Source organism: Streptomyces sp. NRRL F-5755 (assembly GCF_001279365.1).
GTDB lineage: Bacteria > Actinomycetota > Actinomycetes > Streptomycetales > Streptomycetaceae > Streptomyces > Streptomyces rimosus.
The window spans coordinates 1-53218 of the sequence record NZ_LGCW01000294.1; the positions used below are offsets into that span (position 1 = coordinate 1).

The window sequence follows — 53218 nt, forward strand, 5'->3', positions numbered from 1 at the left end:
GGAGGGGGGAACGGGGCATGGAGGGGCGGGCGGGGGAGGGGTGTGCCCGTGCCAGAGCGTTTCGGTGGAATGAAGAGCAGCCCGTTGAGCGGTTACGCGGGGTGGCAATTCCGGGTATCGGCACGGGTGTGAGTACAGGCTCAGGGAGTGGTACGGGTGTGAGTCCGTGCGTGAGAAGTGGTACGGGTGTGAGTCCGTGCGCGGGAAGTGGTGCGGGCACGGGCACGCGGGCGGCTACGGAATGCACGCCGCGGAGTGGGTGGGATGAGCACTACCGCCAGGGGAAGTCGTTTCGTCCGCTCGGTGAGCGGGAGCGGGTGCTGCTCGCCTCTCGCGTACCGGCCCGGGCGGGCGCGGTCGCCCTGGACGTGGGCTGCGGGCGCGGGGAACTCGCCCGTCACCTGGCCGCCGCCGGCTATCGCGTCGATGCCGTCGACTACTCCCCTGCCGCCATCACCGCGGCCCAGGAGGAGACGCCAGCCCCTAGCGACGCCGACGGCGTGGTGACCTACGTACACCTGGACATCGAACGCGACCCGCTCGCCGCATTCCCCCACCCTGCCTACGACCTCATCACTTTCCGCCTGAGCTACGCGTTCGTGCAGGACCGCACCAGAGTGTTGCACCGGTTACGAGGACGGCTGCGCCCCGACGGCGCGCTGTGCGTGATCACGCCTGTCGCGGACGCCGTGCCGCCCGGCAAACGCGGCATCGCCCTCGACGAGGAGGAGATCGCCCTGCTGTCCGCCGGGTGGGACACCGCCGAACGGCACGACGCCGAGGGGCTTGCCCTGCTGGTGCTGCGCGGTCCGCTCCGTACTCCGGTGGCGTACGGAAACCGGGGCAAGCCGGCGCCGCACGCTCTGACCGGCGCGGGTGCGGTGGTGACGGACGAGACCGGCCGGGTGCTGCTGGGCCGGTCCGTACATGGGCTGTGGGAACTGCCCGGCGGGAAGAACGCGGGCGGCGAGTCGTTCGTACGGGCCGCGGTCAGGGAGCTCGAAGAGGAGACCGGGCTGCGGGCCGAGGCGGCTGACGCGCGGCTGGTGGCGATTTTGATGGACGAGATCCATGGCATCCCGCGCGTGACGGCGGCGGTGCGGATCGCCGCGTATTCAGGGGCGCCGGTTGTGCGGGAGCCGGAGTTGATCCGGCGTTGGGAGTGGCACGAGGTCGCCGATTTGCCGGCGCTGGCCGGTGGGCTGTTCGTTCCCAGCGCGCACGTACTGGAGACGGTGTGGCCCGGCTCGCTTCCCGGGCTGCCGCCCGTGCACCAGCACCTGGTCGTGGAGGCCGCGTCGTCATAGGCGGCCACCGGACACCGTCGATGCGTGGAACGCCCGCCGGTGACGGCTGCCGAAGATCACTCGGATGGGTCGGCACGTGGGTGAGAGGGGGCCGCCGGGGCGGCGGGCCCCGTGGCCCGACCGCCCAGCCACCCCGACCGCACCGACCGCCCCCACCGGCAGCATCACCGCTCATCCACCTGGCTCTGCAGCACATCGCAGGTGTACTGGAACTCGTCCATCAGCCGGGTGGCCTCCACCACGAGCACCCCGTACGGGTAGGCCGGATCGGTCAGCGGCAGTCCGTCCTGCTCGGCCCGGTCCGTCACCCGGCGGCAGCACTGCTGTGCCTCGTCGGCGAGTTGGCACAGTTCGCGAACCTGGTCGGCCAGCGTGTCCTCGTCCATCTCCCCCAGGACCTGGGTGATCCGGGAGATGGATTCGAGGAAGTCGGCGTAGCCGCGCAGGAAGCGCCGGTCGCGCTCGCTGCCGTCCTGGCGCCACTGGTCGAGGCTGCGGGTGAGCGAGGCCAGCTGGTACATGATCCGCTCCAGCGCCTTCAGTACCGCACCGTACCCCTCGAAGCTCGCGCGGCCCCGATGGCGGCCCAGACGGCTGCGGGGGTTGAAGTAGAGGCTTTCGCGCGCCGTTCGCAGCCCGTTCTCGGCCTGGGCGATCAACCCGCCGGTCTGCTCGGCCCGGCTGCGCCAGTGACTGATGCGCTCCTCCTCTATCTCCCCCTCCCGCATGGCCGGGTACATGTCGCTGACCAGGTCGCACAGTGCGCGGGCGAGGGTGTGGATGCCGTGCTCGGCGCTGCGGTAGCGCAGCGGTGGGACGAGGACGACGTTGACGATGACGCCGACGCCGCATCCGATGAGGACCAGCAGGATGATCTGCGCGAGGTGGGTGATCTTGCCGAGGCCGGCCGGGGCAGTGACGTAGGTGGAGAAGGCGAAGAACGCCGCCGTCGCCACCTGCGAGCCCTGCGAACCGAGGGCGGGCCACCGGCCGATGGTGAGGGCGACCACCGCCACCAGCGCGAAGGTGAGCAGGTCGGGGCCGGCCAGATACCCCAGGGCCGCCTGCACGGCGACCCCGGTCGCCACGGCCCCCACGTACCGCAGTGACTGGAGCAACGACTGGTACACCGTCACCTGCATGATCAGCACCGCGGAGAACGGTGCGAACGCCGGTGACTCGGCCTCCAGGAGGTTGTACGAGAAGAACCAGGCGATGGTCGCGGCCAGCGTGCTCTTGCCGATGAGCAGCAGCGTGTGGCGTTCGTGGCCCGCCGATCCCCAGGCCCGGCTCCACCATTGCTGCACGCGGGCAATCCGCCCCTGCGCCGCAGGCTCCTCCCGGTGTCCGGGGTTGGTGGGGCGCCCAGGCTCGGCCCGGGTACCAGCCTCTTCCGTACCCGTCTCTCCTGTATGCGCCTCCTCACCCTCGGCGCTCGTCCCCCGCCGCTCCCTCCGGCCGTTCCGCTTGTGGGCCTCGGTCTCCTGCTTCCGCGCCTGACCGGCCATGCACGCTCCGTTCCTCATCCGGTCCGCTTCTGGCGGCGGGCCGTACGTTTCCACTCGGTACGCCGTACGTCGTTCACTCGGTACCCCGTCGGCGCGGCCACGTCCCAGGTCTCGTCGACGACGGCGTCGACGCACACCGGACCTGGCCGCCCCGACAGGTTCCGCTTCCGGCTCAGGCGGCCTTGCGGTACTTCCCCGCCGGGGCGCGCGTCGCCTCCGTGCGGATCCGGGCCAGGGCCCGGTTGAGCAGCCGGGACACGTGCATCTGTGAGACGCCCAGCTCGGCGGCGATGGCGCTCTGCGTCATGTCCTGGAAGAACCGCAGGTAGAGGATGCGGCGGTCGCGCTCGGGGAGCCGGGCGAGGACCGGCTTGACCGACTCGCGGTCCTCGACGAGCGCGAAGGCGTCTTCGAGCGCGCCGATGACGTGCAAGAGGGTGTACTGCTCCTCGCTGCCGCCGTCGCCGTGGTCGAGAGCCGCGTCCAGGGACAGGGACCGATAGGTCTCCAGTGCCCGCAGCCCCAGGGTGACGTCGTGCTCGGACAGCTGGGCGTAGGCGGCGATCTGCTCCGTACTGGGCGTGCGCCCGTCCAGGGTGGTGCTCAGTTCTTTGACCGCGATGCGGACCCTGTTGCGCAGGTCCTGGATACGGCGCGGGACGTGCACGTGCCACGTGTGGTCGCGGAAGTGCCGTTTGAGTTCGCCGGTGATCGTCGGAACCGCGAACTGCTCGAACGCGTCGGCACGGTCCGGGTCGAACCGGTCGACGGCCTTGACCAGGCCCAGGGCGGCGACCTGCTTCAGGTCGTCGAGGTGTTCGCCGCGCTCCCGCAGCCGGTACGCCAGGCGGTGGGCCATCGGCAGCCACGCGGTGATGATGCGCTGGCGTATCTGTTCCTTGACCGGCCCGTCCTCCAGCGTTGCCAGCAGACGGAACTCGTCGCTGGTGTCGACATCGTTGGCACCGCGCTCGCCGGGGCGCGCGGTTGCGGGGGTGGCCATCGCCGGCTCTCCTTTTTCGCTCAAGAAGTGGTGTCCGCAGACAGCCGGGAGGCCGGTCCGGAAAACGACAGACGAGCCCCTCGGCAAGAAAAGGGAAGGGTGCCTACGGTTCCGAAGCACTGCCGCTCGTGTGTCCCGCCGGTCGCCCCTTACACCCGGTGATCCGGCGGTATCTCTGTGGTGTGGGTCACGGGGTGGGAGCGGAGAGAAGGAGGGGAAGTGACGAAGAGGGGGTGAGCGCAGGAGGGGGGCCGGTGGCCGGTGGAGACCGAGGGGGTGGTGGATGGCAGCTGGGAGATGGGACCGTACGTCCGGCCGTACGGTCCCCCGTTACTCGCCGCGCCCTCTCCTACCGCCCCACCATCACCTCCCCCACCACAACCTGCGAAGCGTCCAGTGCCGTTTTCCCGTCCTCGATGTCCCACAGGGAGTTCTGCAGCAGGCGGCCCAGCGTCCAGCCGGCCGCGCGGTCGCGGTCGAGGGCGAGCGCGTCGGTCAGCAGGTCGAAGCGGCGGCGCACGACGCGGTGGGCTTCGCCCGTCGCCGCCACCTCCTCCCACCGGCTGTCCATGGCGGGCCACAGGTCGAAGCCGGGGTCGCCGGCGAGGGGTTCGGGGTCGATGGCCAGCCAGGGTTCGCGGTCCCCGGCCAGCACGTTGTCGTAGTGCAGGTCCCAGTGCAGCATCCGGTCCCCGGGCTCGCCGGCCAGGTCGGCCACCACCGAGGCCCAGGTCCGCAGGCGCTGCCGGTCGGCGGGGTCGGCCAGGGCCGCCACCGCCGCGGGCACCTGCTCCAGCATGTCGGCGGCGATGTCGCCGAGGCCGCGGAGTCCCTTCGGGGCGGGGACGGCGACGAGGCGCCGCAGGAGCCCGGCGAGGATGGTCATCGCGGCGTCGTCGTCCCCGACGGACGCGAGCGTGCGCGACCCGTCCAGGCGCTCCAGCAGCATGGTGCCGCTCGCCCCGTCGTGCTCGATGAGCCGCACGATGCCGTCGCCGTTCCAGGTGCGCAGACCGATCAGCGCGGCGGCGGTCTCCTCCTTGGGCTGCTGGAAGCGCAGTGCGGCGCGCGTGCCGTCCGTACGGAGTACGGGCAGGACGAGGGACGCCTCGCCGGATCCGGCCTCGCCGTCCCGTTGCAGTTCCCAGCGGTCGAGGAATTCCGCGGCCAGCGCGGGCAGGCCGGCGATCCACGCCCTTCCGGCTTCGGTCGTGCCGTACGAGGCGGCGAGCTTGTCCGGGACGTGGAGGGATTTCGGCGTACTCATGAGACCTTCTTTCCGCTCGTGCGGCCTGACGGGGTGTCGGCGAGTCAGCCTCCCAGGGCCTCCGTCATGCGGTCGAGGTCGGCGAGGAGGGCGGTCAGGCGCCGCGGCGGGATCGCCTCGATCATCTGCCGTTCGATGGTGTAGACGGCGTTCCGGGCCGCGTCGAGACGGTCGCGGCCTTCTTCGGTGAGGTGGGCGGGCAGGGCGCGGCCGTGGTCGGTGGTGCTGGGCCGGGCGACCAGGCCGGCTTCCTGGAGGCCGCGCAGTACGACGTTCATGGACTGGCGCGTGACGAACGCGCCGCGGGCGAGTTCGGCGTTGGACAGGCCCGGCTGCTGGTCGAGGAGTTCGAGGCAGGCGTACTGCGGCACGGTCAGGCCGTGCTCGCGCAGGGCCTTGTCCATGGCGCCGCGCAGCGCGGCGGCGGAGCGCTTGAGGCGGTAGCCCACGTGCTCGGTGACGTCCTGGGCGGGGTGGGGAGGCGCTACGGGGTTACGGTCTTCCATGTCAGCATTTTGACATACGGAGCGGCATGGGCGTACGTTGCCACATGTCAAAAGCCTGACATCGGGGTCAGGTGCACCGGCCTTGAGCCGGTCGGCTTCAAGGCCGTGTCGAGGGCAGGGACCGGGCTCCGGCATCGGCCCTCGGTGACCAGTTCCGGCTCCGCGTACCGCCACGTAGGAAGAGAGACACCTCATGACCCAGCCCACCTCCGCCACCCTGGACGGCCCCGACTTCATCGCCCTACAGGTGCGCGATGTCGAAGCGGCGGCCGCCTTCTGCGAGGAGCGGCTCGGGATGCGCAGGGCGCCCGCCTCGCCTCCCGGTGCGGTGGTGTTCGCCACCGAGCCGATCGCGTTCGCCGTCCGCGAGCCGCTGCCGGGCGTCGACCTCGACGCCGTGGCCCGGCCAGGACTCGGGGTGGCGCTGTGGTTCCGTACCGCCGACGCGCAGGCGCTGCACGACCGGCTCGTCGCCGACGGGGTGACGATCATCAGCCCGCCGCAGGACAGCCCGTTCGGCCGGACCTTCACCTTCGCCGGGCCCGAGGGCTACGCGATCACGGCGCACGGCGGCTGACCGTGAGCGCCGTCGCCATCGCCCCGCAGGGGCCCTTCTCCCTCGCGGCGAGTGTGCGGTTTCTGGCGGACTTCACTCCCGCGCGCTACCGCAAGGCACCGGACGATGTGCTTCGCCTGGCCTTCCCCTCGGACGGCGGCCATAGGACGGTCGCCGCGGCGGTACGGCAGGAGGCGGCGGCGACGGACGGCACCGCGGGGAGCGCACGGGCCGAGTTCACCGTGTACCCGGGTGGCGCGGGCTCCGGTCGGGCAGGCCCGCTCCGGTCGCGCAGGCCCCGGTCCGGCAGGCCCCACGTCCGCCGGGCCGGGGCCTGGTCCGGCCGTCCAAGAGCAACTGCTCCTGCCAGATCCACCGGTCGTACGGGAACGACCGGTCTCCGGAGACCAACCGCTCGTCGGAGAACCACCGGTCGCCGAAGAGCAACGGGCCGCCCGAGAACAACCGCCCGCCTCAGCCCAGTTGATCGTCCGGGATCAACTGGCCCGCATTCTCTCGCTCGACGTCGACGGGAGCGGCTTCCCCGGGCTCGCCGTCGGCGATCCCGTGGTCTCCCGGCTCATGGCGGAGTATCCGGGGCTCCGGCCGGTGTGCTTCCACTCGCCGTACGAAGCCGCCGTGTGGGCGGTCATCGGGCAGCGCATGCGCAGGATCCAGGCCGCCGCGAACAAAGCCGCCGCGATCAAGGCGCGCCTCGCCGAACGGTACGGACAGCGCTTCCGGGGCGCCTGCCAGGACCTGCACGTCTTCCCCACTCCCCCGGTCCTGCGCTCGCTCGCCCGGATTCCCGGGCTGCCGGACGAGAAGGTAGCGCGCCTGCGTGCCCTGGCCGAGGCCGCCGAGGCCGGTGAACTGGACGCGGCGCGGCTGCGTGCGATGCCCGGGGACTACGCGCTGGCGACGCTGCGTGCCCTGCCCGCATCGGCCCGTTCTCCGCCGAACTCATCCTCATACGGGGAGCCGGGCATCCGGACGTCTTCCCCCGCCACGAGCGGCGGCTGCACGCGTCCATGGCCGACGCGTACGGTCTCGGCGCGGCCGGTTCCGAGGACGTGGGGCGGCCGGCCGCCATCGCCGATCGCTGGAGGCCGTACCGCAGTTGGGTCGCGCCGCTGCTGCGTGTACGTGCTGAGCAGCGGATGCGGCCACCGGCAGGTACGTAGCGCCCCGCGCGCCCGCTCATGGGTGGGCCGGGGTGTTGTGGCGGCCGGCCGCCGCGGCGGCGTACCGGCGGGCGAGTTGTCCGCACGCCTCCGTGAGTTCCGGCGGGCCGAGCACTTCGATGTCGCAGTCGAAGGTGCCGATCAGAGCCGCCAGCCCCGCCCAGGACCACGCGCCGAGGGCGAGCCGGCAGCGGCCGGGGGCGACCTCCTCCACCACGGCGCCGCCGGGCGCCCAGCGGGCGACGACCGGGGCGGGCGCGTCGAGGATCACCTCGCCGTGACAGGGCCACTGGTCGGGGACGTCGCCACGGTCGAACTGGCCGAAGACGAACGCCGTGACATCGGCACCGGGAAGTTCGCGCGGGGTGAAGTGCGACGCGGTCGGGGCGTACGGGGTGATGCGGTCGACCCGGAAGGTGCGCCACTCGGAGCGCCCCAGGTCCCAGGCGACGAGGTACCAGCGGCCGGACCACATGGCGAGGTGGTGGGGCTCCACCCGGATCGACGGACTCGGATCGCCCGCGTACGCAAAAGCCAGCACCTCGTGGTTGCGGACGGCCGTGCCGAGGGCGAGCAGCACCCCGGCGTCGACCGGGGGCGCCGACAGGTCCCAGGCGTTCTCGATCGACGTGACCCGTACGGCGTCGACCCGCTGCCGTAGGCGCGCCGGCATGACCTGGCGGACGGTGGCCAGCGCGCGGGCGGCCGCTTCCCCGAGGCCGGCCACCGTGGCGGGCGCGGTCTGCAGCGCGACGGCCACGGCGATGGCCTGCTCGTCGTCGAACAGCAGGGGCGGGACCTTCGCTCCGGCGTCCAGGCGGTACGCGCTGCCCGGCCCCTTGGTGACGTGTACGGGATAGCCCAGCGCCCGCAGCCGGTCGATGTCGCGGCGCATGGTGCGCGGGCTCACCTCCAAACGCTCCGCCAGTACCGCGCCCGGCCACGCGCGTCCGGTCTGGAACAGGGAGAGCAGGAGCAGAAGACGCGCGGAGGTTTCAGCCATGGCCTCATTCTGCCGAGAAAGGCGGCCGTTATGTGGCCGCTACTCCTGTGAGGCTGGTCGGCATGAGCACTTCTTCCCACAGGAACGGCGGCACGGCTGCCGCCTCTCCGGCACACCCGACGACAGGTTCGGGTGAGCCTTCTGATCTCTCATGTAGTTCTGCTTCTGCTTCTGCTTCTGTCCCTGGTTCTGTTTCTGGTTCTGTCCCCTCCCCTGTACCTGCTCCTGCTGCGTCGGGGGGATCCCCGGGGCCGGGGCCGGGGCCGGGTTCGGGCATCGTTTCCGGCCGCTCGGCGGTGGTCGCGCTCGTCGTCGTGCTCATCGCCTCGTTCATGGAACTGCTCGACGCCACGATCATCACGGTCGCGGCCCCGGCGATCGCCGAGGGGCTGGGCGCCGGTGAGGCGACGCTGCAATGGACGGTCGCCGGCTATACCCTCGCCCTCGGCGCCGGGCTGATCACCGGCGGCCGGATCGGTGACCAGTTCGGCCGGCGGCGCATCTTCCTGATCGGACTGGCCGCGTTCGCGATCGCCTCGGCGGCCTGCGCCCTCGCACCGAACCCGGCGGTGCTCGTCGCGACCCGCGTGGCCCAGGGACTGGCGGGCGGCCTGATGGTGCCGCAGGTGTTCGGCATCATCCGGTCGTCCTTCGCGCCGGCCGCGCGGGCGAAGGCGTTCGGCGCGTACGGGGCGGTGCTCGGGCTCGCCTCGGTGGCGGGGCCGCTGGCCGGCGGGCTGCTCGTCGAGGCGGACGTGTTCGGGCTGGGCTGGCGGACGATCTTCTGGGTGAACGTGCCCGTCGCGGTCGTCGGACTCACGCTCGGCATGCGGTTCCTGCCGGAGTCCGCCGCGAGCGCCCGCACCCGGCTCGACCTGCCCGGTGCGGCGCTCGCCGCGGCGGGCGCGGTGTGCGTGCTCCTGCCCCTGGTGCAGGGTCACGAGTGGGGCTGGCCCTGGTGGGGCTACGTGATCCTCTTCCTGTCGGTCCCGCTCATGGCGCTCTTCCTCCGGCGCGAACGCCGCCTGGTCGCCCGCGGCGATCAGCCCGTCCTCGATCCGGGGCTGCTGCGGGTACGCGCCTTCAGCAGCGGGCTGGCCGCCTCCACGCTGTTCTTCGGCGCCATCGGCTCGTTCTTCCTGCTGCTCTCCCTCTACCTCCAGGTCGGCAGCGGCCGCTCGGCCCTGGAAACCGGGTTGATCATCCTTCCGTACGCGGTCGGCTCGACCCTCACGTCCGGGATCGGTGTCCAACTCGCCGCCCGCATGGGCCGTTTGCTGCTCGTCACGGGTTCGCTCGTGCTCGCCCTCTCGCAGTTCCTCCTGCTGCTCGTCGTACGGGACGGGGGCGCGCCCTCCTACTGGGCACTGGCGCTGCCGCTGTTCGTGGGCGGTCTCGGGCTGGGGCTGACCTCGCCCTCCCTGGTCAACGTCGTCCTCGCCGGGGTGCCCGCGCGGGACGCCGGTGCCGCGGGCGGAGTGCTCACCACGGTGGGCCAGATCGGAAACGCGGTCGGAGTCGCCGTACTCGGCGTCCTGTTCTTCGCCGAACTCGACACGTCGACCTCGGCGGGCACCGCCCCGCTCACGGCGTACGGGGACGCGTTCGCCTCGGTGCTCCCCTGGCAGATCGCGTTCTACGTCGCGGCGGCGGGGCTCATGATGCTGCTCCCGAAGCACACGGATGCGCTCGGGGGTGGCGGGGCCTCCACGGACGTGGCCGTATCGGAGAAGTGACGCCTGAGAGGTGAAGTGGGGCGGACTGGGCCGTTCGGGGCTCGGGGTGCGAAGTCCCGAGCCCCGGACTCGGTGCTCGGGCCTCGGGTTCGGGGCTTCGGGCCAGGACGGCTGGGCCCGCCAGCGCCTTCAGGGGGTGGGGGCGTCAGACAGGGGCGCGCTCCGATGATGTCTGCGCCCCCTCGGAGCCACCCACGCTCCGGTACAGGCATCGTGCGCCGGTGCCGCGCGTCCACAGCCTCCGCGTAACCGTTCCCAGGGGGTTTTGTGATGTTTTTGTAGGCACACTCTCTCGTTGGGGAAGTCGCGGACTTCGGATGCACGGGGGAGGGCATCATGAGTTGCAGCCGGTGCGGCGCCGAGGTCATCCAAGGGCCCGACGGCAGGTGGTCATGCAATTGCGGAGCGTCCGGATGACGGAAAAGCACAAGATCCAAGCGGAGGAGAGCAGCGGCGTCGGCGTGGGCGAACCACGCCCGCCGTACTTCACCTCCGCCACATGCCCCGAGTGCCAGAGCGCCAACGACGGCCTCAACGGCCGCTTCGCGTGCGGCGCGTGCGGCACCACGTACGCGCTGGAGCCGCCGGTACTCTGACGCGCCGCCAGGCGCGATGATGCCCCAGCGAGCATCCCCTCCGGGCCCGGGCGTCACGGACGCCGGCACAGCGACGGGTCCGGGTGATCGACGAAGCCGAGGTCACGGTAGAGCGGCTCCCCGTCGGCGGACGCGTACAGGTCCACCCGGGCCGCATCCCGCTCCCGGAACCAGTCGAGCAGGCCCCGCATGATGGCGCGACTGTGTCCGCGCCGCCGGTACGCCGGATCGGTGACCACGCCGATGACATGGCCGATCCGCCCGTTGCGCAGGTGCGGACCGGGCAGCCGCTGTTCGAGGGTGCCGATGCCGCAGGCGGCGAGGCCGTGGCCACCGTCCACGACGAGGATGCGTACGGCGTCCGACGCCAGTTGGTCCTTCAGCACCACGACGAGCTCACCCCGCCAGCCGTCGTCACCGGACGCCGGTGCGAAGAAGTCGCCGCCCAGGGTGTCGAACAGCAGCGCCCGCAGGCGCACCAGCTCCGGGATGTCACCTTCCACCGCTTGCCGCACGCATGACATGTAATGACTCTATAGCTCAACTGGCGCTTACGACAGCGGATTTCGCGGCGTTGACTGCCCCAGGAGGCGGGCGGGCTCGGGTAAGACCCTCGGGCAAGGACCTCGCTCACCAGCGCCGCACGGCACCCCCTTATCCCCCATCCCTCACCCCTCCGCCTGCTCCTGCGTGACGCTCCAGGCGTACTGCAGCCAGTCGGAGATCGTGACGGCGCTCAGGCCGGTGGCGACGAGCCGGGTGGCGCGCGGGGCCGCCGCGTAGCCGCAGACCAGTGAGGTGCCGACCCAAGTGGCCAGACAGAAGGGGCAGGCGAGCAGTTCGCCGACGGCCAGCCGCAGGCCGTGGCCACGGGGCTCGTCCATGACCTCGCTGGCGCTGATGGTCTCCTTGCGCCGGGTGAACGGCGCCCGTACGAGAGCGGTGATCTTGTCCTTCGCGAGCAGCCGCGACGTCTTGTACGTCGCGGCGCCCAGGAGCAGCAGGTCCCAGGGCGGGACGCGGGAGGGCAGCGTACGTCCGGACTTCCGGAAGGCCAGCGCGAACAGGGCCGTGGCTCCGGCATAGCCTCCCGCCAGTACGGCGTAGCCCCGCAGGGGGATCCCCTCCCCCGGCGCATACGCCTCGCCCCCGTGGCCCGCTCCGCACCGCCGGTGGCCGTCGTCCGTTGCCGAGCCGGCGCGGTCCGCCGTGCCGCCGGGCTTGCCTTCTTCCGGGAGCGGATTGAATGCCATGATCCCTCTGCTTCCTACGACGACGTTGCAGGGTGGACCGGTACCCCCATCGCCGCCCGGTGCACGCCCGGGAGCCGAGATGCGGCCGAACGCGTCGCCGAAAGAGGGACGTACGACGTCGGGCGGAGCCGTCGCACGGCGGCACCGCCCACAGGCCGCCCGCCCCTCACCCGAGCCGCACCACTATGCGGCCGCCTGCCGCTACTGCGCCCACGGAGGCGGGAACGTCGCGTCCCCGAGGGTGGCCTTTATGCCGGCCGAGGTGACGACGGTGACGGTCGCGGGCGTGTCGGGCTCGCCGTTGCGCAGGCTCAGCTCCGTGCGCGGGGGCACGATGATGGCGTCGCCCGGCCCGGCGACGACCTCCTCGCCGCCGACGGTGGCCGCTATCCGGCCGGTCTGTACGACGAAGATCTCCTCGTGGTTCAAGCTGTGCGGCTCGCTGGTGGCTCCGGGCGCCGCGTGCAGCGTCCAGACCGCCAGTTCCGTACTGCCTCGCGAAGGAACCGCGAGGGGTCGGAAGGTGAAGCCGGGGCGTTCGAAGGCAGGAGCGTCGGCTCCGGTGGACAGGGGCATGGCACGTCCTTCATGGGTCCGATGAGCGCGTTCGGGAGCCGGGAAGCCGAGGAGGAAGGGCAGGAAGGGAAGGCAACGGGAAAGGGGGAGGCAGGCCCGGCGACGCACCCATGTAGTCAACTTGGTTGTCTTGTTGGAGCGTAAGCGGCAGCACCGCACATGGTCAACCAAGTTGCCTACTAGGGTTCTGCTGTCGACGTACCGACGCCACCGCCAAGAACCCGCCCACGCAAGGAGCCCCCTGACCGTGACTGCCGCGCACGACGAGCCGAAGCCGACGAGCGGTCCGGGCGATCTGCCCGGTCAGGTTCCGCTGCTGCTCGCGATGGTCTTCCGGGCCATGAACGACCGGTTCCTCGGCCGGCTGGCGGAGTTGGGCCGCGAGCCGCTGCGGCCCGCGCACGGCTACACCTTCCGCTATCTCGCCGCGCACACCGACGCGACCACGGTCGACCTCGCCTCCTACTTGGGCATCACCAAGCAGGCCGCCTCCAAAGCCGTCGCGGAGCTGGAGGGGTGGGGGTATCTGAGGCGTCACCCCCACCCTCGCGACCGCCGCGCCCACACCCTCGCCCTCACCGGGCGCGGGCGCGACTACCTCCGTCAGGCCGATCAGCTGTGGGCCGAGGCGGAGCAGGAGTGGGCCGAGCTGATCGGCGCCGACCGGCTGGCGGCGGTCCGCGCCGACCTGGAGACCTACCTCCGTCATACGTACGGCAGCACCGAGGTTCCCCTCCGCCCGGTGTGGTGAGCCCGCCCCGTACGGCGAGCCCGCACGGCCCGGTGGTCCGCCTCGCCCGGCGCTCCACCGTCCGGTCGCCGTCAGGCCGCGCGCTGCTGCTTGATCTTCGTGCCGAGCTCCTTGAACATCTGCAGCAGGTCGGCGGTCTCGGCGGGCGGCGGGGCCTGCACCGTGGCCTTGGCGCCGTAGTCGGAGTAGCTGGTGGCGGTGCCTATCTTGCCCTGCGGGGTCTGCATGTCGACGTTCATCTGCACCGGGAGGTCGTCGCCGTTGACCCAGACGTCGTAGTCGTAGCCCTTCAGGCCGGACTTCTTCATGTTGGCGAGCAGCTTTTCGCGCTCCTGGGGTGAGAGGAGATCTGTGCTCTTCTGGCCCTTGAGTGCCTCCTGGAGCGTCAGCGAACCCTTGTAGTGCTCGGCCCGCTGGCCGTTGACCTCGCCCGAGCCCAGGTGCTTGACGTTCGGCGAGTTGAGCAGCAGCGCGAGCTGCTGGGCCGGGTCCTGCTTGATGTCGGACAGGCCGGCGGTCAGCTGCTTGGCGAGCCCGGCGTCACCGGACTCCGCCGCGACCGCCTTCAGGTCCATCTTGGCCCAGGTCTTGCTGCCGTCGATCCGCTCGCCCAGGTCCATGTACATGACGTCATCGACCCAGATCAGGCGGTTCTTCTCGGCTCCGCCCGCCGCCGCGGCCCCGCTCTGGGTCACCGTCACGTCCATGACCAGCGGGCCCCAGCCCATGACGCCGGTGATGCGCGTCCGGCCGCCGCCTGCCATCGAGGCGGGCATCGACATCGTCATCGTGACCTTCGCGGACTTCGCCGCCGCGGTCTTCTTGTAGGCCGCGGTGAGCGCCTGCGTCGGCGTCCGCTTCCCGGCTGCCTGACCGGCTTCCTGGCTGCTGCGGGTGCCCGCCGCGCCCTTGGTCTTGTCGCCGCCGTCCTGGCAGCCCGTCACGCCCGCCAGCACGGCCGTGGCCGCCAGCGCCGCGGCGACCCGCCGCGCGATGTGCTTGTGCACGTCCCACCCCTGTGGTTCCGCCGGTGGCGTTCGTACCCACCCACGCCATCCGGATCTTTCCGACACTTACGCAACGCACAGTAATGCATAGGTCTGACATTGCCCGCGGGGGCCGTTCCGCGGCCCACGCTGCGGGCCATGGCGCTCCTGGCCCACGACCTCTACTGCCGCCATCTCCGCGCCGAGACCGACGCGTTCGCGGCCACCCTCGCCAACGCGGACGCGGCGGCGGCCACGGAGCGCAGGTTCACCGCGGACCCGTGAGTCGCAGCGGACGCCATGGACGAATGGCTGGAAACGCTGCCCTGCCCTCAGGCACGCACGCACAGGCCGCGGCTGGAGAGCGGGCGTACTGTCGCCGTCATGCCCGCTCCACACCGTCTCGCCCCCGCCTTCGCCCTGTTCCTGCTGGCCCCGTTCGTCGGTGAGTTTCTGCTCGGCAATCTCACGCTCGCCGAGTTGCCTCTCGGGCTCGTGCTGGCGCCGATGTACGGCTGTGGCGCTCTGCTGGTACGGGAGGTGGGGCGGCGCAGTGGGGGCGGGTGGCCGGCCATGGTGTTGTTGGCGACGGCGTACGCGTTGATCGAGGAGGGGCCGATCGACCAGCTGCTGTGGAGCGACTCGTACGCGGGGGCCGACCTGCTGCACGGGCCGTCCTACCTTCCGGCCCTGGGGATGAGTGTGGAGCTGACCCAGACGGTGCTGGCGCTGCACACGGTGTGGAGCGTGTGCGTGCCGATCGCGCTGGTCGAGACGCTGACCCGGTCGCGGCGCAGCGAACCGTGGCTGGGCCGCGTGGGGCTCGCGGTGGTGGCCGTCGTGTTCGTGGCGGGCGGGGTGCTGGTCTTTCTGGGGAACTACAGCGAGGAGCATTTCGTCGCCTCGCCGGGGCAGCTCGCCGGTATCTGTCCGGTCGTCGCCCTGCTGATCGCCGCGGCCTTCGCCGTACGGGCGCTGCGGCTGCCGCCGCTGCCGGGCCGGGCGCCCGCGCCGTGGCGGGTGGGCCTGGCGGCGCTGGTCGTGACGAGTGCGTACTGGGGGCCCGCCAATCTGCTCACCGACGACTGGTACGAGTGGGTCGGGGTGGGCGTGTGGTGTGCGGGGACGGCGCTGGGCGTGTGGTGGGTGAGCCGCTGGTCGCGCCGGGAGGGCTGGGTCGTCCGCCACCGGTTCGCGCTCGCGGCCGGTGCCCTCCTCACGTACGTGTGGGTGTCGTTCCCGGTCCGGCCCGAATCCGGCGGCTCCGTGCGCGCCGATCTGGTGGGCAACGCCGTGTTCGGGGCGCTCGCCTGTCTGCTCCTGATCTGGTGTGCCAGGCGAACGCGCGTACGCCCGACGGAAGGGAACGTAATTTCGCATACGTCGGCGGAGGCGTAACCCGGGCACGGCGGAGAACCCGGAAAGTTCGCGCGATTGCGCGAACGACTCCATGGAAAAGGTGACCGACCATGTCCTCGTCCGCCGCGGGTTCCCGCTATCATCTGCTCGCCCTCACGGGGCACGCGCCGACCGCCGCCACACGCCTGGCCAGGGCCGTCCGGCTCGGCGCGACGGCGCCAGTGGTTCTGGTGGACGTGTCGGCGGCCGACGGTCTGGACGTCGAGGCCCTGGGTACCCTGGCACGCCTGTCGATGATATTGCGCGCGACCGGTGGCGGGGTGGTGCTGGTCGGCGCCGACTCCGCTGCGCGCCAGCTGACCGCCCGTACCGGCACCGCCTGGCTGCTGCCCGCCCACCACGACGTCGAGTCGGCGATCGCCGGCCTGCCCCCCTCCGGCCGCCCGTGGACGGTCGCCGAACTGGCCTCGGGCAACGGCGACTTATCCCGTACGGCGGAAGGCGGCTGAGCGACGGCGTACGAGAGGGACGGGCCCCGGCGACGGAGGCGTACGAAACGGGGACAGGCCGCAACGACAGAGACGTACGAGATGCCGCGGCCCCAGCAGCGCCCCCAGCCGCATCCCAGCAGCGCCCCACCCGAAGCCCACAGCGAGCCCGCCGCCACCCCGCCGACACCCCCAGGCAACAATCACCGCATGGACATCCGGCAGCTGGAGTACTTCCTCGCCATCGTCGACCAGGGCGGCTTCCACCGGGCGGCATCGGCCCTGTACGTCTCGCAGCCGTCGCTGTCCCAGGCCGTCCGGGCGCTCGAACGGGACCTGGGCGGCGACCTCTTCCACCGGATCGGCCGGCGCGCGGTGCTCACCGAGGCGGGGCGGGCGCTGATCGAACCGGCCCGCGCGGCGGTGCGCGGGCTGGCGACCGCGCGGGCCAGCGTCGCCGCCGTGCACGAGCTGCGGACCGGGCGGGTGGAGGTGGCCGCGATGCCGTCCCAGGCGGTGGAGCCGCTGACCTCGATGATCCGTGCCTTCAGCGGCCGGTATCCGGGCGTCTCCGTGGTCATCAGGGCCGCGTTCACGTCCGGGGACGTGGTCGAGATGGTCCGTACGGGCGCGGTCGAGCTGGGGCTGCTCGCCACGTCGGGGCCGTTGCCGGACAAGGAGGTGACGTCCTGTCCCGCCGGGGAGCAGCGCTTCGTGCTGGTGGTGGCGCCCGACGGCCCGTTCGCCGGGCGCCGCGGCGTGGGCTGCGAGGAGCTGGCGGGGCAGCGGCTGATCGTCGGGCAGCGGGGCACCGGAATGCGGGCGTACGTGGACGGTCTGCGCGAGCGCGGCGTCGCGTTCACCATCGCGGCCGAGACCGAGCATCGGGTCGCCCTGCTCCCGCTGGTGCTCGCCGGGGTGGGTTCGGCGGTGGTGACGGAGTCCTGGCGGGCGATGGCCGAGCGGGCCGGCGCCCGGGTGCTGGACATCGAGCCGACGACGGCGCTGAACATCGGCCTGGTCAGCCGCCGTACGGGACTGTCCCCCGCGGCGCGGGCGTTCGTGACGACGGCGCTGGACCGGGTGGCCGGATGACGGACCCACGTCACCCTCCCGCGCTGATAGCACCTGCTTATCAGGCAGATCACCACTACGTCTTGGACGGTCCGACGGCCCCGTTGCTGCAATCGGACGCATGACGAACCACCGCATCGCCCTGATCCCCGGCGACGGCATCGGTACCGAGGTGCTGCCGCCGGCGCAGCGTGTCCTCGACACCGTCGGCCGCCGCCACGGCTTCGCGTTCTCCTACACCTCGTTCGACGACTGGTCCTGCGAGCGGTATCTGCGCGAGGGCGCGATGATGCCGCCGGACGGCCTGGACCGGCTGCGGGACAAGGACGCCATCCTGCTCGGCGCGGTCGGCCGTCCGGACGTGCCGGACCATGTCTCGCTGTGGGGGCTGCTGATCCCGATCCGCCGCGGCTTCCGGCAGTACGTCAACCTGCGGCCGGTCCGGGTCTTCGAGGGGATCGACAGTCCGGTGCGGGGCGCGGTGGCCGGGAAGGTCGACCTCGTCGTCGTACGGGAGAACGTCGAGGGCGAGTACAGCGAGATCGGCGGGCGCCTGCACCGCGGCTTCCCCGAGGAGGCGGCCGTACAGGAGTCGGTGTTCACCCGGGCCGGGGTGACGCGGGTGCTGGACCACGCCTTCGCGCTGGCCGCGGGCCGCCGCGGCCGGCTGACCTCCGCCACCAAGTCGAACGGCATCGTGCACACCCTGCCGTTCTGGGACGAGCTGGTCGCCGAGCGCGGCGCCGCGCACCCGGAGGTGTCGTGGGACCAGGAGCACATCGACGCGCTGGCCGCCAAGTTCGTGCTCGACCCGGCCCGCTTCGACGTGGTGGTCGCCTCCAACCTCTTCGGTGACATCCTCAGCGATCTGGCCGCCGCCGTGGCCGGGTCGATCGGCATCGCACCGGCCGCCAACCTCAATCCGGAGCGCGAGTTCCCCTCCATGTTCGAGCCGGTGCACGGTTCGGCGCCGGACATCGCGGGGCGCGGCGTCGCCAATCCGCTGGGCGCGATCTGGTCGGCCGCCCTGATGCTCGACCACCTCGGGCACCCCGAGGCGGCCGCGGACGTCACCGACGCCATCGCGGCGGTCCTCGCCAAGACCGACGTCCGCACGCCCGATCTGGGCGGCACCGCCACCACCGCGGAGTTCACCGACCGGCTCCTCGAACTCCTGTGAGGGCCGCGGCCCGGCGTACCCGCGCCGGGCCGCCGCTCCCCCGGCCGCGTCCGTTCCGCAGAGGAGACGAGGAGATCGCCATGGCACCGTCCGTGTCCGCCGCCCCGGCCCGGCCGCCCGCACCGGCGCCCGCCCGGTCCCGGCCGTGGTACCGGCAGCTCTACTTCTGGGTCCTGTTCGCGATCGTCTCCGGCGTCCTGACCGGCTGGCTGTGGCCGGCCGCCGGGACGGCGCTCGGGCCGGTCGGCACCACCTTCGTGGCCGCCGTGAAGATGCTGATCTCACCGATCGTCTTCCTGACCGTCGTGGCCGGCATCGGCGGCGTCGACAGCCTCGGCCGGGTCGGCCGGGTGGGTCTGAAGTCGCTCGCCTACTTCCAGGCGGGCACGCTGGTCGCCCTCCTGCTGGGCCTGCTCGCCGTCAACGTCTTCCGGCCCGGCGCCGGGGTGCACGCCGACCCCGGCACCCTGCGCCTGGAGGGCGACGCCGCGCGCTACGCCGAGCAGGGCTCGGACCAGAGCTGGTGGCACTTCCTCACCGACCTGGTGCCCACCAGCCCGGTCGGTGCCTTCGCCGAGGGCAACGTCCTCCAGGTGCTCTTCTTCTCGGTCCTCTTCGGCGTCGCCCTGAAGACCGTGGGGCCCGTCGGCGCGCCGATCGTGGACGGCGTGCACCGGCTGGGCGCGGTGGTCTTCAAAATCCTGCACCACGTGATGCTGGCCGCCCCCGTCGGCGCGTTCGGCGCGATGGCGTACACCATCGGTACGTACGGGATCTCCACCCTCACCGGCCTCGGCCGCCTCGTCGCCCTTTTCTACGGCACCTCGCTGGTCTTCGTCGTCGTGGTGCTCGGCGGCATCACCGCCTTTCTGCGGATCAACATCTTCCGGCTGCTGCATCACCTGCGGGAGGAATTCCTGCTCGTACTGGGCACTTCCTCCTCCGAGAGCGCCCTGCCGCGTCTCATGGCCAAGCTCGAAGGGCTCGGCGTCCGCCGGGACATCGTCGGGTTGACCGTCCCTACGGGCTATTCGTTCAACCTCGACGGCAGCTCGATCTACCTCTCGCTGGCCGCCGTCTACATCGCCCAGGCCACCGACACCCCACTGGGCCTCGGACAGCAACTCGGCCTGCTCGCCGTCATGCTGCTCACGTCGAAGGGCTCCGGCGGCGTCACCGGCGCGGGCTTCATCGCGCTGGCGGCCACGCTCTCGACCGTCGGTACGGTGCCGGCCGCGGGCATCATGCTCGTCTTCGGCGTCGACAAGTTCATGTCCGAGTGCCGTGCCCTGACCAACCTGGCCGGCAACAGCGTCGCCACCCTCGTCGTCGCCCGCTGGGAACACGTCCTGGACAGCGCACGCGTCAACCAGGTCCTGCGGACGGGCACTCCGCGCCCCGAAGCACCCGGGGAGCGGGCGTCCGCACCGGTTCCGGCCCGGCGTTGACCCCGGCGGACGGGCTGCGATGATCGTCTCCGACGGAAGGAGACGGTATGGAGCACATACTGCGCCCCGAAGGCGCACCGCCGGTCAACGGGTACAGCCACGCGGTGCGTTTCTCGGGACCCATGGTCGTGGTCTCGGGGCAGGTGCCGGTGGCCCCGGACGGTGCGGTGGTGGGTGCCGGTGACGCCGAGGCACAGGTCCGGCAGGTGTACGCGAACCTCGCCACCGCACTGGAGGCGGCGGGCTCGGGCCTGGAGCACATCGTCAAGCTGACGGTGTATCTGACCGACCTGGAGGATCTGCCCACGTTCCGGCGCGTACGGGACGAACACCAGGACGCGGAGCACCCGCCGGCCTGCTCGCTGGTGCGCGTCGCCGGGCTGGTGCACCCCGACTTCCGTGTCGAGGTCGAAGCCCTGGCCGTGGCGCCGGACAGCCCGGCCACCGCCTGACGGGCGCGCTGCCCCGTATACGGAGAGGGCCGCCCGGAGCGGGCGGCCCTCGTGGTGCGGGCGTGCGGTGGTTCCTGATGGAGCGGTGATCCTTGGAAGTGCTGGTCTTACGGGTCATGGCTGCGGTACGCGGCGCCTTTCCGATGCATCTGGGATCGACCGGTCATGGGGGAGCTGACCGCTCAACTGCGAGGAGGCCGATGGCCGGTGGTGATCGCGGCCGTCAGCAGGGGCGGGCGTACCAGACCGGGGTCCAACTGGCCGTGCCGGAGCTGTAGGCGCCGCCGGTGTTCCAGCGCTCGCTGCCGTCCCGGTTGTAGAAGCGGCCCACAGTGCCCGGGGTCTGGTTGTTGACCCAGGTGCCGTCGCCGACCAGATTGGGCAGCTGGTAGTAGCCGCAGCGGTAGTAGTCGAAGCTGTTGCCGTTGCCGCCGGCGCCGTTGGCCCAGCCGCACAGGTGCCCATAGCCACAGGCGGGCTTGATGTCGCCCTTGGCCGGACCGGCCGCGAGGTCGTGCGCGTACTTCTGGCCGGGGGCCCGGACGATCATGCTGCCGCCCGGTACGAGGATCTTGTTGGCGGAGACCTGCTTGCCGCCCAGGTCGGCTACGTAGCCGTCGACCTGCGCCTGGAGCTGTGCGGACTGGGTGCCGGTCAGGCCGGCCTGCCGCGCCTGCGCGGCGAAGGGGGTGGCGGTACCGGTGTCGGCCGAGGCCGCGCCGGTGAGACCGAAGACCGATGCCGCGGCGAAGGTACCGGCGGCGAGGAGCATCGCGGACATTCTTCGTATTGCCATGAACGTCTCCCTCGGGTGTCCGGGTGGGCGAGCCGGTACCGCCCGGCTCGCCCGTCCAAGATGCCCCGGAGAGCAAACGGCGGACCACCCGTTTCTGGTCCACCTCCCGCACCCCTTCCCCCAGTCACGGGTGACCGTGGAAATAGCCGCTGGCCAGGGCGGAAGCGCTGTTTCCGGTCCGCGCGCCACCGCCGTACACAGACCGTCACCCCCGGTGACCAGCGACACAAGACGCCCCAGGAATGCCCAAAAACGTCACTGGCGGCATCCGGGATTTCGCGTACAACCCGGACGGTGGCCCGTGCTTCGCCGGGCGTTCACCCGGACGGCGATCAGTGGACGGAAATCCCGCCGCCGAAGTACCGCCATCGGCAGGGCCGTTCACCGGAACCCCAGATCCGCCTCCACACCGCTCAGCTCGCAACTGGCCTCCCACAGCCGCGCCGCGACGGCGGCATCGGCCATCTGCTCCTGCACCGGCTCGGCCCGCGGCAGGCCGCGCAGCCCGAACACCCGCGGCCCCCACAGCTGTCCGCCCGTCGCCAGCGGGTCGAGGACGGCCCGTACGACGGGCCACGCGCCGGCGTCCTTGCCCTGGACGAGCACTCCGGCGGGCAGCCCGCGCAGCCGCTCGCCCGAGGTCCGTACGTGCACCGGCGGACGCGACGGCGTGCGGGCGTCCAGGGCGCCGCCGGGGTGGGCCACCAGGCTGCTGACCGTGCTGCCCAGCGCGCGCAGATGGCGGTCGAGGGCGAAACCGAAGGTCATCTGCGCCAGTTTCGAGCGTCCGTAGGTCCGCTTCGGGCGGTAGTCGTCCGCGCGGGACTGGAGATCGGTCAGGTCCAGTCGCTCGGATTTCGCGGCGAAGCTGCCGACGGTGACCACACGGGCGGCCGGCGCGGCCATGAGCAGCGGTGCGAGCCACCGGGTCAGCGCGAAGTGCCCGAGGTGGTTGGTCCCGAACATCAGCTCGTGGCCGTCCGCGGTCTCGCGGCGCGGCGGATCGTCGAGCGCCACCCCGGCGTTGTGCACCACCGCGTCGAGGCGGTCCAGCGCGAGCGCGTCCACGGTGGCCGGGAGGGACGCCAGGTCCGCGAGGTCCAGCGGCACGTGCCGTACGCGGGCGCCCGGGACCCGGGAGCGGATGCTCGCCGCGGCGGCCTCGGCCTTCGTACGGTCGCGGCTGCCCAGCACGACGGTGGCTCCCGTGCCGGCGAGCTGTTCCGCGACGAAGTAGCCGATGCCCGCGTTGCCGCCGGTGACCAGGATGGACCTGCCCTCGGCGGACGGCGGACGATGTACGTCCCAAGAACCGGACGGGGTCGGGTGCGGATGCCGGCTTGCGGAAGGCACGGTGTCGGGCTCCTCGGTCGCGTCGTGGGCCGCCGGGCGGCGGCGGGCGCCCGGCCGCCGCGGCGTCGGGCCGTCCCGTACGGCAAGATCGCAGCGGCCGCCGACACGGCGCCGATGCGCCACCGACGGCCCGCCGCCCCGGCGCTCCGTCCCGGCCCGGCGGGGGCCTGCCGGAGCGATCATGGGGGATGCGAGGATGGGCCGTATGGACATCCTGCGCAGGAACAACGTCACCGTCACGGGGAACCCGGACGGACCGGCCGTGGTGCTGGCCCACGGTTTCGGCTGCGACCAGAACATGTGGCGTCTGACCGTTCCCGCCCTGGCCGATGTCCACCGTGTGGTGCTGTTCGACTACGTCGGCTGCGGCCGCTCCGACCTGTCGGCGTTCCGGGAGGACCGCTACACCTCCCTCGACGGCTACGCGCAGGACGTGGTGGAGATCGCCGAGGCCCTCGACCTGCGCGACGCGACGTTCGTCGGGCACTCGGTCAGCGCCATGACCGGCGTGCTCGCCGCCCGGCGGGCCCCGGAGCGCTTCGGCGCCCTGGTCATGGTCGCCCCGTCCCCGCGCTACATCGACGACGAGGGCTACCGCGGCGGGTTCACCGCTGCGGACATCGACGAGCTGCTGGGCTCGCTGGACTCCAACTACCTGGGCTGGTCGGCCGCCATGGCGCCGGTGATCATGGGCAATCCGGAGCGGCCCGAGCTGGGCGAGGAGCTGACCCGCAGCTTCTGCGCCACCGACCCCGACATGGCCCGTGTCTTCGCCCGCACCACCTTCCTGTCCGACTCCCGCGACGACCTGAAGTCGGTGACCGTGCCGACGCTGGTGCTGGAGTGCACCCAGGACATGATCGCCCCGCGCGAGGTCGGCGCGTACGTCCATAGCCGCATCCCCGGCTCGACGCTGGTCACCCTGGACGCCACCGGCCACTGCCCGCATCTGTCCGCGCCCGAGGCCACCAACCGGGCGATCACCGGTTTCCTGACGGGGCTGCGGTGATGAGCCGTACCGGACGGGACAGCCCCGAGCCGCACGGGGCGGGCGGCGACGGCGCCACGGCCGCCGCGTTCGCCGCCCTGCTGGAGGACAGCGCCGAGGAGCTCTACGACTCCGCGCCCTGCGGCTATGTGTCCACGCTGATGGACGGCACCATCGCGAAGGTCAACGCCACGCTCCTGGACTGGCTCGGTCTGGAGCGGGACGCGGTGGTCGGGCGGACGCGGTTCGCCGATCTTCTCACCATGGGCGGCAAGCTGTACCACGAGACGCACTTCGCACCGCTGCTGCGCATGCAGGGCGAGATCAACGGGATCGCGCTGGAGATCCGGCGCGCCGACGGCACGCGTATCCCGGTGCTGGTCTCGGCCACCGTCAAGTACGGCAGCGAGGGCGAGCCGCTGCTGATCCGCGCCACCCTCTTCGACGCCCGCGACCGGCGCGCGTACGAGGAGGAGCTGCTGCGGCGCCAGCAGGAGGCGGAAGCGGCCCGCCGGCGGGCGGAGGCCGACCGCGCGCGCCTCCAGGAGGCGCTGGCCGCCCTCCAGCAGAGCCTGCTGCCCACCGTGCTGCCCGAGATACCGGGGCTGGAGGTGGCCTCGTACTACCACACCGCCTCCCCCGACCGGCTCGGCGGCGACTTCTACGACCTGTTCGCCCTGGACGGCAAGCGCTGGGCGTTCTTCCTCGGGGACGTGAGCGGCAAGGGCCCCCGGGCGGCCGCCCTGACCTCGCTGACCCGCTACACCCTGCGCGCCGCCGCACTGCACGACCCGGACCCGGAGGCCACGCTCGCCACCTTGAACACGGTTCTCCACGAGCGGTACAGCGGCGGCGATCCGCGGTACTGCACGGCCATATTCGGGGTGCTGGAGCCGGATCAGGACAGCGGGGAGGTCACCGTACGGCTCGCCTCCGGCGGCCACCCTCCCGCGCTGGTCCTGCGCGCCGACGGCACCTGCGACTACCTGCCCACCCCGGGCGGTCTGCTGGTCGGCATCCTGCCGGAGCCACGCTTCGTCACCGCCACCACCACCCTCGCCCCGGGCGACGGTCTCCTGCTGTACACCGACGGTCTCACCGAGGCCCGCACGGGCCCCGACCGCGCCCTGTACGGGGAGGAAGCCCTGCGTACGTTCGCCGCCGGCCATGCCGGGTCGCCGCCGCGTGCCGTGATCCAGGCACTGACCGGCCTGCTGGAAGGTTTCGGCGACGGCCTGGACGACGACACCGCCCTGCTCGCCCTCGGGGTCCCGGCTGTACAGTCCTGACCCGTTCTGTCCCTGTCCCTCCGACCCCACCCCAGAGATGAGCTCGCTGAAGATCACCACCCGAGACGCCGCGACCGGTCCCGTACTGGAGATCGTCGGCGACCTCGACTACGAGCACGCCGACGAGCTGCGCACCGTCGTGTCCGGCCTGACCCTGCGGCCGGGCCAGCGGCTGGTCCTCGATCTCGCGGCGATGGAGTTCTGCGACTCCAGCGGCATCACCGCCCTGCTGGCCGCGCGCCACCACGCCCTCGCCGCGCAGGCCGACATCGCCCTGGCCGCGGTGCCCGCCAACACGCTGCGCGTCCTCCGTTACGTAGGACTCGACCAGATCTTCACCTGCCACCCGGACAGCGAGACCGCGACCGCTTCCTGACGGGCGCTCCCGACCGCTGCCCTGGGACACACCGCCATAAGTCGCATTGTCCGACTTATTACTACTCGGGCCTCTTGTCGCACTCTTCGGCGTAGGCTCCCCGTCGACAGGACGGCCCCGGCAAGGGGTTTCTGCCGCACCAGGGGGTAATCACTATGCGCATGATCTCCACGGCTGTCGCCACACTGGCGCTCACCGCCTCCTCGCTGATCCCCGCCACGCACACCACAGCTCTCCACACCTCCGCCAAGGCTCCGCTGCCCGCCTGCAAGGGCCCGGCCTGCAACGGGCTCACGCCCGAGGAAGGCGGCTGTGCCGACAACGCGGACACGCTCGATTCGGGGACCCTGGGCAGCGCCAGGGTCGAGCTCCGCTACAAGGCGGCGTGCCGGGCCGCCTGGGTCCGGGTCCACGGCCCGGTCGGGACGATCGGCACGGTCGCCAACACCGCGAACCCGCAGAACACCTACGAGACCCGGATCGACCGGGGCAGCGACGCGCACTCCCGGATGGTCAACGACATGGACCTCAAGGCCGCCGCGTGCATGACCGTCCCCGGCGCCGGAACCGTGTGCACCGGCTGGAAGTGACACCCGTCCGCCGCACGGCCCAGGCCCCTCCCGGAGATGCCGTTCCTCTTCCGGCCGTCTCGCCACGGAACCCCGCTTCTCTGAGAGGCCCGGTACCTGACGCGCGCCGACCGCGTTGTTCAGTGTCGACGGCCCGGGCACGGGCCCCTGGACCGGACGGAGCCGCCCCATGACCGAGCCCCCGCCCCTGTCCTCCCCGCCGTTGCCGCGGCGCGTCTTCCTGGTCCGTACGGGTGTCCTCGGCGCCGCCGGAGCGGGACTCGCCGGCGGTCACGACCGGGCCGCCGCCGCGCCGGCGCCGGGTGTGGAGGAACTGCTCGGCCTGGTGCGGCCGGTGCTCGCGCGGCTGGCCCTGGACACCTTCCGCGGTCTCGCCGCCTTCGCGCTGCCCGGCGACGACGCGTACTCGCGCGCGCAGGGCACGCCGCGCGGCCGGGCCGGCGGGGTCGCCGCCGAGGCCGGTGAACTCGTCGCGGCCTCGCTCGACCGGTTCGTACCGTTCCCGCAGGAGGTGGCCCGGCCACTGACCATGGCGCTGGTGACGGCCACGGCAGAGGCGGGGATCGAGCTGCCCCGCCACCTTCCGTCGGAGCTGGGGCGGTTGGACGCCGCGCTGCGCCTGCTGCTGCGCGGGGACGAGAAGATCCCTCTGTCCCTCGTCGCGGCCGTGCTGCTCGGCCTCCTCGCCGCGCAGGTGAATCCGGCGGCGGGCGGCCCCTTCCTGTCGCCGTTCTCCCGGCTGTCCTACCGCGACAAGGCCCGGGCCTTCGAGCTGCTGGAGCACACCGACTCCGACCTCGTCGCCCTGCTGGACACCCACCTCCCGCAACCGCTGCGCGGCTCCGTGTCCGGCCTGCTGAAGTACCTGGGCAGCGGCCTGCTGTCCCTCGCCGCCTTCGGCTGCTTCACCGAGCATGCCGTATGGGACGCCGCGCGGCGCGACATCACGGCGCTGCCCGTGGGGTGGCGGCTCACCGGCTACGACGGCCGGGCCGACGGGCTCGACGACTTCAAGGGCTACTACCAGGGCCGTAAGGAGGCCGTCGGACGTGCGTGATGTCATCGTCGTCGGCGCGGGCGGCGGCGGCCCGGTGGTCGCCAAGGAACTGGCGGAGCGCGGGCTGGATGTCCTGCTGCTGGAGGCCGGTCCCCGGCACGCCCATCCCCGCGAGGAATGGACGCATTACGAGAACGACGCCAATCACCCGCTCACCGGGTTCTTCCGCTTCGGCCCTGCGGACCGGGCGAAGAGCGCGTGGTTCCGTGAGACCCCGCAGAGTTCCTTTGTCATGCAGCTCTCCGGCGTCGGCGGCACGACACAGCATTACTTCGCCAATTCCCCGCGCGCCTATCCGGGCGCGTTCTCCGGTTATTCCGGCCCGGACGCCGGCGCGTACGACACCCGCCACCGCTTCCCGTTCCCCTACGCCGAACTGGTGCCGTACTACGAGTGGGTGGAGGCCACCCTGCCCGTCCAAACGGCTGCGATGGGCACCAAGGAAGAAGTCTATTTCCAGGGGTGCGAAACGCTCGGCATTCCCGTGCAGACGGCCCTGACCACCACCGGCGATTCCTACCGTCCGCAGCAGAACGCCATTCTGCAGCCGGGCGGCCACGCCGGACGCACCGCCGACCCCCGCCTGCTGATCTTCCCCCGGTCCACCGGCTGTACGTTCTGCGGCCATTGCTCGCAGGGCTGTATGCAGCCGGTCCGCGCGCCGCGCAACCAGTTCGCCAAGCGCTCGACGGACAACAGCTACGTACCGATGGCGCTGACCGCCGACGTATGGTCCCCCGGCGGCCGGGCCGCCGAGCTGATCACCGACGCGTTCGTGACCCGTATCCACACCGAGGCGGGCGCGGCGACCGGCGTCACCTGGCGCAACCGCGAGTTCCTGGCCCGCAAGGCGACCGCGCTGCTGCGGGGCGCGGGGGCCCGTACGGTGCTGCGCGTCGACATGTTCCCCGTACCGCTGCACGTGCAGTCGTCCCTGCGTACGGGCCTGGACCCGCGCACCTCGGTGCTGGACGCCGACTGCCGCAGCCGCGCGGTCGACCGGCTGTACGTCGCCGACAACTCGGCCCTCGCGAACTCCCTCGGCGGCCCGAACCCGACCCTGACCACCCAGGCCCTGGCGGCCCGCACCGCCGAACGCGTCTTCACCCGGGTCTTCGGCGGGGACCCGTGGGTCCGCACCGGTGCGCCCGTCGTGTCGACGGACCTACGCGTCAGCCGCCGCCTCGCCGAACTGGGACTCTGAGCGCCCCCGAATGTCACGGTGACCCCGGCACCATTCACTCGTTTGAAGGAGGGAAGCGACGCCCGTACCGCAGTCAGCCTTTGGAGGCGCCCCAGTCCATGGTCACGTCCCGCCACCGCTCCCCGGACGGCCGTGAACGGATCACGCTCGACGAAGCCGAGGCCGGCCTCGTCGAGCAGTACCCCGACCTGGTCCGGCTCGCCTACCTGACGCTTCCGCCCACGCTCAGCAGACACCGCAAGGTCCTCACCGCCCACGGTCTCGTGCAGCGCGCGCTGCCCGGGTTCCGGCAGCGCAAGGCGGTCCCCCGGGTGCCGGCGCAGCGCCTGGGGACGGAGCGGCACGGGTCGGCGTGGGTACGGGAACGGGTGCTGCGCGCGGCGCTGGCGTACGAGCGGCGTCCGCGGTGGTGGCCGGCGAGCCTGCCGCCACCGCGTGCCTTGCGGCCCACGCTGCCGCTGGTGTGGGGGCTGCGGCTGTTCCCGCGGGCGGGCGGCCGGGAGGAGATCGCGTTGGGGCAGGCGCTCTCCGGGCTCTCCGCCGACGTGCGCGCGGCGTTCGTGCTGTGCCGCGCGGACGGGCTGCCCGAGACGCAGGTCCGGGCACTGCTCTGCGCGTCCGGGGCGCGCCGCCCGGACCGCGCCCTACGGATCGCGCGGCAGCTCGACGCCCCGGCCGTCGCTGCCGCCCAAACCCTGCTGCGCTCCGCCGAGTTCAACGCCTGCGCGGTACAGACCCGGCCCACGGACCTGCTGCGCCGCAGGCACCGGTTCCGCCTCGCCTGGGCGGTCGCGGCAGTGGTGGCGGTCGGCGCCGTGGTGCTGGCCGCCACCGGCGCCCCGACGGGACAGCGGCCCCCGCGCCCGGCCGTCGGCACCGCTACGGTCGCCCCCGAGGACCTGGTACGGGCGCCCCGCGAGGAGTGGGCCGACACCGCGCGCGTGGACTTCACCGCCTGGCCGCCCCGCGGCGGACGCACCGACGACCGCCACTTGCTCACCCGCGCCCTGGCAACCTGGACCAACCCCTCACGCGGCACGCACATCACCCGTACGCCCGGCACCTTCACCGGCCCTCCCCCGCCCGGCACACAACTCCTGTACGCGGGCGAGGCCGACGGCAGCGCCGTAGTGATCTTCCACGACGGCCTCCGCACCATCCGGTACACCGAACCCCTCTCCCCCGGCGGCCACGCCACCCTCGCCTTCGCCCGTACGGACAGCAGCGACATGACCACGGCCGCCGCACTCGTCGTCACCCGCCCGCACGGCGCGGCCCGCTACCTGACCGCCCCGTGGATCGCCGAGGCACAAACCCGCGACCTGCTGCGGCCCGACGCCCCCGCGCGGCGGTTGCGGGTCTCGGCGGAAGGCGTGACCGAGCCGGTACCCAGCCCGGTGGCGGCCGGGTCCTGCGGCTCATGGCCGACCCTCCAACTCCGCACATCCGCCCGCATCGCGGAGAAGAACACCTTCCTCATCACCGACCTCGGCGGCCCAGCACCCGTCCACCTCACCCACACTCCCCCACCGGGCGGCGACACTCCGACGTGGCAACCGCGCGAGGCAATCAGCGAGGCAGCCCTACGGAGCTGGTCCCGCACGGCCTGCCGCCTCCCGGAACTCCCCGACGGCGTACAAACGGTCAACGTATGGGACTTCGCCGACCAGCCCCTCCCCGAGGACGGCGGACGCGCCGTGTGGTCGTGCGTCCGGGCGGACACCTGGCGCGGACCGGGCGAGGTGACCGTGCTGTTGACGGCGCCGGGGGTGGCGGGGCGGGTGGTGGCCCGGGAACGCGCAACGGCGGCGTGCAGCCGGTACGGGCCTCAGGTCGTGGCAAGCGCCCGTTGGCGGGCTCAGTCCGGGCACGACTACCTGCTGGCGGCGGGGAGTCGGGGGGTTGTGGGGGTTGAGGTGGTGGGGGCCTTGGAGGAGGGGCGGTTTCTGGCGGTGCGGGCGGCTGCGGGTGGATGGGGACAGGTCAGGGGGCGCCTGGCCGGGGGCGGGAGGGCGATTGAGGTGGCGCGCTCGACGGAGGACTGACGGAAGGCGGGTGCACGGGAGACGACGGTGCCCCGATGAGCGGGTGGCCTTGTCGGCGCTTTCCCCTGGTGTCCTGAGCCGGGCCAGCAGGTGGCGGTCGTCGGCAGCGGCCATCGAGGGCGTGGTGGTCGGAGCTCGTGGAGGCCAGCGTTTCACCGAGGTTACGCTCGGCTCGATCGGCGCTCATTACGACGGGAATGGAAGGGTGTTCGGGCACTGGTGAGAGTCATCTTCGCCTGCGTCGAGGTCGGGTTGTGGGCCTGTCGGCCGGGCTACCGCTTCGCCGCGTCCTGCTGGCCGGCTCGCTCATTCGGCGGTCAGAACGTGTCGTCCGCAGGTGGAGGCGCGTACGCAGGACCGCTTCCGAGCGGCAGACGCGCTCGCGGTGGCCGCCTCCGGGACAGCTCGCAGTCGTACCGCCATACGGTCGACCGGTCGCGAGGCCGACGGGTGACGACAGCCCGAATCGTTCATCCGTCCGACGACGCCCCCTCCGCCAAGGGCCGTCGCCCCAGTGCCCCCGCCTCGTTCCCGGGGAAGAGGAACGAGGTGGCAGCGAGCCCGGCCCCCGGCTTCGCCGCACCGTCACTGCGACAGGGACCTGCTCCGCCGAAGAGCCGTTCGCGCCTCACCCCCGTCCGCCTCGCGTCACGCTCGATGGGCCCCGCACCTGCGGCACGCCCGTCAGGACCGTGCGCTGCTGTGCCCAGGCCGTACGGTACTTCAGCATGGCGAGGACCATGGTCACGGTGAGGAGGAGTGCGCCGCCGTCCGTCACCGCGCTCGGGATGATTCCCCAGGTGCCGTACAGGGCCGTGGCGGCGTCCCACATTGAAGGCGGGATCACCCAGAATCCGAGTCCTTGCGTGCAGTTCACGGCGAGCACGAGCCACCACAGGGCGCGCGGCCGGGTGCGCAGGGCCAGGATTCCTGCCGCGTTGCCAAGAATGTAAAGGCAACCGACGATCCGGAGCCACAGGGTGAAGCCGGGAGCGGAGGCCGCCGGATCGGCGCTTCCGCTGGTTCGCATCATCATTTCCACCAGCTCGTTGTTGATGATGACGAAATTGTGCACGGTGGTGCCGATGGTGAAGACGATCGAGCACACGCCCACCGTGATCTGCAGCTTCTTCGTGGCGGGTGTGGCTACCCATTGCGTTCCGGTGCTCATGGCAGCCCCTCAGTAGGTCGGCTTCCTGCCGCGTCATCCATAAGGACGCGTCCCGGCGTTGATTACCTGGCGGCCGGCGCCTCGCCTGGAAGCAGAGGCCCGCCGGGCCCTGTCACCCGACCGTGCCGTGCGCCGCCCCGCCGCCCAGTCCGAGAGCCGGGCTTGAAGCTGCCGCAGCGGAAACCTCTACCGTCCTGAACAGGGCCGGGGATTCCGGCCCGGTGAGGCACGTGTGAGGGAGGCGGCGATGGCCTGGCCGATCGCGGAGGTCGCCCGGATGTCGGGGGTGACGGCCCGGACACTACGGCACTACGACGAGATCGACCTGCTGCCGCCGGCCTGGACCGGGGCCAACGGCCATCGCTACTACGAGGAGCGCCAACTGCTGCGGCTGCAGCAGGTTCTCGTGCTGCGGGCGCTGGGCCTGGGACTGCCCGAGATCGGCCGGATCCTGGCCGCGCAGGTCGACGAGCTGCAGGCTCTGCGGGGCCACTACCGTCGGCTGCTCGCCGAGCGCGACCGGCTGGATGCCCTGGCCGGCACCGTCGCCCGCACGATCACCGAACTGGAGCAGTCCAGGAAGGACGGCACAGACATGATCAGCATCAGCCGGCCGGAGAACCTGTTCGAGGGCATCCGGTCCGCCCAGTGCATCAAGGCCCTGCACGGATTCCCGGAGCTGGTCGGGGCCGTCGAGCGGCGTACCGCGACGTTGAGCAGGGCTGAGGTCGAAGCCGACGAGCGCGAGCGCACGGCGCAGATGATCCGGCTGGCCGAGTTGATGGCCACCGGCCTGCCCGCCGACGCCGACGCGGTGCAGGCCGAGATCGACGCCCAATACCGGACGTTGGCCCGGAGCCGGGCAGCCACCGCCGAGGAGTACCGCGCGATCGGGCGTTGCTGCGTGGAGAACGAGCACTGGCACGCGGCGTACGAGGCGATCGCGCCGGGCCTGGCTGCCTACCAGCGGGCCGCCATCGAGGCGTACGCCGCGACGCGGCTGCGCTGAACCGGGGCAGGGCCGCCGCCACGGGGGTGCGGCGGCCCTGCCGGGACAGGCCACTTGCCGGTTCCGCCGGCCAAGGGCCCGCAGCCGTCGAGGAACGCCCACCTCTGCCCAGCGACGCTGCCGCCTGCCGTGGTGTACAAAGTGTTTCGCCCTGAGTTCGGGCGCGGCCCGGTAGCCGTGGGTCACGCCGGCCCCGCCGATCCGCAGCTCGCCCGTGACCCAGGACTGGTTGCCCAGGGGCCGGCCGTACGGGACGGAGGCCCAGCCGGCCGGGACGCCCGCGGGTGCGGCCGGCACCCGCACAGCACCCACACCCACCCCCGGAACCCCACCCCCGGCGCACATCGCACCCCCTCCCCACAGCCATCCCGAACCCCCCGTTCCGCTTCCGGCAACGGTTGCGCGGTGGATCACCACTGGAGTTAACTGGTCCCGTCGAACGGGGGCTGGAAAAGGGGTCGTGCCGGTGTGTCCGGGCGGCCGTCCTGCCGGCGCGGGCGTATGACACGGCCCGGCGCCGCCGTTCTTCTCTTCGCGGCCTGCCGCCGCATTCCACGCCGCTGCCCTGAAGCCCAATGGTTCTCGCGGGCAGGGCACTTCACAGAGGAGACGTCATACATGTCACGGGGAACCGCTGTGCCGCGCAATGCACGCGAGGAATACGAACGCAGCGGATGGCTCGCCGTTCCGGACCGGCTCGCTCCGGAAGCGCTGGAGAAGGTGCGGGACAGCATCGCGGCGATCTCCCGCACCGACCGGCCGGAAGTGGTGCAGGAAGCGGGCAGTGACACGGTGCGGGCGCTGCACGGCTGCCACGGTTACGACGACGTGTGCGCGCAGCTCGTACGGCATCCCCTGCTGCTGGACCTGGCCGAGGAACTGGTCGGTGACCGGGTGTACGTGTACCAGTTCAAGGTGAACATCAAGAGCCCGCGCGAGGGCCAGCAGTGGCCCTGGCACCAGGACTTCGCGTTCTGGGCGCACGAGGACGGCATGCCGGCGGCGGACGCGGTGAACATCGCGATCAACCTGGACGAGGTGCACGAGCACAACGGCCCGCTGACGGTCCTCACCGGCTCGCACCGTCTGGGCCTGATCGAGGCGCCGGAGGCGGCGCGGGCGGTCACCGGGCGCGACTGGCACGAGCATGTGTCGGCGCGGCTGACGCACACCGTGCCGGACGCGCGGGTGCGTGAACTCGCCGCGGACTTCCCGCCGGTGCGGATGACCGGCCCGGCGGGCGCGATCACCGCCTTCCACCCGAGCATCGTGCACTCGTCCACCGACAACCTCTCGGACGACCGGCGCGCGGTGCTGCTGATCACGTACAACTCGGTGCGCAACGCGCCCGTCCGGCCGAGCCGTCCGGACTTCCTGGTCGGCCGGGACACCACGCCGGTGGAGCGCCTGGTGGGCGCCCTGGCGTAACGGGGGCCGAGCGCGCACCGGAAGGCCCGCGCCGCCGCGAGCGGTGCGGGCCTTCCGGGGGTTCAGCGCGCGGCGCCCTGCCCGACGGCTTCTCCGTCCAGCAGATCCGGCACCGAACGCAGCAGGCCGAGGAAGGCGTCGAGGTGCCCGGCCAGTTCCGTACGGCTGTACAGCGCGTCGTTGCCGTCCAGGGAGATCTGGAGGCCCTGGCCGTCCAGCCGGTCGTACACGTTGACGGTCAGGTCCTCGACGGGCCCGGCGGCGAGGTTGTGGACGGTGGCCGGGTGGCCCGCGTAGCCGTTGCCGAAGCCGAAGGACATGATGTTCACGTCGGGGCCGAACTGCTTGCGGCCCTCGGGCAGTCCGGGCAGCTCCCGCACCAGCCGCTCCTGCGGGTAGCGCTGGTGCTCGACGGCCTCCGCCAGCCGTACCGAGACTTCGGTGACGACCTCGGCGAATGTGCGCTCCGGGGTGACCGTGACGCGCAGCGGCACGGTGTTCGTCAGCATGGCCGGTACGCGGCGGAGCATCGGGGCGGTGCGGCCGGTGACCGGCAGGCCCAGGACGACGTCGCGCACGCCCGTCGCACGGTGCAGCAGTACGGCGACGGCGGCGAGCACCACCTCGGGCCAGGTGGCCTCCAGGCGCCGGGCCGCGGCGCGCAGGGCGTCCACGTCGCCGGGGCCGAGGTGGCCGCTGTGCCGGATGTAGGAGCGGGTACGCGGCGGCTGCCGGTCCGCGAGGCTCGCGACCTCGGTCTGGTCCGCCATGCGCGCGAGCCAGTACCGGCGGTCCGCCGCGAACTCCGGCGACTCCTGGTAGGCGGTGTCCGCCGCGACCGCCTCGGCGAGCGTGCCGGGCGGGCGGGGGCGGCGCGGGCGTCCGGTGACCAGCGATGTGTAGACGTCGGCGACGTGCGCGGCGACGAGCGAGAGCCCGAAGCCGTCCACGACGACGTGGTGGGCGGCGCGGTACCAGAAGTGACGCTCGGGGCCCGCCTTGAACAGGGCCCAGGTGAACAGCGGTCCGGTGGCGAGGTCGTAGGTCCTCTCCAGATCCCGGCGCATCCGGCGTTCGGCGGCGGCGCGCGGGTCCGGTGCGGCGCTGACGTCCTCGTAGACCAGTGGTACGTCCACCGTGTCGTCGATGTCCTGGCAGAGCCCTTCCTCGCCGAGGCCGAAGCGGGCGCGCAGGGCCGGGGTCGCGGCCACCACCTCGCGAAGCGCCGCCTCGAAGAGGGTGCGGTCGACGGGGCCTTGGATGTCGCAGTACTCGGCGATGTTGAAGGACCGGTCGTCCGGGTCGAGTTGCTGGGCGACCCAGACGCCGGTCTGGGCCGCGGACAGGGGCAGTCGTACGGTCATCCGGCGGCCCGCAGCTCGCCGACGAACGCCACGACGCTGTCCAGGCTGTGGAATTTCTCGGCGAGCGGGGTGTCGCCGGGCATGACGACGCCGTAACGCTTCTCGATAAAGGCGCCGAGCCGGGCCACGGAGAGCGAGTCGAGAATCCCCCATTCCAGCAGCGGGGTGTCGCCTTCGACCGCGCCCTGGCCTTTGAGGACGTTCTCCTCGATGAATCCCTTGACAGCGTCAAGGGTCTCGCTATCCTTCATTTATCTCCCCCAGAGTTCATGTCAGGTATACGTCGGCATTTTCGCCGCATTCTCCCACCGAGCGGCTCCGCGAGCTGCACCTGACGGTAAATCACGCTACTGTTCCGCCGGGTTGACTGTCAAGGAACTTGATCTTTCCGGGCGGGCCGGGCAAGGAAGACATGGAGACCCGACTGTGAAACTGCACCAGCTCGTCCGGGAAGCGGCCCGGCGGACTCCGGACGCGCCGGCCGTCTCCGGTCCGGACGGGTCGGCGAATTACGCGCAACTGGACGCCTGGGCGGACACGATCGCCCGCGAACTGGCCGCCCGCGGGGTGCGCGAGGGCGACCGGGTCGGCATCTGGCTCGACAAGTCGGTGGCGGCCGTCGCGGTCATGGAGGCCACCCTCCGGCTGGGCGCCGCGTATGTGCCGCTCGATCCGCAGGCACCGCCGGCGCGCGTGGCCAAGCTGGTCGGCAACTTCACTCCGGCCCTGGTGGCGGCCCCTCCGGAGCGGGCCGCCGCACTGGCGGAGCGCGGTGTCACGGCCCCCGTCATGACCGCCTGGCCCGACGGCGGCGCCTGGGACCGGCTGCCCGCGGGGCCGGTGCGGCCCGGCCCGGACGTGCCGGAGCCGGACATCACCGACGACGACCTCGCCTTCATCCTCTACACATCCGGTTCCACCGGTGAGCCGAAGGGCGTGTGCCACAGTCACAACAGCGCGTGGGCGTGGGTCGAATGGGCCGCGAAAGCGGAGGGCGCGACGGCCGCCGACCGCCATTCCAATCACGCTCCTTTTCATTTCGACATGACGGTGATCGACGTTTACGTCCCGTTCTCCGTCGGCGGTTCCGTGCATCTCGTACCGCCGGAGACGGCATACAACGCCAAAGCCCTGGTCCAGTTCCTCGTCGACCATGCGATCACCGTCTGGTATTCGGTGCCGGCGGCCCTGATGCTGATGATGCGGCACGGCGGTCTGCTGGAGACCGAGGTGCCGTCGCTGCGCTGTCTGCTGTTCGCCGGTGAGTCCTTTCCGATCGGTCCGCTGCGGAAGCTCCGGCGGAATTTTCCGGACATTCGGTTCATGAATCTCTACGGTCCGACGGAAACCACCGTCTGCACCGCATACGAGGTCGGTGACATTCCGGACGACCGGCTGCTGCCGGTACCGATCGGCGGCCCGGTGTGCGGGGACCACGTCGTCGCGGTACGGCCCGACGGGCAGCCGGCCCGGCCCGGCGAGGAGGGCGAGCTGATCGTCACCGGGCCGAGCGTGATGCTCGGCTACTGGGGGCGCCCGCCGGTCACCGACCGGACGTACGCCACCGGTGACATCGCGCTCGTCCTGGAGGACGGCACCTTCCAGTTCGTCGGCCGCCGCGACGCGATGGTCAAGGTGCGCGGCAACCGCGTGGAACTGGGCGAGGTGGAGGCCGTTCTGCAGAGCCACGAGGGGGTCGCCGAGGCGGCCGCCGTGGTGCGCGGCACCGGCATCGACGCCGCCATCGTGGCGTACGTGGTCGCCGCGGACGGTCACGATCCCTCGCTCATCGGCCTCAAGCGGCACTGCGCCCAGCAGCTCCCCCGGTACGCGATCATCGAGACCGCGTACCGGCTGCCGTCCCTGCCGCGCAACGCCAACGGCAAGGTGGACCGCCGGGTGCTGACCGAGCGCGCCGCCGCGGAGGCGGACGGGGCGTCCGCCCCCGCGTAGGGGCGCGCGGTGGGTGCGGTGGCCGTGCGGCGGCGCGGTCACCGCGCCGCCGACCCCGCGCCCAGCGTGCATGGTTGCGCCGGTTCACACGCGTCCTCCGGCGCCCCGTAGCCGTCCTCGGCCGGGCCCCCGGAGACCTCCGTGTCCTCCTCGTACGGGACGTCCCCGTAGACGTTCCGTACCCACGACTCCTGGTAGATGGTGTCCAGGTAGCGCTCGCCCAGGTCGGGTGAGATGGCCACGGCCGTGCCGGGGGCGCCGGAGCGGTGGGCGGCCAGCCAGCGCCGGGCCCCGGCGACGACCGTGCCGGTGGACCCGCCGAACAGGAATCCGGCGGCGGCCAGCCGGTGGCAGGTCCGTACCGTCTCGGGCTCCGGCACGATCACCACGTCGTCCACCAGGGAGGGGTCGAGCTGCGGCGGCCGGACGCCCGCGCCGAGCCCCGGGATCATACGGGTGCGCGGCGGTCCGCCGAAGGTCACCGAACCGGCCGTGTCCACGGCCACCACGGTCACCGGGCGCGTCCACTGCCGGAAGAAGCGGGCGCACCCCATCAGCGTGCCGGTGGTGCCCGCGCCGACGAAGAGCACGTCCAGGTCCGGGAACTGGCGGGCGATCGCGGGGGCGGTGGTGTGCTGGTGGGCGAGGGCGTTGTACGGGTTGGTGTACTGGTTCAGCCAGACGTACCGGGTGTCGGAGGCGCACCGTTCGCGGACGTACCGCAGCCGTGCGCCGAGGTAACCGCCTTGTTCGTCGGGCCGGTCGACCGTGTGCACCTCGGCGCCCATGGCCTCCATCAGGCGCCGGGTGCCGACGTTGCAGCGCGCGTCGGTCACGCACAGGAAGCGGTGGCCTCGGTCCGCCGCAATCATGGCGAGCGCCACGCCCAGGTTCCCGGACGACGACTCCACCAGGACCGACCCCGCGCGCAGCGCGCCGGAGCGCTCGGCCGCCTCGACCATGGCCGCGGCGGCCTTGAGCTTGACGGAGCCGGCGAAGTTGAAGCCCTCGCACTTCAGGTGCAGTGCGGTGCCCAGCACCGGGCGCAGGTCGACGTACAGGTCGTCGGTGTTGAACTCCTGGGGAGAGGTGATCACCGGCACCGCGGCCACCCCGCCTCACGCATGGCCGCCACCGCCCGCCCCGTCGCCCGCCGGTCCGGGCGTCTTCGCCGGGTCGTCGCCGTAGCGGCTGGTCTCGTGGAAGAAGTCGTCGACGACCTTGAGGGTGCCTTCGGCGGCCACTTGGTCGTAGACGTACTTGCTGACCGCGAGGTCCAGGACACCCAGCCCGAACGGTGAGAACACCACGGTCCGGCCGGCAGGCACCGTGGTCCGGCCGGTCATGACGTCGTAGAGGGTGCCGTCGATGAAGTCCCGGTTGCCGGTTTGCTGTTCGGCGAGGTGCGGCGAGGTGTCGGCCTTCAGGCAGTGTTCGATGTCGTCGACGATGTTGGCCGACTCCAGGATGACGCCGGGTGCCAGGTCGCGCAGTGACACGTGCAGGACGACCGGGTGGTGGGCGAACCACCCGGGGTCGGTGACGTGCGGGGTGCCCGCGACGGTCGCGAACACCACCAGATCGCTGGACCTGATCAGGTCCTCGGCCCGCTCGTGCACGGTGACCTGCCCGGTGGCGCCGCTGCGCGCCAGGTACGAGCGGAAGCCGCCCGCGTGCTCCAGGTCGAGGTCGTGCACCCCCACCTCGTCGAAGGTCCAGCCCGCGCCGTGCAGGTAGGTGTGGATGTAGCGGGCGATGAAGCCGGTGCCGAAGAAGCCGATACGGCGCGGCCGGCCGCGCTCCTTGGTCAGTACGTCGGCGGCGAGGGCGGCGGAGGCCGCGGTGCGCGCGGCGCTGATGATGGAGCTCTCCATGCAGGCGATCGGGTAGCCGGTGGCCTGGTCGTTGAGCACGACGACGGCGGAGGCGCGCGGGATGCCCGCCTCGATGTTCTCCGGGAAGCTGGAGATCCATTTGATGCCGTCGACCTTGCTCTGCCCGCCGATGGAGGCCGGCAGCGCGATGATGCGCGAGGAGGGACGGTCGGGGAAGCGCAGGAAGTACGACGGCGGGTTGACCGTGTCGCCCTCGCCGTGGACGCGGTAGGCCGCTTCGATCAGCGCGATGACGTGCTCCTCCTGGCCGGAGAGCACCTGGTGCACCTGCGAGCCGGGGACGACGGCGAAGGGGGGAATCCGGACGGTCATGAGGGAGCGTGGCTCCGTTTCTCCGAAGGGGCGGGGGTCAGGAGTGGGTGGGCGAGCAGTCGGCGAGCCGTACCGGGGTGCCGAGGACCATGCCCACCTCGCGCGGCCCGGTGAAGGGCTCGCGGCTGTGCGCCATGCGGATGTTGTCGACGAGCAGCACGTCACCGGCCTGCCACGGTTCCCGGAGGGTGGCCGCCTCGTAGACCTCGTTGACGGTGGCGACGGTCTCCGGTTCGAGGGGGGTGCCGTCGCCGTAGCGGGTGTTGAACGCCAGGGCGTCCTGGCCGAGCTGGCGCACCAGGTAGTCGCGGATGGCCGGTTCCATGGTCCATTCGCTGAGGAACGCGATCTGGTTGAACCAGACCCGCTCGCCGGTCAGCGGATGGCTGATCACCGCGGAGCGGCGCTGGCGGGTGCGCAGACTGCCGTCCGGCTGCCAGGTGAAGTCGATGCCGTTGGCCGTGCAGTACGCCTCGGCCTCGGCCCGGTCCTCGGTGCCGAACGCCTCCGTCCAGCCCAGCCCGACCACGCTGTTGTACGAGCGGGTCAGCTGCCAGCCCTGCGCCGTGAACCGCTCGACGATCGGAGCGGGCAGGTCGGCGAGGACCCGGCGGGCGTCGGCGAGGCCGGTCACGCCGCCGGTGGCGGGCGGGGTGAAGCAGCCGATGGCCAGCAGCCGGGGGAACTCCAGCGCGTAGCTCAGCTCGTGGTGCATGCACATGGGCTGGTCCGGCGGCCACTCCAGGGAGGAGGACACCGGTCCGCCGAGCGGGCGGCGGCGGGCGAACGCCTCGCGCTCGGGCACGGCCGGGCCGGTGACGGGTCCGGCCAGCCGTCCCAGCGCGGCGGCGTCGCGTACGCCCAGGCCGCGGACGAGGACGGCGCCGTGGCGCAGCAGCGCGGCCTCCAGCGCCGGGCCGCGCTCGGCGGCCCAGTCGCCGAGGTCGGCGGCGGGCACGGCTTCGTCCACGTGCAGGACCGGCGGCTTGCCGGGGGCGAGTTCGAGGGCGGCCTCCAGGTCCGGGGCCGGTGCGTCCGCGGACTGCGGTACGGCGTCGGTGGCGGGCGGCTGTGTCATGCGCTGATGTCCTTCTGCTGGTCGTTCTCGTCCATGGCCGCGGCGAGTTCGGACAGGACCGGGAGCCGGACGATGTCCTCCAGCGTCACCGCGTCCCCGATGGCCACGCCCAGCCGTACGGCGGACAGCGAGGTGCCGCCGGACTCGAAGAAGTGCTGGTCGCGGCCGATGCTCTCGACGGGTATCCGCAGCACCTCGGCCCACAGCCGGGCGAGCCGCCGTTCGGTGCCGGTCCGGGGCGCGGTGCCGTCCGTACCGGCGTCGGACGCGGTGCGGACCGTGGCCAGTTCACCGGCGTGCCGGACCAGGGCCTTGCGGTCGGTCTTGCCGTTGCCGGTCAGCGGCAGGGCCGGCAGGTGGTGGAAGTACTGGGGAACCATGTACGCGGGCAGGGCCTCGCCCAGCGTCCGCCGGATCTCCGCCTCGTCGAGCGGGGCGTCGGCGGCGTAGCAGGCGACGAGGTGCTTGCCGTGGTCGGGGCTCTCCAGCACCACGACACCGGCGTCCCGCACGCCGGGCACCCGCAGCAGCCGGTTCTCGATCTCGCCGATCTCGATGCGGAAGCCGCGGATCTTGGTCTGCGCGTCCCGGCGGCCCAGGAACTCCAGGCTGCCGCTGGGGAGCCACCGGCCGATGTCGCCGGAGCGGTAGAGCCGCTCCCCGGGCCGGTGCGGGTCGCTGCCGAACGCGGCGGCGGTCCGCTCGGGGTCGTTGATGTAGCCGCGGCCGACGCAGACGCCGGAGAAGACGATCTCACCGGGTGCGCCGAGCGGTACGGGGGCGAGCGCCTCGTCCACGACGTACACGCGGACGTTGTTGACCGCCGGGCCGAGCGGCACCCGGTCCGTCTCCGGGACCCGGTCCATCACCTCGTGGTTGGTGTCGTCACAGGTCTCGGTGAGGCCGTAGGCGTTGACCAGCTTGATGCCGGGGTACGCCGCGAACCACCGCTCGGCCAGCTCCTTCTTCAGCGCCTCACCGGTCGCCGAGACGCTGCGCAGCCGGCCCAGGGGCCGCGGGTGCTCCTCCAGGTAGGTGAGCATCACCTCCAGGTAGGAGGGCACCACCTGGAGGACCTCCACGTCCCCGTCGACGACGCTGTCCACGTAGCGCCGTACGTCGAGGATGTCGCGCTGCCCGATGATCCGGGTGCGGCCGCCCACCAGCAGGGCGCTGACGAGCTGCCACAGCGAGATGTCGAAGCACTGCGGCGCGGTCTGCGCGACGGTCTGCTCCGGGCCGATCTCCAGGTCGTCGATCTTCGCGAAGAGGTGGTTGACCAGGCCCGCGTGCTCGCACATCGCGCCCTTGGGCTCGCCGGTCGAGCCGGAGGTGAAGTAGATGTACGCGAGCCTGTCGGCGGCCACGGGCACGCCGGGGTCGGTGTCGTGCGCGCCGTCGGCGGCCGCCTCGGTCATCTCGGTGATCAGCAGGCGCGCGGTCGCGCCGTGGTCCGTCAGCGCCTCGTCGAGGGCGGCGGTGGCGCCGGGCTCGGTGAGCACGAAGCGGCAGGCGCTGCGGGTGAGCATGGCGGCGATGCGGCCGGCCGGGAAGTGCGGTTCGACGGGCAGGTAGACGCCGCCCGCCTTGAAGACGCCGAGCACGGCGGCCAGCCAGTCGAGGTGGCGTTCGGTGACCACGGCCACCACGTCCTCGGGCTCCAGGCCGCGGTGCAGCAGGGCATGGGCGACGCGGTTGGCCCGGCGGTTCAGCTCGTCGTACGTCCATGAGGCGCCGTCGTGTTCGGCGGCGGTGCGGCCGGGGTGCTGCCGTACCCGCTCCTCGAACAGTTCGTGCACGCGCCGGTCGGGCACCGGGCGTTCCGGGCCCGCCAGGCCGTCGATCTGGTACGCCAGTTCGTCGGCGGACAGCAGGCTCTGCCGGTGGTGGGCGGCCTTCGGGTCGGCGGCCAGGTGTTCCAGGGCAGCCACGTGATAACCGGCGATCCGTTCCGCGTACGGCAGGTCGACGACGTCCGCACGGCCGTCCAGCCGCAGGTGCAGGCCGTTCTCGGGTGTGCCGCCGAAGGCGACGCGCAGTACGAGGTGTGTGCCCGCGTCCGCCAGGTCCTTGAGCTCGGGTCCGGCCGGTCCGGCGGTGTCGCCGAGCGTGGAGAGGTCGCACACGACCTCGTACCGCTGTTCCGTGTCCCCGGGGCCCGCCGCGCCGTCGGCCGCGCGGTGGGCGGCGAGCACCAGTTGCTCCCAGTCGCCGTCCGCCACCGGCACCCGGCACGGCCGGTGCGCGCCGCCGTCGCCGGGCGCGGCCCGGCCCGTCAGCACGTCCGTCTCGCCGGTGAGCGCCGACAGCACCTTGGCGTGCGCCGCGAGGAGGACGGCGCCGACCGGCACACCGAGCCGTTCGGCGAGCCCGGTGAGCGCCGGGGCCAGGGAGTCGGGGACCCGGCACGTGTACGCGGTGGCGAGCCCGCCGTCCTGCTGTGGCTCGGTGCGCCATCGCGGGATGGCGGAAACGGTCCCGGACCCGCTGGGGGAACCGGTGTCTGTCGGTGTGGCCATGTTCTCTGTGCCTTCGCCGGAGGAGTGGTGACCGGGGGCGCCGTACGCGGTGGGCGCCCCCGTGGCTGCTGCGCTCTGCGGACGCGTCTCAGGACCCGGCGGCCGCCATGGCCTCGACCAGGGTGGCCGGACGCATGTCGGTCCAGTGCTCCTCGACGTAGGCGAGGCAGGCGTCCCGGGTGTCCGCGGTCTTGGCGACGGTCCAGCCGTCGGGGACCTCGATGAAGGCGGGCCAGAGGGAGTGCTGCTTCTCGTCGTTGACGAGTACGAGGTAGCTGGCGTCCGGGTTCTCGAACGGGTTGGTCATCTCGGGTCCTTAACTTTTTCTCGGTGGGCGGACGGCGCCGGGAAGGCGCCGTCCGGTCGTATGTCGTGGCTCAGGTGCGGTCGGTGGGCCGGGGCATCCGGCGCAGGGCGGGCCGCTTGGCGGCCGGTTTCGGTGCCGCCGCCAGGCGTTCGGCCAGCCCGGCGACGGTCGGCGCCTCGAAGACGGTGCCGATGGCGACCTCCGTGCCCAGCGCCGCGCGGATGCGGCTGACCAGGCGGGTGGCGAGCAGCGAGTGCCCGCCGAGGTCGAAGAAACTGTCGTCGATGGAGACCCGCTCCACGCCGAGCACTTCGGCGAACAGGCCGCAGAGGGTGGTCTCCTGCTCGGTTCGGGGCTTGCGGCCGCCGGCCGTGGCCGCGTAGTCGGGCACCGGGAGGGCCTTGCGGTCCACCTTGCCGTTGGGCGTCAGCGGCAGCCGGTCGAGGACCATGACGGCCGACGGGACCATGTACTCCGGCAGGCGCTCCGACAGGCGCGCGCGGGCCGCCTTGACGACCGCGCCGATGCCGCGGGCGGCGACGGGGTTGTTGGTCCAGGGGCCGCCGGTGGTGGCAGGCAGGTACACGCCCGTCAGGGCCGCGTCCCCGTCGTCCGCCGGGAGGAGCACCGCGTCGAAGAGGGCCACCGACCGCGACGACCAGGTGGGGATCACGTGCAGACCGTGCTCCCTGCCGCGCGCGACCAGGTCTTCCGGATCGACCGGGGCCCCGCCGAAGTCCTCGGCGTCCAGACCGTCCAGGGCCCGTTCCGCCGCCACCTCGGCCACCAGGCGCGCATTGGGTATACCGGTGATACGCAGCGGCCCCTCGGGCAGCGCCCCCAGGTCCAGGCCGGCGCTCCACGCCACCTGCCGGACCCCGGACAGGTCCACAACCCGCTCCGGAGCCTTGTGCAACACCACCTCGTAACGGTGCCGGGTCAGCTCATTGTGGTACGCGCCCGGCTTCAGCCGGACATCCAGCGCGCCCACCCGTTCGTCCCGCTCCGCCAGCTCCGCGAAGAACTCGGGGGCGGTCACCAACTCCTTTTCCAGCAGCACCGCCCGGTCCACGACCGCACGCGCCGACGCCCCACGCCCGGCGTTGACCGCCGCGTGCAGCGCGCGCAGCGAACCGGCATGCCGCACGTCGCCGATCACCAGCCGGCCGCCGGGCGCCAGCAGCTCCAGCGCCTGGCCGACGACCTTGGCCAGGTAGGCGTCGTCCGGGAAGTACTGGATCACCGAGTTGATCAGTACGGTGTCGAACGTGCCGGCCGGCAGTCCCTCCGTCACGTCGGCGGCCTGGCAGCGCAGGTGCACCCGGTCGCCGAGGCCCGCCGCCCGTACCTGGCCGGTCAGCCGCTCGATGACGGCGCCGGACAGATCGGTGCCCCAGTACGCGTCCACGTGCGGGGCCAAGTGCCCCATGAGCAGGCCCGATCCGACGCCGATCTCCAGCACCCGGCAGCCGCCGAAGCCGCGTACCCGCTCGACGATCGCGTCCCGCCAGGCCCGCATCTCGTCCAGCGGGATCGGCTCGCCGGTGTAGGAGCTGTCCCAGCCGGAGAAGTCCTCACCGAGGCCGAAGGTCTCGCCGCCCGGCCCGGAGTAGACCGAGTCGTAGATCTCCCGCCACTCCCCCACCTGCGCGTCGACGCCGGAGGCGGCCTCCTCGACGGCTCCGGCCACCGCGGCGGCGGCGAGGTCGGGCACGACGTAGGCGGCGAGGCGCTGGTCGCCGGGGACGTCCTCGCGGGCCAGGACGACGGCCTGCCGTACGCCCTCGGAGGCGGTCAGCAGCGACTCGATCTCGCCCGGCTCGATACGGAAGCCACGCACCTTGACCTGCTCGTCGGCCCGGCCCAGGTACTCCAGCTGCCCGTCGGCCCGCCAGCGCGCCAGGTCACCGGTCCGGTACATACGCACCCCCGGCTCGAACGGCGACGCCACGAACCGCTCCGCGGTCAGACCCGCGCGGCCAGCGTAACCACGGGCCAGGCCGGCGCCCGCCGCGTACAGTTCGCCGACCACACCCACCGGCACCGGCCGCAGCCCGGCGTCCAGCACATACGCCTTGGTGTTGGCGACCGGACGCCCGATCGGCACCACGCCGCCGGTGAACGTGTCGCTCATGGACACCGCGACCGTGGACTCCGTCGGGCCGTACGCGTTGACGACCTTTCGGCCGCCGGCCGACCAATGCGCCACCAGCTCGGGCGGCGCGGCCTCGGCGCCCACCACCAGGCAGGCGAAGTCCGTCAGCGCGGCACCGGCGCCGTCGGGCAGGGTGGCCACCACCGACGGCGGGATCAGGGCGTGGGTGATGCGCCGGTCGGCGAGGACGCTTTGCAACTGCTCGCCCACCAGGCGCCCGCCCTCCGGCACCACCAGTGTGGCGCCCGACGCGAAGGCGACGACCAGTTCCCAGACGGCCGCGTCGAAGCTGGGCGAGGCGAACTGGAGCACCCGGCTCTGCGCCGTCACCCCCAGGCGTTCCCGCTGGGTGTGGGCCAGGCTCGCCACGCCCCGGTGGGTGACCACCACGCCCTTGGGCAGGCCGGTGGAGCCGGAGGTGTAGATGACGTACGCCGGGTTCTCCGGTGCGACGCGCACGCCCGGGTCGGTGTCCGGGAAGCCGGACAGATCCTGCCGCAGCGCCGCCTCGTCCAGCACCAGCACCGGCGCCGCGTCGGCGAGCAGGTAACGGCGGCGCTCCTCCGGGTAGTCCGGATCGACCGGTACGTACGCGCCGCCCGCCTTCAGTACGGCGAGGACCGCCACCACCAGGTCGGCGGACCGGGGCAGCGCCACCCCGACCAGGTGCTCCGGGCCCACGCCCTGCCCGGCCAGCCAGTGCGCCAGCCGGTTCACCCGTGCGTCCAGCTCCCCGTAGGAGAGCGACAGGTCACCCGCCACGAGGGCGGTCGCGTCCGGGGTGCGGCGGGCGTGCTCGGCGACGAACCCGGCGAGGGTGGTGCCGGGCACCTCGGCGGCCGTCCGGTTCCAGCCGGACACCACCTGGTCGCGCTCGCCGCCGGACAGCAGCTCCACCTGGCCGATGCGCAGCGACGGGTCGGCCGTCACCTGCTCCAGCAGCCGTACCCAGCGGTCGAGCAGCGCCTCGACCGTGGACCGGTCGAAGAGGTCGGTCGAGTACTCGACGGTGGCGCTGACGCCCTGTTCGCCGCTGCTCTCGTCCAGGCTGAGCAGCATGTCGAAGCGGGACCTGCCGATGCCGACCGCTTCCGGGCTGACGCGCAGGCCGGGCAGTTCGAAGTCGCTGCGGGGCGTGTTCTGGAGGACCAGGGCGACCTGGAAGAGCGGGTGGTGGGCGGTCGAGCGCTGCGGGTTGAGGACTTCCACCAGGTGCTCGAAGGGGACGTCCTGGTGGGCGTACGCGGCGAGGCTCGACTCCCGTACGCGTGCGAGGAGTTCCTCGAATCCGGGGTCGCCGGAGGTGTCCGTCCGCAGTACGAAGGTGTTGACGAACAGGCCCACCAGATCGTCCAGCGCCTCGTCCGTACGACCGGCCACACCACTGCCCAACGCGATGTCCGTCCCCGCGCCCAGCCGCGTCAGCAACGCCGCCATACCGGCCTGGAGAACCATGAACACCGTCGCGTTCGCGCGGCGGGCCAGCGCCACCAGACGCTGGTGCAGCTCGGCCGTCAGCTCGTAGTCGAGGTGGGTGCCCTCGTACGTGGCGACCGCCGGGCGCGGCCGGTCGGCGGGGAACGTCACCTGCTCCGGTACGCCCGCCAACTGCCGCCGCCAGTAGGCGACCTGCTGGGCATAGAGGCTGTCCGGATCGCTCTCGTCACCGAGCAGTTCGCGCTGCCACAGGGTGTAGTCCGCGTACTGCACCGGCAGCTCGGCCCACTGCGGGGCGGCGCCGCGGGAACGCGCGGTATAGGCGGCCACGAAGTCGCGGGCGATCGGGCCCATCGACCAGCCGTCGCCCGCGATGTGGTGGACGAGCAGCAGCAGGACGCCGACCTGCGGGCCGGTACGGAAGAGCCACGCCCGGACCGGGATCTCCCCGGCCAGGTCGAACCCGTACTTCGCCGCCGCGTCGAGGGCGGCCGGCAGCTCCGCCTCGGTGAGGTCCCGGCTCTCCCACGGGAAGTCCGCCTCGGCCGGGTCCAGCACCCGCTGGTGCGGCTCGCCGTCGGTCACCGGGAAGACCGTGCGCAGCGACTCGTGCCGCCCGATCACGTCCCGCAGGGCGGCGCGCAGCGCTTCCGCGTCCACGTCGCCGGTCAGGCGCAGCGCCAGCGGCATGTTGTACGTCGCCGTGCGGCCCTCCAGCTGGTGCAGGAACCACAGGCGGCGCTGGGCGAAGGACAGCGGCACCGTGCCGGGGCGCTCCATCGGGACCAGGGCCGTACGGGTGCGGCCGTTGCCGGTGAGGCGGGCCGCCAGTCCGGCGACGGTCGGCGCCTCGAAGACCGCGGCGATCGGCACCTCGACGCCCAGACTGCCGCGGATGCGGCTGACCAGGCGGGTGGTGAGCAGCGAGTGGCCGCCCAGGTCGAAGAAACTGTCGTCGATACCGACCCGGCCCACGCCCAGCACCTCGGCGAACAGGCCGCACAGCACCTCTTCCTGCGGGGTGCGCGGGGCGCGGCCACCCGGCGTGGCGGCGTACTCGGGTACGGGCAGCGCCTTGCGGTCCAGCTTGCCGTTGGGCGTGAGCGGCAGCCGGTCGAGGACCATGACGGCCGACGGCACCATGTATGCGGGCAGTCGCGCCGCCAGATGGTCGCGGGCCGCCTCGACGATGGCGCCGATGCCCTTGGCGGCCACCGGGTTGTTGGTCCAGGGGCCGCCGGTGGTGGCGGGCAGGTACACGCCCGACAAGGCCGCGTCCCCGTCGTCCGCCGGGAGCAGCACCGCGTCGAACAGGGCCACCGACCGCGACGACCAGGTGGGGATCACGTGCAGACCGTGCTCCCGGCCTTGTTCCACTAGGTCCTGCGGATCGACCGGGGCCCCGCCGAAGTCCTCGGCATCCAGACCGTCCAGGGCCCGTTCCGCCGCCACCTCAGCCATCAGACGCGCATTGGGTATGCCGGTGATACGCAGCGGCCCCTCGGGCAGCGCCCCCAGGTCGAGACCGACGCTCCACGCCACCTGCCGGACCCCGGACAGGTCCACGACCCGCTCGGGCGCCTTGTGGAGGACGACCTCGTAGCGGTGCCGGGTCAGCTCGTTGTGGTACGCGCCGGGCTTGAGCCGGATGTCCAGCGCGCCGGGCTTGAGCCGGATGTCCAGCGCGCCCACCCGCGCGTCCTCCGCCGTGAGGCCCGCGAAGAACTCGGGCGCCACGACCAGTTCCTTCTCCAGCAGGACGGCCCGGTCCACGACGGTCCGCGCCGCCGCGCCCCGCCCGGACTGCACCGCAGCCCGCAGGGTTCGCAGCGACCCGGCGTGCCGTACGTCGCCGATCACCAGGCGGCCGCCGGGCGCGAGCAGGTCGAGCGCCCGGCCGACCACGCGTGTCAGGTACTCCCCGTCGGGGAAGTACTGCACGACGGAGTTGATCAGTACGGTGTCGAAGGACCCGGCCGGGAGCCCCGTCACATCGTCGGCCGCCTGGCTCCGCAGCCGTACGCGCTCGCTCAGCCCCGCCTCGGCCACCTGCTCCGTCAGCCGCTCGACGACGGCGGCCGACAGGTCCGTGCCCCAGTACTCGTCCACGCCGTCGGCCAGGTGCGCCATCAGCAGACCGGAACCCACGCCGATCTCCAGGACACGACGGCCGCCGAACTCCCGCACCCGGTCCACGACCGCGTCCCGCCAGGCGCGCATCTCGCTCAGCGGGATCGGCTCGCCAGTGTAGGAGCTGTCCCAGCCGGAGAAGTCCTCGCCAAAAGCGATGCCCCTGGCGCCGGTCCCGGCGTACACCGAGTCGTAGATCTCCCGCCACTCCTCGACCTGCGCATCCCCGTCGGCCTCCGCGCCAGCACCTGCCCGCGCGGCCACGTCCAGGTCGGGAACGACGTACGCGGCCAGCCGCTGGTCGCCCGGCACGTCCTCGCGGGCCACCACCACGGCCTGCCGTACGCCGTCCGAGGCCGTCAGCAGCGACTCGATCTCGCCGGGCTCGATACGGAAGCCGCGCAGCTTGACCTGTTCGTCGGCGCGGCCGGCGAACTCCAGCTGCCCGTCGGCGCGACGGCGCACCAGGTCACCGGTCCGGTACATCCGCGCGCCCGGCGCGAACGGGCAGGCGACGAAGCGTTCGGCGGTCAGTCCGGGGCGCCCCACGTATCCGCGCGCCACCTGGACGCCGGTCACGTACAGCTCGCCCACGACGCCCACGGGCACCGGCCGCAGGCCCGCGTCCAGGACGAAGGCCCGGGTGTTCCACATGGGCCGGCCGATCGGCACGGCGTGGCCGCCGGCGTCCTCGCCCGTCCAGACGGCGGAGGCGACCTGGATGGTCATCTCGGTGGGGCCGTACAGGTTGGACAGCTCGCAGTTCCAGGCCGTGCTGATGCGCGCGGCCAGGTCGGGGCGGAGGGCCTCGCCGCTGGACCAGATGTGGCGGACCGCGTGCCCGGCGGGCGGCTCGGGCAGGGTGGCCAGCAGGGACGGCGGGAACTGGGCGACGGTGACGCCGTTTTCCGCGATGTGGGCGACCAGCCGCTGCGGGTCGCGGACCACGTCGGCGGGCGCCACGCTGATCGCGGCACCGGTCAGCAGCGGGAACCAGATCTCCAGGCCCACCGAGTCGAACCGCACCGACGTACGGAACAGCAGCACGTCACCGGGGCCCACCGGGTAGGCGGCCCGCATCCACTGGAGGTTGTTGGCCAGGCCGCGGTGCTCGACGAGGACGCCCTTGGGGCGGCCGGTGGAGCCGGAGGTGTAGATCACGTACAGCGGACTGGCGGGGGTCAGCGGTGTGGTGCGCTCGCTGTCCGCCAGGTTGCCCGCGGCGTGCCGCGCGACGGCTTCGGTGGTCTCCGCGTCGTCGAGGACGACGGCCGGGACGCCCGCGGCGGCCGTGTCCAGGCCGCTGTCCCGGGCGACCAGAGCCAGCCGGGGCCGGGCGTCGCGGAGCGTGGCCAGCAGCCGTTCGGCCGGGTCGTCGGGGTCCAGCGGCAGGTAGGCGCCGCCGGCCTTGAGGACGCCGAGAAGGGCCACGACGGTCTCCGCCGAGCGGGGCAGCGCGACCGCGACCAGCCGCTCGGGTCCGACGCCGAGCCCGACGAGGTGCCGGGCGAGCCGGTTGGCGCGCGCGTTCAGCTCGGCGTAGGTGAGCGCGGTGTCGCCGTGCAGGACGGCGGTGGCCTCGGGCGACCGGTCGACCTGTGCCTCGACCAGGTCCACCAGGGTGCCCGGGTGGACGTCGGCCGCGGTGTCGTTCCAGTGCTCCAGCAGTTGCCGGCGCTCCTGCCCGGTGAGCAGGTCGGCCTGGCCGATCAGCCGCTCGGGCGCGTCCAGGGCCTGTTCCAGCAGCCGTATCCAGCGGGCGACGAGGCTTTCGACGGTGGACCGGTCGAAGAGGTCGGTGGCGTACTCGACCAGCGTCGCGATGCCGGCCGGGCGGCCCGCCGCGTCGTACTGCTCGGTGAGCGAGAGCAGCATGTCGAAGCGCGAGGTGCCCGCGTCCACCTCTTCCATCCGGACTCGCAGGCCGGGCAGGGTGAAGTCCCCCTGGTCGGTGTTCTGGAGGACCAGGGCGACCTGGAAGAGCGGGTGGTAGGCGGTCGAACGCTGCGGGTTCAGCAGCTCCACCAGGTGCTCGAAGGGGACGTCCTGGTGGGCGTACGCGGCGAGGCTCGACTCCCGTACGCGGCCCAGCAGTTCCTCGAAGCTCGGGTCGCCCGAGGTGTCCGTCCGCAGCACGAAGGTGTTGACGAACAGGCCCACCAGGTCGTCCAGCGCCTCGTCCGTACGACCGGCCACCCCACTGCCCAGCGCGATGTCCGTCCCCGCGCCCAGCCGCGTCAGCAACGCCGCCATACCGGCCTGCAGCGCCATGAAGACCGTCGCGCCCGAGGCGCGGGACAGGTCCGCGAGGCGCTGGTGCAGCGCGGCGTCGATGGTGAACTCCGCGTACGAGCCCTGGTACGAGGCGACCGCCGGGCGGGGCCGGTCGGTGGGGAACGTCACCTGCTCGGGCAGGTCGGCGAGCTGGGCGCGCCAGTAGGCGACCTGGCGGCTGAACAGGCTGTCCGGGTCGGACTCGTCGCCGAGCAGTTCGCGCTGCCACAGGGTGTAGTCCGCGTACTGCACCGGCAGCTCCGGCCACTGCGGGGCCGTGTCCTGGACGCGGGCGGTGTAGGCGGCGACCACGTCGCGGGCCAGCGGGCCCATGGACCAGCCGTCGCCCGCGATGTGGTGCAGCAGGAGCAGCAGCACGCTGTCCTGCGGCCCGGCTTCGAAGAGCCAGGCGCGCACCGGCGGCTCACCGGCCAGGTCGAAGCCGTACCGGGCGGCTTCCTCCATCGCCGACGGCAGGTCCGCCTCGGTGACCGTGCGGCGCTCCCATGCGAAGTCCGCCCCGTCCGGGTCCAGCACCCGCTGGTACGGCTCGCCGTCGGTCTCCGGGAAGACCGTACGCAGCGACTCGTGCCGTCCGATCACGTCGCGCAGGGCCGCGTGCAGTGCTTCCGCGTCCACGTCGCCGGTCAGGCGCAGCGCCAGCGGCATGTTGTACGTGGCGGACGGGCCTTCCAGTTTGTGCAGGAACCACAGGCGGCGCTGGGCCGACGACAGCGGCACCCGGTCGGGGCGCGCCACCCGGGTGAGCGCCGTACGGGTGTGCCCGCCCGGGGCCAGCCGTGCCACCAGTTCGGCGACGGTCGGCGCCTCGAACACGTCCTTGATCGGCAGCTCGGTGCCGAGGACGCTGCGGATGCGGCTGACCAGGCGGGTGGCGAGCAGGGAGTGCCCGCCCAGGTCGAAGAAGCTGTCGTCGATGCCCACCCGGTCCACGCCCAGCACCTCGGCGTAGAGGCCGCACAGGACCTCTTCCTGCGGGGTGCGGGGCTTGCGGCCGTCCGTCGTGGCGGCGTACTCGGGTACGGGCAGGGCCTTGCGGTCCAGCTTGCCGTTCGGGGTGAGCGGCAGCCGGTCGAGGACCATGACGGCGGAGGGGACCATGTACTCCGGCAGGCGCTCGGCGAGGCGCGCGCGGGCCGCCTTCACGACGGCGCCGATGCCGCGGGCGGCAACCGGGGTGTTGGTCCAGGGGCCGCCGGTGGCGGCGGGCACGTAGACGCCGGAGAGCGCGGCATCGTCCGCGCCGTCCGGCAGCACGACGGCGTCGAACAGCGCCACCGAACGCGACGACCAGGTGGGCACGATCCGGAGTCCGTGCTCACGGCCCCGCGCGACCAGGTCGTCCGGGTCCACGGCCGGGCCGTCGAACTCCTCGGCGTCCCGGCCGTCCAGCGCCCGCTCCAGGGCCGCCTCGGCGACCAGGCGCGCGTTGGGTACGCCGGTCAGGCGCAGCGGTCCCTCGGGCAGCTGCGCCAGATCGGTACCGGTGCTCCAGGCCACCTGCCGGACCCCGGCGAGGTCCACGACCCGCTCGGGCGCCTTGTGGAGGACGACCTCGTAGCGGTGCCGGGTCAGCTCGTTGTGGTACGCGCCGGGCTTGAGCCGGATGTCCAGCGGTGACGAGTTCCTTCTCCAGGAGCACGGCGCGGTCCACCGCGGCCCGTGCGGACGCGCCGCGACCGGCGTGCACCGCGGCATGCAGCGCGCGCAGCGAACCGGCGTGCCGGACATCACCGATGACCAGGCGGCCGCCGGGAGCCAGCAGCTCCAGCGCCCGGTCGACGACCCTGGCCAGGTACTCCCCGTCCGGGAAGTACTGCACCACGGAGTTGATCAGCACGGTGTCGAAGGAGCCGGACGGCAGGCCGTCCACATCGTCGGCCGCCTGGGCACGCAGCCGTACGCGCTCGCTCAGCCCCGCCTCCGCCACCTGTACCGACAGCCGCTCGATCACGGCGCCGGACAGGTCCGTGCCCCAGTACTCGTCCACGTCCCGCGCGAGGTGGGCCATCAGCAGACCGGCACCCACACCGATCTCCAGCACCCGCGAGCCGCCGAACTCCCGCACCCGCTGCACGATGGCGTCCCGCCAGGCCCGCATCTCGCTCAGCGGGATCGGCTCACCGGTGTAGGAACTGTCCCAGCCGGAGAAGTCCTCGCCGAAGGCGATGCCCTTCGTACCCGTCTCGGCGTACACCGAGTCGTAGATCTCCCGCCACTCCTCGACCTGCGCG

The 53218-nt window shown here is 72.4% G+C and carries 43 protein-coding genes and 1 pseudogene; 22 read left to right on the forward strand and 22 right to left on the reverse strand.

The features are described from left to right. Positions 1-317 precede the first annotated feature (317 nt). Positions 318-1307 (forward strand): bifunctional class I SAM-dependent methyltransferase/NUDIX hydrolase, encoded by a 990-nt coding sequence (locus ADK86_RS45490; RefSeq protein ID WP_053699619.1) that lies wholly within the window; start codon positions 318-320, stop codon positions 1305-1307. Positions 1308-1471: 164 nt separating this feature from the next. On the opposite strand, the gene ADK86_RS31260 is transcribed toward ADK86_RS45490, so the two are convergent. From ADK86_RS31260 to ADK86_RS31275, 4 genes are all read right to left on the reverse strand, one after another. Next, positions 1472-2623: an FUSC family protein gene (locus ADK86_RS31260; RefSeq protein WP_053699654.1), complete on the reverse strand. Its 1152-nt coding sequence runs from the start codon at positions 2621-2623 to the stop codon at positions 1472-1474. Positions 2624-2987: 364 nt separating this feature from the next. Further along, the gene (locus tag ADK86_RS31265) at positions 2988-3818 is read right to left on the reverse strand and encodes a SigB/SigF/SigG family RNA polymerase sigma factor (protein ID WP_053699620.1); all 831 of its coding nucleotides are present in this window, start codon (positions 3816-3818) and stop codon (positions 2988-2990) included. Between the two features lie 349 nt (positions 3819-4167). Beyond that, positions 4168-5085, reverse strand: a complete 918-nt coding sequence (locus ADK86_RS31270) for an aminoglycoside phosphotransferase family protein (RefSeq protein WP_053699621.1) — start codon at positions 5083-5085, stop codon at positions 4168-4170. A 44-nt stretch (positions 5086-5129) separates the two neighbouring features. Beyond that, complete coding sequence (locus ADK86_RS31275; RefSeq protein ID WP_053699622.1) at positions 5130-5591, reverse strand: MarR family winged helix-turn-helix transcriptional regulator; 462 nt, start codon at positions 5589-5591, stop codon at positions 5130-5132. A gap of 193 nt (positions 5592-5784) precedes the next feature. Between ADK86_RS31275 and ADK86_RS31280 the strand changes: the two genes are divergently transcribed. After that, positions 5785-6168, forward strand: coding sequence for a VOC family protein (locus tag ADK86_RS31280; RefSeq protein WP_053699623.1), 384 nt, complete (start codon positions 5785-5787; stop codon positions 6166-6168). Positions 6169-6621: 453 nt separating this feature from the next. On the opposite strand, the gene ADK86_RS45755 is transcribed toward ADK86_RS31280, so the two are convergent. Then, the gene (locus ADK86_RS45755; protein WP_159394002.1) at positions 6622-6912 is read right to left on the reverse strand and encodes a hypothetical protein; all 291 of its coding nucleotides are present in this window, start codon (positions 6910-6912) and stop codon (positions 6622-6624) included. Positions 6913-7347: 435 nt separating this feature from the next. Continuing rightward, positions 7348-8334, reverse strand: coding sequence for a helix-turn-helix transcriptional regulator (locus ADK86_RS31295; RefSeq protein ID WP_053699626.1), 987 nt, complete (start codon positions 8332-8334; stop codon positions 7348-7350). A gap of 296 nt (positions 8335-8630) precedes the next feature. Here ADK86_RS31295 and ADK86_RS31300 point away from each other — a divergent pair, with 296 nt between their 5' ends. Both ADK86_RS31300 and ADK86_RS31305 read left to right on the forward strand, forming a co-directional pair. Then, entirely contained in the window at positions 8631-10070 is a 1440-nt protein-coding gene (locus ADK86_RS31300; RefSeq protein WP_078952378.1) for an MFS transporter, read from the forward strand. A 413-nt stretch (positions 10071-10483) separates the two neighbouring features. Then, on the forward strand, positions 10484-10666 hold the full coding sequence (locus tag ADK86_RS31305) for a zinc ribbon domain-containing protein (protein ID WP_053699627.1): 183 nt from the start codon (positions 10484-10486) through the stop codon (positions 10664-10666). A 53-nt stretch (positions 10667-10719) separates the two neighbouring features. On the opposite strand, the gene ADK86_RS31310 is transcribed toward ADK86_RS31305, so the two are convergent. The 3 genes from ADK86_RS31310 to ADK86_RS31320 form a co-directional block, all read right to left on the reverse strand. Next, on the reverse strand, positions 10720-11190 hold the full coding sequence (locus ADK86_RS31310; RefSeq protein ID WP_053699628.1) for a GNAT family N-acetyltransferase: 471 nt from the start codon (positions 11188-11190) through the stop codon (positions 10720-10722). Positions 11191-11334: 144 nt separating this feature from the next. Beyond that, positions 11335-11919 (reverse strand): DUF1360 domain-containing protein, encoded by a 585-nt coding sequence (locus ADK86_RS31315; protein ID WP_107088609.1) that lies wholly within the window; start codon positions 11917-11919, stop codon positions 11335-11337. 201 nt (positions 11920-12120) lie between these two features. Further along, positions 12121-12495: a cupin domain-containing protein gene (locus tag ADK86_RS31320; RefSeq protein WP_053699629.1), complete on the reverse strand. Its 375-nt coding sequence runs from the start codon at positions 12493-12495 to the stop codon at positions 12121-12123. 247 nt (positions 12496-12742) lie between these two features. Here ADK86_RS31320 and ADK86_RS31325 point away from each other — a divergent pair, with 247 nt between their 5' ends. After that, positions 12743-13246 (forward strand): MarR family winged helix-turn-helix transcriptional regulator, encoded by a 504-nt coding sequence (locus tag ADK86_RS31325; RefSeq protein WP_234346110.1) that lies wholly within the window; start codon positions 12743-12745, stop codon positions 13244-13246. Between the two features lie 71 nt (positions 13247-13317). On the opposite strand, the gene ADK86_RS43955 is transcribed toward ADK86_RS31325, so the two are convergent. Further along, the gene (locus tag ADK86_RS43955) at positions 13318-14253 is read right to left on the reverse strand and encodes a hypothetical protein (RefSeq protein ID WP_053699630.1); all 936 of its coding nucleotides are present in this window, start codon (positions 14251-14253) and stop codon (positions 13318-13320) included. Positions 14254-14391: 138 nt separating this feature from the next. Between ADK86_RS43955 and ADK86_RS45310 the strand changes: the two genes are divergently transcribed. From ADK86_RS45310 to ADK86_RS31360, 7 genes are all read left to right on the forward strand, one after another. After that, a complete protein-coding gene (locus ADK86_RS45310) occupies positions 14392-14517 on the forward strand; it encodes a hypothetical protein (RefSeq protein WP_267888822.1) in 126 nt (41 codons plus the stop codon). A gap of 99 nt (positions 14518-14616) precedes the next feature. Then, complete coding sequence (locus ADK86_RS31335) at positions 14617-15630, forward strand: hypothetical protein (protein WP_053699658.1); 1014 nt, start codon at positions 14617-14619, stop codon at positions 15628-15630. A gap of 71 nt (positions 15631-15701) precedes the next feature. After that, a complete protein-coding gene (locus ADK86_RS31340; RefSeq protein WP_053699631.1) occupies positions 15702-16100 on the forward strand; it encodes an STAS domain-containing protein in 399 nt (132 codons plus the stop codon). Between the two features lie 189 nt (positions 16101-16289). Next, the gene (locus ADK86_RS31345) at positions 16290-17174 is read left to right on the forward strand and encodes a LysR family transcriptional regulator (protein ID WP_053699632.1); all 885 of its coding nucleotides are present in this window, start codon (positions 16290-16292) and stop codon (positions 17172-17174) included. Positions 17175-17274: 100 nt separating this feature from the next. Then, positions 17275-18333, forward strand: coding sequence for a tartrate dehydrogenase (locus ADK86_RS31350; protein ID WP_053699633.1), 1059 nt, complete (start codon positions 17275-17277; stop codon positions 18331-18333). Between the two features lie 80 nt (positions 18334-18413). Beyond that, positions 18414-19781 carry a C4-dicarboxylate transporter DctA gene (gene dctA / locus ADK86_RS31355; protein WP_053699634.1) on the forward strand — a complete coding sequence of 456 codons (1368 nt, stop codon included), beginning with the start codon at positions 18414-18416 and terminating at the stop codon, positions 19779-19781. A gap of 47 nt (positions 19782-19828) precedes the next feature. Then, positions 19829-20233: a RidA family protein gene (locus ADK86_RS31360; protein ID WP_053699635.1), complete on the forward strand. Its 405-nt coding sequence runs from the start codon at positions 19829-19831 to the stop codon at positions 20231-20233. Positions 20234-20456: 223 nt separating this feature from the next. Here ADK86_RS31360 and ADK86_RS31365 read toward each other — a convergent pair whose 3' ends face one another. Together ADK86_RS31365 and ADK86_RS31370 are read right to left on the reverse strand one after the other, a co-directional pair. Continuing rightward, positions 20457-21029, reverse strand: a complete 573-nt coding sequence (locus ADK86_RS31365) for a hypothetical protein (RefSeq protein ID WP_053699636.1) — start codon at positions 21027-21029, stop codon at positions 20457-20459. A 381-nt stretch (positions 21030-21410) separates the two neighbouring features. Beyond that, positions 21411-22505, reverse strand: coding sequence for an SDR family NAD(P)-dependent oxidoreductase (locus ADK86_RS31370; protein ID WP_234346116.1), 1095 nt, complete (start codon positions 22503-22505; stop codon positions 21411-21413). An 82-nt stretch (positions 22506-22587) separates the two neighbouring features. Here ADK86_RS31370 and ADK86_RS31375 point away from each other — a divergent pair, with 82 nt between their 5' ends. The 7 genes from ADK86_RS31375 (at position 22588) to ADK86_RS45315 (ending at position 29931) form a co-directional block, all read left to right on the forward strand. Next, positions 22588-23391, forward strand: a complete 804-nt coding sequence (locus ADK86_RS31375) for an alpha/beta fold hydrolase (protein ID WP_053699637.1) — start codon at positions 22588-22590, stop codon at positions 23389-23391. Beyond that, positions 23391-24659 carry a PP2C family protein-serine/threonine phosphatase gene (locus tag ADK86_RS31380; protein WP_053699638.1) on the forward strand — a complete coding sequence of 423 codons (1269 nt, stop codon included), beginning with the start codon at positions 23391-23393 and terminating at the stop codon, positions 24657-24659. The genes ADK86_RS31375 and ADK86_RS31380 overlap by 1 nt, the downstream gene beginning before the upstream one ends. A 37-nt stretch (positions 24660-24696) precedes the next feature. Next, positions 24697-25035 (forward strand): STAS domain-containing protein, encoded by a 339-nt coding sequence (locus tag ADK86_RS31385; protein ID WP_053699639.1) that lies wholly within the window; start codon positions 24697-24699, stop codon positions 25033-25035. 161 nt (positions 25036-25196) lie between these two features. Next, on the forward strand, positions 25197-25625 hold the full coding sequence (locus ADK86_RS31390; RefSeq protein WP_159394003.1) for a DUF2690 domain-containing protein: 429 nt from the start codon (positions 25197-25199) through the stop codon (positions 25623-25625). A gap of 169 nt (positions 25626-25794) precedes the next feature. Beyond that, a complete protein-coding gene (locus ADK86_RS31395) occupies positions 25795-26682 on the forward strand; it encodes a hypothetical protein (protein WP_053699641.1) in 888 nt (295 codons plus the stop codon). Beyond that, positions 26675-27886: a GMC oxidoreductase gene (locus tag ADK86_RS31400; RefSeq protein WP_053699642.1), complete on the forward strand. Its 1212-nt coding sequence runs from the start codon at positions 26675-26677 to the stop codon at positions 27884-27886. Before ADK86_RS31395 ends, ADK86_RS31400 begins: the two co-directional genes overlap by 8 nt. Positions 27887-27984: 98 nt before the next feature. Beyond that, on the forward strand, positions 27985-29931 hold the full coding sequence (locus ADK86_RS45315; protein ID WP_053699660.1) for a hypothetical protein: 1947 nt from the start codon (positions 27985-27987) through the stop codon (positions 29929-29931). 628 nt (positions 29932-30559) lie between these two features. Here ADK86_RS45315 and ADK86_RS31410 read toward each other — a convergent pair. After that, the gene (locus ADK86_RS31410) at positions 30560-31102 is read right to left on the reverse strand and encodes a hypothetical protein (RefSeq protein ID WP_053699643.1); all 543 of its coding nucleotides are present in this window, start codon (positions 31100-31102) and stop codon (positions 30560-30562) included. A gap of 247 nt (positions 31103-31349) precedes the next feature. Between ADK86_RS31410 and ADK86_RS31415 the strand changes: the two genes are divergently transcribed. Together ADK86_RS31415 and ADK86_RS31420 are read left to right on the forward strand one after the other, a co-directional pair. After that, positions 31350-32111, forward strand: coding sequence for a MerR family transcriptional regulator (locus tag ADK86_RS31415; protein WP_053699644.1), 762 nt, complete (start codon positions 31350-31352; stop codon positions 32109-32111). 636 nt (positions 32112-32747) lie between these two features. After that, positions 32748-33539, forward strand: coding sequence for a phytanoyl-CoA dioxygenase family protein (locus ADK86_RS31420; protein ID WP_234346111.1), 792 nt, complete (start codon positions 32748-32750; stop codon positions 33537-33539). A 62-nt stretch (positions 33540-33601) separates the two neighbouring features. Here ADK86_RS31420 and ADK86_RS31425 read toward each other — a convergent pair whose 3' ends face one another. Both ADK86_RS31425 and ADK86_RS31430 read right to left on the reverse strand, forming a co-directional pair. Further along, the gene (locus ADK86_RS31425; protein WP_053699646.1) at positions 33602-34903 is read right to left on the reverse strand and encodes a condensation domain-containing protein; all 1302 of its coding nucleotides are present in this window, start codon (positions 34901-34903) and stop codon (positions 33602-33604) included. Beyond that, positions 34900-35154 carry an acyl carrier protein gene (locus ADK86_RS31430; protein WP_003981364.1) on the reverse strand — a complete coding sequence of 85 codons (255 nt, stop codon included), beginning with the start codon at positions 35152-35154 and terminating at the stop codon, positions 34900-34902. Before ADK86_RS31430 ends, ADK86_RS31425 begins: the two co-directional genes overlap by 4 nt. A 175-nt stretch (positions 35155-35329) precedes the next feature. Between ADK86_RS31430 and ADK86_RS31435 the strand changes: the two genes are divergently transcribed. Further along, on the forward strand, positions 35330-36856 hold the full coding sequence (locus ADK86_RS31435; RefSeq protein WP_053699647.1) for an amino acid adenylation domain-containing protein: 1527 nt from the start codon (positions 35330-35332) through the stop codon (positions 36854-36856). A 38-nt stretch (positions 36857-36894) separates the two neighbouring features. Here ADK86_RS31435 and sbnA read toward each other — a convergent pair whose 3' ends face one another. The 7 genes and pseudogenes from sbnA to ADK86_RS45760 all read right to left on the reverse strand — a co-directional run. Next, a complete protein-coding gene (gene sbnA / locus ADK86_RS31440) occupies positions 36895-37959 on the reverse strand; it encodes a 2,3-diaminopropionate biosynthesis protein SbnA (protein WP_078952383.1) in 1065 nt (354 codons plus the stop codon). A 15-nt stretch (positions 37960-37974) separates the two neighbouring features. After that, complete coding sequence (sbnB, locus tag ADK86_RS31445) at positions 37975-39063, reverse strand: 2,3-diaminopropionate biosynthesis protein SbnB (protein ID WP_053699649.1); 1089 nt, start codon at positions 39061-39063, stop codon at positions 37975-37977. A 37-nt stretch (positions 39064-39100) separates the two neighbouring features. Continuing rightward, positions 39101-40141: a TauD/TfdA family dioxygenase gene (locus ADK86_RS31450; RefSeq protein ID WP_053699650.1), complete on the reverse strand. Its 1041-nt coding sequence runs from the start codon at positions 40139-40141 to the stop codon at positions 39101-39103. After that, positions 40138-42660, reverse strand: a complete 2523-nt coding sequence (locus ADK86_RS31455; protein WP_053699651.1) for a non-ribosomal peptide synthetase — start codon at positions 42658-42660, stop codon at positions 40138-40140. Before ADK86_RS31455 ends, ADK86_RS31450 begins: the two co-directional genes overlap by 4 nt. Before the next feature lie 88 nt (positions 42661-42748). Beyond that, positions 42749-42967 (reverse strand): MbtH family protein, encoded by a 219-nt coding sequence (locus ADK86_RS31460; RefSeq protein ID WP_003982967.1) that lies wholly within the window; start codon positions 42965-42967, stop codon positions 42749-42751. Between the two features lie 70 nt (positions 42968-43037). Further along, positions 43038-52508 (reverse strand): amino acid adenylation domain-containing protein, encoded by a 9471-nt coding sequence (locus tag ADK86_RS31465; RefSeq protein WP_420718890.1) that lies wholly within the window; start codon positions 52506-52508, stop codon positions 43038-43040. A 238-nt stretch (positions 52509-52746) separates the two neighbouring features. After that, positions 52747-53085, reverse strand: a pseudogene (locus ADK86_RS45760) (class I SAM-dependent methyltransferase); the annotation flags it as partial. Between the last annotated feature and the right edge of the window lie 133 nt (positions 53086-53218).

Excerpts from the sequence above, each read along its gene's own strand:
- ADK86_RS31265 (WP_053699620.1), bottom strand. The coding sequence starts at position 3,818 with ATGGCCACCCCCGCAACCGCGCGCCCCGGCGAGCGCGGTGCCAACGAT.
- ADK86_RS31270 (WP_053699621.1), bottom strand. The coding sequence starts at position 5,085 with ATGAGTACGCCGAAATCCCTCCACGTCCCGGACAAGCTCGCCGCCTCG.
- ADK86_RS31275 (WP_053699622.1), bottom strand. The coding sequence starts at position 5,591 with ATGGAAGACCGTAACCCCGTAGCGCCTCCCCACCCCGCCCAGGACGTC.
- ADK86_RS31280 (WP_053699623.1), top strand. The coding sequence starts at position 5,785 with ATGACCCAGCCCACCTCCGCCACCCTGGACGGCCCCGACTTCATCGCC.
- ADK86_RS31295 (WP_053699626.1), bottom strand. The coding sequence starts at position 8,334 with ATGGCTGAAACCTCCGCGCGTCTTCTGCTCCTGCTCTCCCTGTTCCAG.
- ADK86_RS31305 (WP_053699627.1), top strand. The coding sequence starts at position 10,484 with ATGACGGAAAAGCACAAGATCCAAGCGGAGGAGAGCAGCGGCGTCGGC.
- ADK86_RS31310 (WP_053699628.1), bottom strand. The coding sequence starts at position 11,190 with ATGTCATGCGTGCGGCAAGCGGTGGAAGGTGACATCCCGGAGCTGGTG.
- ADK86_RS31315 (WP_107088609.1), bottom strand. The coding sequence starts at position 11,919 with ATGGCATTCAATCCGCTCCCGGAAGAAGGCAAGCCCGGCGGCACGGCG.
- ADK86_RS31320 (WP_053699629.1), bottom strand. The coding sequence starts at position 12,495 with ATGCCCCTGTCCACCGGAGCCGACGCTCCTGCCTTCGAACGCCCCGGC.
- ADK86_RS45310 (WP_267888822.1), top strand. The coding sequence starts at position 14,392 with ATGGCGCTCCTGGCCCACGACCTCTACTGCCGCCATCTCCGCGCCGAG.
- ADK86_RS31335 (WP_053699658.1), top strand. The coding sequence starts at position 14,617 with ATGCCCGCTCCACACCGTCTCGCCCCCGCCTTCGCCCTGTTCCTGCTG.
- ADK86_RS31340 (WP_053699631.1), top strand. The coding sequence starts at position 15,702 with ATGTCCTCGTCCGCCGCGGGTTCCCGCTATCATCTGCTCGCCCTCACG.
- ADK86_RS31345 (WP_053699632.1), top strand. The coding sequence starts at position 16,290 with ATGGACATCCGGCAGCTGGAGTACTTCCTCGCCATCGTCGACCAGGGC.
- ADK86_RS31350 (WP_053699633.1), top strand. The coding sequence starts at position 17,275 with ATGACGAACCACCGCATCGCCCTGATCCCCGGCGACGGCATCGGTACC.
- dctA (WP_053699634.1), top strand. The coding sequence starts at position 18,414 with ATGGCACCGTCCGTGTCCGCCGCCCCGGCCCGGCCGCCCGCACCGGCG.
- ADK86_RS31360 (WP_053699635.1), top strand. The coding sequence starts at position 19,829 with ATGGAGCACATACTGCGCCCCGAAGGCGCACCGCCGGTCAACGGGTAC.
- ADK86_RS31365 (WP_053699636.1), bottom strand. The coding sequence starts at position 21,029 with ATGGCAATACGAAGAATGTCCGCGATGCTCCTCGCCGCCGGTACCTTC.
- ADK86_RS31375 (WP_053699637.1), top strand. The coding sequence starts at position 22,588 with ATGGACATCCTGCGCAGGAACAACGTCACCGTCACGGGGAACCCGGAC.
- ADK86_RS31380 (WP_053699638.1), top strand. The coding sequence starts at position 23,391 with ATGAGCCGTACCGGACGGGACAGCCCCGAGCCGCACGGGGCGGGCGGC.
- ADK86_RS31385 (WP_053699639.1), top strand. The coding sequence starts at position 24,697 with ATGAGCTCGCTGAAGATCACCACCCGAGACGCCGCGACCGGTCCCGTA.
- ADK86_RS31390 (WP_159394003.1), top strand. The coding sequence starts at position 25,197 with ATGATCTCCACGGCTGTCGCCACACTGGCGCTCACCGCCTCCTCGCTG.
- ADK86_RS31395 (WP_053699641.1), top strand. The coding sequence starts at position 25,795 with ATGACCGAGCCCCCGCCCCTGTCCTCCCCGCCGTTGCCGCGGCGCGTC.
- ADK86_RS45315 (WP_053699660.1), top strand. The coding sequence starts at position 27,985 with ATGGTCACGTCCCGCCACCGCTCCCCGGACGGCCGTGAACGGATCACG.
- ADK86_RS31410 (WP_053699643.1), bottom strand. The coding sequence starts at position 31,102 with ATGAGCACCGGAACGCAATGGGTAGCCACACCCGCCACGAAGAAGCTG.
- ADK86_RS31415 (WP_053699644.1), top strand. The coding sequence starts at position 31,350 with ATGGCCTGGCCGATCGCGGAGGTCGCCCGGATGTCGGGGGTGACGGCC.
- ADK86_RS31425 (WP_053699646.1), bottom strand. The coding sequence starts at position 34,903 with ATGACCGTACGACTGCCCCTGTCCGCGGCCCAGACCGGCGTCTGGGTC.
- ADK86_RS31430 (WP_003981364.1), bottom strand. The coding sequence starts at position 35,154 with ATGAAGGATAGCGAGACCCTTGACGCTGTCAAGGGATTCATCGAGGAG.
- sbnB (WP_053699649.1), bottom strand. The coding sequence starts at position 39,063 with ATGACCGTCCGGATTCCCCCCTTCGCCGTCGTCCCCGGCTCGCAGGTG.
- ADK86_RS31450 (WP_053699650.1), bottom strand. The coding sequence starts at position 40,141 with ATGACACAGCCGCCCGCCACCGACGCCGTACCGCAGTCCGCGGACGCA.
- ADK86_RS31455 (WP_053699651.1), bottom strand. The coding sequence starts at position 42,660 with ATGGCCACACCGACAGACACCGGTTCCCCCAGCGGGTCCGGGACCGTT.
- ADK86_RS31460 (WP_003982967.1), bottom strand. The coding sequence starts at position 42,967 with ATGACCAACCCGTTCGAGAACCCGGACGCCAGCTACCTCGTACTCGTC.